A 57,671-nucleotide genomic window follows, 5' to 3' on the forward strand; every position below is an offset into this window, starting at 1 on the left:
CCGATGAGGAACATGCCCTGCTGGGAGAAGTTGCGTACCCCGAGGACCAGCCCGACGGCCCAGGCGGCCAGCCCGAGGGGACCGGCGAGGTGGGCGGCCAGGTAGGGCATGAGCATGTAGAAGGCGAGGTTGATGGCGAACTGGTTGGCCATCAGCAGCCGGGTGGGGGCGGAGAAGGTGCGGGTCTGCCGCCACAGCGCCCTCATCGGCCGGCCTCGGAGAGCACCTGCACGTCGAGCGGCTCCGTCCCGGCGGCGAGGGGGTCGGTGACGTGGGTGCATCGGGTCCAGCGGGTGACGACCCGGTCCTCGGACCGGGTGATCTCGTCGGGGTCCTCGGCGGGCGGATGGCCCAGCAGGTTGTGCTCCCGGCAGTAGGTGTCGTCGAAGACGGTGCCGACGTACCGCTGCGGCCCGTCGGGGAACACGGTCAGGATCCGGTTCTCCGGCGCCAGGGTGCGGGCCAGCCAGCGGGAGACGAGAGCGACCGCGCCGACGCTCCAGCCACCGGTGGCGTAGTGCGCACGGGCCAGCCGCCGCGCCGCCCAGACCGCTTCCGGGGCAGCCACCCAGTGGACCTCGTCGAACAGCTCGTAGGCGACGTTGCGGGGATGGATGCTGCTGCCCAGACCGCGCATCAGCCGCGTCGCGGCGGGCTGTCCGAAGATGGTGGAGCCGGTGGTGTCGACGCCCACGACACGCAGGGCGGGGAAGTAGTCACGGAGCACGGTGGCGATGCCCGCGGAGTGGCCGCCGGTGCCGACGCTCACCACCAGGGTGTCGATGCGCCCGAGCTGGGCGACGAGTTCATGGGCGAGCGGTGCGTACGCGGTCACGTTGTCCGGGTTGTGGTACTGGTCCGGGCACCACGAGTCCGGGGACGCGGCGAGGAGTTGTGCCACGCGTTCGCGCCGGGCCTCCTGCCAGCCGCCGACCGGGTGCGGGGCGTCGACGACCTGGACGTCGGCCCCGTAGGCGGTGAGCAGGCCGGTCATCAGGGGTTCCATGCCCCGGTCGCCGACGACGGTGACCGGGTGCCCGAAGGTCACCCCGGCCAGGGCGAGCCCGAGTCCGAGGGTGCCGGAGGTGGATTCCACGATACGGGCGCCGGGCAGGAGCCGGCCGCGGTGGCGTGCCGCCCGGACCATGTGCAGCGCGGTCCGGTCCTTGATGCCGCCCGGGTTGTGGCCTTCGAGCTTGGCCCAGAACCCTCCTCGGCCGTGGGTGAAGGGTTCCCCGATCCACAACAGGGGGGTGTCGCCCACGAGTCCGGCAGGGGTGTGCAGAGGGCGCTTGGTGTCGGCGAGCAACTGCGCCGGCGAGGCGGGGGCGATGCTGCGGTCCTGGATGTTCATGGCGTGCTTCTCCCAGTGCCGGTGCGACGGGGCGCGACCGGCCGGTGCGTGCGGGCGGGCGGTGAGGACGGAACCTGCCTGGGCCGGTCAGGTCCGCCACACGCTCAGCACGGACGGGGAGCGGTGGATCGGGAAGGGCACGGTATCGCCGGCGCCCGGCGGGCCGGCGCGTGTCGTCCCCGGGGTGGAGACGGCGAGGTCCGACCGGGGCGTCGTCGCGGTGGGGCCCGGCTCGGGCAGGCCGGTGCACCGGGGTCCCTGGACGGAGAGTTCGTCGTCGGCGCATTCGACGGACCGGGGGCCTCAGGTCGGGCCGCTTCGGGGGCGGTCGCGTACGGGGCTTCGGCCGCCGGGGTCTCGACGGCCGTGACCGAGGCGGGCAGCGGGGTGTCCGCACGAACGACAACGGCCCCCACCGCAGGGCCGTGTGAGCAGCCGAGCACGTGGATCAGCGCGATCAGGACGACGTACAGCGCCACCCGGGGCCGGGGCACCGGGTGGGGCCCACGGAACGCCGACCGGATCACCACGATCACGAAAGGTAATCGATCAATCACGTAAAGCGCCGATAAGTGGGGTTGCCCAGCCACCCCCGAAGGGGTGCGCGGCCGCCCGGTCGGTGCGGGTCGGGCGCCGGTCGGAGCGAGGCCCTCCATCACCTGCCCTCCGGGGCGCAGTTCACCGGATCGGGTGAGCACGGGCGGGCGCGGCGTTCGTTCGGCCCCCGACGGCACGCGTTCCCTGATCACGCTTGGATCCCAGCCACTAAGTTGATTAGTATGCGTGGCTCAGCCTCTGTACGACCGGTCATCCGCCTGGAACTCCGGTGGAGGTGTTGCCGAATCCCCCGCATCGCGGAAGAAGTTGACCGGCCCCCAGACCGCCCGACAGCGGCCGAGGAAGAAGGAGCCCGCCTCAGTGGCGTCCCACCGTCGTCCCAAGCAGCCCAGCCACGGATACACCTCCGTGCTCACCGCGACCGCGGCGGTGACGGTCGCCCTCTCGGCGCAGTCGGCCTCGGCCGATCCGCTGCCGGACCCGAACAAGAAGGGCGTGCAGGCGCAGATCGACCGGCTGTACGAGGAAGCCACCCAGGCCACGGAGAAGTACAACGGGGCGCAGGAAGCGGCCGGAACGCTGAAGAAGGAGGCCGACACCCTCCAGGAGTCGGTCGCCCGCAAGCAGGAAGCCCTCAACGAGCTGCGCCGCCAGTTCGGTTCGGTGGCCACCGCCCAGTACCGCACCGGCGGGCTGGACCCCTCCCTCCAGTTGCTGCTCTCGGCGGACCCCGACGCCTATCTGGACCGGGCCTCGGGCCTCGACCGGCTCAGCGCACGGCAGTCGGAGACCCTCCAGCGGTTCCTCTCCCAGCAGCGCGCTCTGCAGCAGCAGCGCGGGGAGGCTGCGGAGAAGCTCGGCAGCCTCCAGGACACCCGTGAGGAGCTCGGGGAGAAGAAGGCGGAGATCCAGGGCAAGCTGGCGCAGGCGCAGCGGCTCCTGAACACGCTGACGGCCGAGGAGCGGGCCGAGCGGGCCGCCGAGGAGCAGCGCGCCAACCGGAACAGCGAGCGGGTCGACCTCGGCGACGAGGCCAGTGCGTCCGGGCGCACGGCGTCGGCGTTCGACGCGGCGAAGAGCCGGGTCGGCATGCCGTACGTGTGGGGCGCCGCCGGACCGGGGTCGTTCGACTGCTCCGGTCTGACCTCCTGGGCGTTCCGGCAGGCGGGCGTGTCGCTGCCGCGCACCTCCCAGGCCCAGGCCAACTTCGGCACCCGGATCAATGCACTCAGCGCCCTCAAGCCCGGCGACCTCATCATCATGCGCACCGACCTGAGCCACGTCGGCTTCTACGCCGGGAACGGCCAGATACTCCACTCACCGAAACCGGGCGCCCAGGTGCGCTACGAGTCCATCGCCCGCAGCGGCATGCCGTTCATGTGGGGCGTACGGATCTGATTCCGGTCTGATTCATGCGGGGCGGCTACCCCAGTCCGGCATGGCAGGTCAGCAGGAGGGGCAGGACGAACGTCGCCAGGGCGCCCGTGCCGGCCGCCCAGCGCACGGCCGGGTGCGTGTCGTGCGCCGGCGCCAGGACCCGCTTGAGGCGGACCAACGCCGTCTCCCCGCCCGCTGCCAGCGCACCGCGGGGCGCTTCTCCCGACGCCAGGGTGAACATGGCGGCGGCCAGCGCGCCCCTCGAGCAGCGGCGCAGTACGCGATCGTCGGCGACCATCTCCAGGAGCAGGGGCACCTGTTCCTGGAGATGGCGGGCGAGCGGCAGGCGGGGGAAGACCCGGGCGAAGGCGGCGGCCGCCGCGAGGACGAGGTGGTGGCGGCCGTGGATATGGGCCCGCTCGTGCTCGACGACGGCACTGAGCTCCTCGGCGGACAGCAGCCCGACGGCTCCGCTGCTGACGACGATCCTCGGGTCACGGCCCGGCAGGCAGTACGCGGCGGGCTCGGCATGTTCCAGCACGGTCGCCCGCGAACAGGCCGAACGGCGGCCGACCTTGTCCAGGACGTCCCGGTGCCGGGCACGCGCGGCGTACGCGCGCCCGGCGTGCAGGGCGAACGCGGTCATATGGCCGACGACCACGACGAGGGCCACCGCGCCGCCCAGGGCGGGCAGCAGCCCGTCGGTGGACGGGGCCTCCAGGCCCACCGCCACGCGGCAGGAGTAGAGGACACCGTGCAGATGCGCCCCCGGCGTCGCGAGGTGCAGGGCCGCCAGCGCCACGCAGAGCGAGAAGGACGCCGCCAGCGCGAACCACACGGCCACCGCCAGCAGCGGTGACCGCTGCGGCCAGCTGCTGCGGAGCACCAGCCTGGGGGCCAGCCCGCCGACGGCGGCCGCGTAACCGAGGAAGAAGGGGGCGGCGTTCACAGCTCACCGTCGCGGCCGGTCGCGCGCAGCGCCTCGCGCAGGGCGGCGACCTCCTCGTCCGTCATGCGCTCGACGAAGTGCACGAGCGCGGCCGACCGGTCCCGGCTCGCCCCCAGCGCGTCCTCCATCAGCGCGGCCGAGTACGCCTCGCGGCTGCGGACCGGCGTGTAGAGCCACGCCTGGCCCTGCTTCCGCCGGGTCAGCCAGCCCTTGTCGTAGAGGATCGTGGCCACGGTCATCACCGTCGTATAGGCGGACGGCCGACGACGGTTGATGTCGTCGACGATCTCGCGGACGGTCGCCGGCCTGCCCCACGTCCACAGGCAGTCCATGATTTCGGCCTCGAGCTCTCCGAGCCGTCGCATTCCCCGTCCCACTCCCCGCTTCCCGGCACCTGCGCTCCCCCAGCCCCTCCATAGTAAGGACGCTCACCGCAGGCGGAGGACGCGGACGTGCGGGGCGCGGCGCGTGGCGGTGCCGGCCTCCTGGTCACTCGGCGAGGCGGTCGTCGATGAGCTTCTTGAACTCGTCGTACGAGGCCGGGTTCTGGATCCTGGTGCCGCCGACGACGAAGGTCGGGGTTCCCTGCACGCCGAGGCCCAGGCCGTCGCGCTGGTCGACCTTGACGCGCTCAGCGGTGGCCGGGTCGGCGAGATCCGTGTCGAACTTCTCCATGTCGAGGCCGAGCTGCTCCGCGTAGCCGCGGAAGACGCTCTCCTTGCTCTCCTGCGCCTCGCCCCATTCCTTCTGCGTGGTGAAGAGCTTGCTGTACATCTCCTCGAACTTGCCCTGCCGGGCTGCGGCTTCGGCGACGCGGGCGGCGAGCTCGCTGTTGCGGTGGCCGGGCATGGGGAAGTACCGGGCGACGAAGGTGACCCGGTCGCCGTACTCCTCGCGGAGCTTCTCGACGGCCGGGTAGTACGCGCCGCAGGCTTCGCACTCGAAGTCCAGGAACTCGACGACGGTCAGCTCGCTGCGTTCGGGCTCGCTGAGGCGGTGGCTGGTGTCCCGTACGGGCAGGGCCTGCGCGGCGGGCTGCACGTTCGTGGCGCTGTCGGACGGGGTGTCGGGACGCAGCAGGAGATAGGAGCCGAGACCTGCCGCGAAACAGGCGACCAGGACGGCGGCGATGATCAGGTTCTTGTGCAGCTTCTTCATGAGGGCCTCTGGGGGTGCGGGGACCGGCGCACGCCGGTCGTCCCCCCGCAGAGGTACGTCTGTCAGGACACGACAGGACGGCCGACCGGCACCAGCCGGGAACGGACGAGAAGACCACCCGCACGCGGGGGCGCCCGGCCGGAGCGCAGCCGCACGAGAACGGCCGGCTTCAACAGCGTCCCGGCCGTCCGGAGCCCCCGCTGCGGGCCGTTGCCGCGCACGACGAGCAGCGGCCGGACGAAGGCCAGCAGGCGCAGCACCAGGTCCAGCAGCGGCCTGCTCCGCCACAGCATCTGCTCGGTCAGCCCGAGCACCCGGGTAGCCACCACCAGGGCGATCACATGGCCGGAGAGCAGCACTCCCTCGGGCAGTTGCAGGGTCGCGCCGTGCTCCACCCACGCCGGAAGATCCGAGGCGGCGTCGGCTCCGGCCGCCGCGCGGCACATCCCGGGCAGGGCGTACGTGGCGTGGTGGGCGACCTGCGCCGCGATCAGCACCCCGAGCAGTTGCCCGTCGGTGAGCTTGCGCCGGGTCAGGAACACCGCTCCCGGCACGGCTACGAGCCCCACCATCGCCACGAGGGCCCACTGCGGCGCGTGCCCCAGGGTCAGGGCATGTCCCGCCATCGGCAGCAGGACACACAGCACAGCGAGAACCGCAGCACGCACACCGCGCAGCACGCCGGAGGCCGGCGAAGCGGTACGGGGCAACAGCAGCGGTCGCATGGGCGGGTTTCCGAACGTCGCGATGGGAGAGGCAGCTCTGGTGGGGAAAAGATTACTCATGGCAGTGCGCCTGCCTGTCTTTCGGGTGTCCGTGTGACCGAATGCCCCGTGCGCACCAGGAAGCGTCTACTGATCGGACGGGACGGGACCGGTGAAAGAGACCGGCTTACCGGCGGCGTGGGCGTACGCGATCTCCCTGCGCGTGGACTCGCCGATGTACCCGCCGGGGTTGACGACCAGAACCCGGTCAGCCAGGTCGATCTTGCGCAGGTGGAGGGCGTCCAGCGCGGCCTTCTGCTCATCGGTGATCAACTCGTCGGCTTCGCCCGGCGCGACGACGATGACGCCCGCGAAGGTCAGATCACGGTTCGCCCTACGCATCTGGTGCAGGAATCGGGTCGAGCCGCAGATGCAGACAATCTCAGGCCGGTCGGGCACGGCTCAGTCCTTCGGTCGAACGGGAAATCGTCTGTGTGCATGCTGATGCTGACATCACGGAAAGACACACGTGGCTCACCAGATGCCGTCGACAACCTCTTCGAAGACGGGATTCCACGGTGACTCTTCGTCGGCAAAGGGAAGTGGATCGAACTCTGTGATCTCACCGCGCAGAGCGTCCACACGTTCGCCGACTCCTCTTCTGTCACGCTGGAGCTCCTGGAGCAGTGCCCCGAACTTGGTCAGCGCGTACACCAGAGACTCCACGTCCCGGTGGATCGGGCTGTAGTTGATTTCCTCCTCGCCGTCGGCAAGGGCGTACACGGCCCCCTCGCGCACCGCCCGCCTCGAACTGCGCCTGGACGAAGGGCTGGAGGCGTACGCCTTCACCTTCGGATGAGCCGGCCCTCGGAGCCTCACGAGCCTCACCGGTCATGCTCAGACCAATCCGTACGCCGGAAGGCTCCGAATGGACAACATCAGCGACCGAACGTCGTTCCGGCTGCCGCCGGGACTTCCGGAAGGGGATGTGTCTTCGTGACAGCTCGCCGTACAACTCGCTTCGCCGCACTGCTCGCTCTGCCCGCCGCACTCACCCTCGGGGTGTCCGTGCCCGCCCTGGCTCACGAGGGACACCCGGCCGGCACCACGAAGGCGGCCGACGGCGACACCTACCAGATCGATCTGGAGCAGCTCAACGATTCGGGCGCCACCGGGGCCGCCCTGGTCAGCCTGGACGGCGACAAGCTGACCGTGAAGATAGACGCCCGGGGGCTCGTCCCCGGGCAGCCCCACGCGCAGCACATCCACGGCTCCACCGACGGCCACGACTTCCGCTGCCCCGACAAGAGCGCCGACAAGGACGGCGACGGCATCGTCACCACCGCCGAGGGCCTCCCCATGTACGGGGACATCAACATCTCCCTGACGACCAAGGGCGATACGTCCAAGGACAGCGGCCTCGCGGTGGACCGGATGCCCGTCGCCGACAAGGACGGCAAGCTGACGTACTCCCGTACGATCACCGTCTCCCAGGATGTGGCGGACCATCTGAAGGACCTGCACGTCGTCCAGCACGGCATCGACCGCAACGACGACGGCAAGTACGACTTCGGCGCGGGCAAGAGCGAACTCGACCCGAAGCTGCCCCAGGAGGCCACCGCCCCGGCCAGCTGCGGCATGGTCAAGGGCGCCGCCGTCGGTTCCATGCCGGTGGGCGGCGTCGAGACCGGTGGCGCGACCACGGAGGGCGTCCAGTCCCCGGGACTCCTCGCGGCGGGCGGTACGGCTCTCCTCGCGGCCGGCGGTCTCTTCGCCGTACGGCGGCGCACCCGCACGGCCGACCACGACGACAGCTGACCATCAGACCCGTTCGGCCGGCGGGCGGCCCTGACGCCCGCCGGCCGAACGACCTGTTCAAGGCTCCGCAACGGCAGCGATGAGGGAGAGGCGATCCCGATGAACGGCAGCGACCCGAACGACGAGCCTTCGGCATCACACAGGCGATGGACCTTCGTGCTCACCGCCGCCGTCACGGCCCTGCTGCTGACCGGCGGGCTGTTGCTGGGCCTGGGGATCGGCCGCCAGCAACCCGCCCCGCCCGCCGCGGAGAACAAGGCCGGCGCATCTGGCTTCCCGCCCGTGCGGACGCCCTCAGCCGGCGCGGAGACGTCCAGCCCCTCGGGAAGCGGACCGCGTACGGAGGCCCTGTCCGCCTCTCGGCCCCTGAGTATCACGATCCCCGCGATCGACGTGACCTCCCCCTTGGAGGACCTGGGCCTGGGCAGGAACAGGGCCATGGACACACCCCGCGATCCGGACAAGGCCGGCTGGTACACACCGGGCCCGACGCCCGGCTCCGTGGGCCCCTCGGTGATCGCGGGTCACGTGACCTGGGACGGCGCTCCGGCAGTCTTCTTCAAGCTGACCGAACTCGACCCCGGTGACCGCATCGACGTCCGGCGCGCCGACGGCAGCACAGCGGCCTTCACCGTCGACCGCACGGCCGTCTACCCCAAGGACGAGTTCCCCACGGTGGAGGTCTACCGCAATCTCGACCATGCCGGCCTCCGCCTCATCACCTGCGGCGGCGAGTACTCCGCGTCCGACAGCCGGTACGCCGACAATGTCGTCGTCTACGCCACTCTTACCGGCAGCCGCCCCTAGGAACCGGTCCATCTGTTGTGGGGCGCCCAGGAGAGTGGCGCCCCACAACAGCCGCCCTCCGCGGGCCTTCGACCGCGGGGAGCGAGTCCGACTGTCCGCCGGCGGTTGTGGATCAGCCCTGTTCGAGAGGCAGGGCCAGGTCGGTGACCTGCCGGCGCTGGGAGAAAGCGCCGAGGTCGCGGGCGGCCCCGGTCAGCACGTCGACCTCATACAGACGTGCGGTACCGGCGGTGTTGAGGGTGGCGAAGCCCCGGTTGGTGCCGTGCTTGGGGGAGAAGTAGATGTCGAAGCCGGCGTCCGGGCCTGCGTTCACGCCGAGGTTCCCGGTCGGGGCGAGGGTGCCGGCGTTGGCAGGCGATTGCAGGGAGACCCGGTCGGCCATGGTGTCGATGTCGAACAGGGTCGTCGCGGTGGCGGCGTTGAGGTCGTTGTTGGTGTAGGCGGCGCCGGTGACGCCTGTCGCGGTGGTGGGCGGCGTGGTCGGGTTGGTGAGCGTGCCGTCGGTCGTGGTGCCCAGAGGGGCGGCGCTGTCGTCGATGTTGTGCCGCAGGTTCTGCCCGGTGTTGCTGATGACACGCAGCCGGTTGGCCGCCGGGTTGAAGTCGACGCCGAACTGCCGGCCTGCGAGGGCGACCGTGAGCTGGGAGACCTTCGTGGCCCTGGCGTTGGCCGTGTTGAGGGTGTAGACGCCTCCCCTGTCACCGACACCGTAGAGCTTCTCGTTCTGGACGCGGAAGTCGATGCCGACGACCTTGGTGTCACCGCGCAGGCCGGACACCCTTCCGATGTCCGTGGTCCTGGCGGGCCGGTCGACGGTGAACTCGACCAGGCGCTGGTCCGGGGTCAGCCCGACGGCGGTGAGCGCCTCGTGTCCTCGGTGGTTCATGTCGTGTCCGTCGCGGCCGTCCGCGGATGCCAGGGCCGGAGCGGACAGGGCGGCGGCTGCGGCGACCGAGACGGCGGCCACGACGGTTCTACGCGTACGCATGATGCTCCAAGGAGATCGTGGTGTCCCGCGGAATGGCGAGCGGGTTCATGACGGGTTCGTGGCCCGGGCACCCGCGGATGGGAAGAAGCCCTGGAAGTCACCCCATTGGAGCCATGAGCCGGGATGAGCGGCGAGCACGTGCGGGCGGGTGCCGCCCGTACCAGGGCTGAGACCGGCGGAGCCGATGGCAGCTCCTTCCGGACTCCGCCTCCTTGCAGCGGTTTACATACTCCAAGCCATCGAAGCGGCGGACCGAATGCCCCCGACCTCCGAATATCCGATGAACGCGGTCCGCCGACCGAGTGAAGTCCCACAACTGTCCTCTTGCGAATAGCTTGCAATAAGGGGGTCGTTACCCTTTCGGCCCAGCGGCCCGGGACTGTGTCGCCCCAATATTTCGCGGGATGTCCGTCGCACCGATGTCCCGTCCCACCGGCCCTTTCTCCCTCCGTGAGCCGCTCGGCCGACCCGCGAATCGGACCCGAGTGTGCACGGGAGGTGCTTTCGACGTGCTTGTCTACGGCTGCGCGGCTCTTCGACGCGTCATTCCTCCATGCGCGGCCTCCCACGCGCAGCTCTTCGACGAGGGACCAGGTCACGGATCACTTCGTTGATCCGCCCCATTCCTGTCACCCGGTCAGGGCGAGCCTTCCCGCCACTGCTCCGAAACGCCACACCACTCATCCGCCCACCCCCCGCTTCCGCATGCCCTCACACATGCCGGGCGGGGAGCCAGCAGACAGAAGGAACAGCGTGAAGGATTCTCAGTCAAAGCCCCGCTCACGGCGCGTCCTGGACCGGTCCCTGCTCGTGCTCGGTACCACCACCCTGGCCGCGGGACTCGGAGCGATGACCCTCGCCCCGGGCCTCAGTGCGGCCTCCAGCCACCGCGAGGCACCCCTGATCGCCGGGGACCCGCGGGCGGACAACACCGACGTGTACGCGTTCACCAGCCCCGACAAGTCCGACACCGTCACGATGGTGGCGAACTGGATCCCGATGGAGGAGCCCAACGGCGGACCGAACTTCTACGCGTTCGGCGACGACCTGCGCTACAACATCAAGATCGACAACACCGGTGACGGCTTCGCTGACGTCACCTACAGCTGGCGCTTCCGCAGCAGCTACCGCGATGACGCGAACCAGTTCCTCTACAACACCGGCCAGGTCACCTCGCTGAACGACCCCGACCTCAACTTCCGCCAGGTCTACGACCTCGTCGTCACCACCGGAGGAAAGAGCCGCACCGTCCTGCGGGGCGTCCCGGCCGCGCCGTCCCGTACGGGCCAGGCGTCGATGCCCGACTACGCGGCCCTGCGGAAGCAGGCGACGTTCGGTCTGCCGGGCGGCGGCAAGACGTACGCAGGCCAGGCGGAGGACCCGTTCTTCGCCGACCTGCGTGTCTTCGACCTCCTCTACGGCGGCGACCTGAGCGAGCGGGGGCAGGACACCCTGGCCGGCTACAACGTCAACACCATCGCCATCCAGGTCCCGAAGAAGCAGCTCGCACTGAGAGGCAACTCCTCCCGCAACCCGGTCATCGGGGTGTGGTCGACCACCGAGCGCGCGGGCGTCACCGTCAACGATTCGCGTGACGCGAAGGTCAACAAGCAGTGGAGGCAGGTGTCCCGCCTGGGGAACCCGCTGGTCAACGAGGTCGTCGTCCCGCTGAAGTTCAAGGACGCGTTCAACACCCTCAACCCGAGCCAGGACCGCACCGTCCAGCCGGTCGTCGACAAGGTGTACGACCCGATCCTGCCCAAGCTCATCCAGCAGGTGTACGGCGTCCCGGCTCCCAAGACGCCCCGCAACGACCTCGCCGAGATCTACCTGACGGGCATCTGCAAGGTCTGCGGTCCGATCAAGGCCGACCTGAACGCCCACCGCCTCAACAAGGACGCGGTGCTCAGGAAGATCGTCCCGGCGGAGGAGCTGCGTCTGAACATGGCGGTGCCGCCCACGGCCAAGCCCCAGCGGCTCGGTGTCCTCGCGGGCGACCTGGCCGGCTTCCCGAACGGGCGCCGCCTCGCCGACGACGTCATCGACATCTCGCTCCAGGCCGTCGAAGGCGCCGCCCAGACCGGCGTCCTCGTCCCGGCGCTCGCGGACGGCGACAAGGTCGACACCAACGAGGTCCCCTTCGGCACCTCGTTCCCGTACGTCGCGCTCCCCCACACGAAGAACGTGAACCGCGGCCCCGGCGCGACCGGACGCAGTGCCGAGCAGACCGCTACGGAGAACACCGCGGCGGACACCGCCGTCCAGCCCACCCAAGCGGCGGCGCTCGCCGGGGCCGGCGCGCTCCTCCTCGGAGTCGGCGGCTTCCGCCTTCGCCGCCGCCGCAAGGAGAGCTGAACCGGCCCCAGCAGAACACGGACAGACGCAACGAAGGCGTCCGGGCCGGGGAGCACCGCCCCGGCCCGGGCATCGCCGAACCATGGGGAGGACCTTTCGTGCACCCGGACCACACCACACCCATGTCCACGCCGCCGTCGGCCCTGTCGCGCGGCGGCCGGCGGCTGCGCAACATCGTGGTCACGATGGCCCTGGGCGCGACGATGTTCGCCGTCGGCGCGGTCATGCTGACCCCCGGCGGGAACACCGCGCCTCGTCCGGCAGGCCACGGCCGGACGGACGAGGCGCCCCGCGGGTCGATCGAAGCGCTCCAGGCCCGGGTGGCCCGGCTGCCGAAGGATCCCGGCGGCTGGGCCGCCCTGGGGATCGCCTATGTCCAGCAGGCGCGCAGCACCGCGGACCCGGCCACCTACGACCGGGCCGAGAAGGCGCTACGGACTTCTCTCTCCGTACAGGGCGAGGGCAACACGGACGCGGAGACCGCCATGGGCGCCCTGGCAGCGGCCCGCCACGACTTCCCCTCCGCGCTGCGCTGGGCCCGCAAGGCCACCACAAGCGGGCCGTACAGCTCCTCCGCCTACGGGGTCCTAGCCGACGCCCACACCCAACTCGGTCACTACGACGAAGCCGACGATGCCGTTCAGACGATGACGGATCTACGTCCGGACGCCGCCTCCCTCGCCCGCGCCTCCTACGCCTTCGAGCTCAAGGGAAACACCGCCCGGGCCCGCGCCCTGATGCAACGGTCCCTCGCGGCGGCGGCCACCCCTGCCGACAAGGCTTTCGCCCACAGTGTTCTGGCAGGCCTCGACCTCCAGGACGCGAACCCCCGCGCGGCCCTGGCCAGGACGCAGACCGCCCTCAGGACCGCCCCGACGGATTCGGCCCTCCTGGAGAGTCGTGCCCGCGCCTACCTGGCCCTGGGCGACACCACCAAGGCCGTCGCCGACTACCGGGCGGCCATCGCGATCGCCCCGCTGCCGCACTACCTGTTGGGCCTGGGCGAACTGGAGCAGGCACTGGGCCACCATGAACGGGCGGCGGAGAACTACGACCTGCTGCGCGCGCAGGACCGTATCCGGGAAGCCGCCGGCGATCCAGCGGACACCGACGCCATCCTCTTCGAAGCCGATCACGGCAACCCGCGACGCGCTGTCACCCTGGCCGAAGAGACCCTCCGCAACCGCCCCTTCGTCGCCGTCCACGACGCGTACGCCTGGGCCCTGCACCGAGCCGGCCGGGATTCCGAGGCCCTCGTCCAGGCCGACAAGGCCCTGGCCCAAGGCACCCGCAGCGCACTCTTCCGCTACCACCGCGCCGCCATCCACCACGCCCTCGGCGACCCGGAAGCGGCTCGCCGCGATCTGACCGAGGCGCTGCGCGAGCCGGGCTTCCACCCCCTGCACGCCGACGCCGCCCGCGACCTGCTCCAGCGAATCGACACCACATCATGAACAACACCCTGCGCCGAGCCCTCACCACCCTGGCCGCGGGCGCCCTCGTCGCCGTCGCCAGTGCGGCGTCCGCCCCCGCCGCCACCGCCCACCCCTTGGGCAACTTCAGTGTCAACTACCACACCGGCCTCGTCCTTCGGACCGACCGGATCGACGCCCACGTCGTGGTCGACCATGCGGAGATCTCGGCCCTTCAGGAACGCTCCGCCATCGACACCGATCACGATGGCAAGGTCAGCGACGACGAATCGCGCGTCCACGCCGAGAAAACCTGCTCGGACCTGAGCGGGCAGCTCCACCTGAGCGTGGGCGGTACCCAGGCGGAGTGGAGGCGGTCCTCGGCCACCCTGGTGTACGAGAACGGGGAGGCGGGCCTCAGGACAAGCCGCCTCACCTGCTCACTGACCAGCCCGGCCGACCTCACCGAGCCCGCCGGCATCCGGGCCGAAACGGACTACGACACCAGGCGCGTCGGCTGGCACGAGATGACCGCTACCGGCCAGGGCGTGAGGATCACCCGGACCGATGTACCGGCGACCTCGACCACCCGCGAGCTGCGCCAGTATCCGGCGGATCCCCTCGCCTCCCCGCTCGACCAGCGCTCGGCGACCCTGCGCAGTGAGCCCGGTCAGGGCCGGGCGGCCGTCCCGGCGGTGGTGGCGGACCTCCCCGGCGCGGGTGTGATCGGCGGGGTGCTCGCGAAGGTCACCGGGGCCTTCGACTCGCTCGTCGGCGCCCGGGAGATCACCCTGCCCGTGGGGCTGCTGGCTCTGCTCCTGGCGCTCGTCCTCGGAGCATCCCACGCGGCAATGCCCGGCCACGGCAAGACCATCATGGCCGCCTACCTCGCGGGCCGTCGCGGCACCAGGCGGGACGCCCTCACCGTCGGGGCCACGGTCACCCTGACGCACACTGCCGGCGTCCTCGTCCTCGGCCTCGCCCTGCCCGTCTCCACCCACCTGGCAGGAGAAACCGTCCTGATGTGGCTCGGAGCCGCCAGCGGACTCCTCGTCACCGGCATCGGCCTCTGGCTCCTCACGGGAGCAGTCCGGGGCAGGCCGCAACACAACCACCATCACCACGGCCCGGGTCACAGCCACAGCCACAGCCACCATGACCACGGCCATGGCCACCATCATGATCACGACCACGGGGCCGACAGCCCTCACCACCACGGGCCCGTGGCCCCGGCATCCGCAGGCGACAGCGCGCCGACCGGGGAACTCCAGGCCACCGCCGCGATCGCGACACTCGCCCGGCCAGACCGCGAACACCACTCGGCGGACACGTCAACGGCTTCCCGAGACGCTCGGCGTACAAGCCGCTCCGGCCTGATCGGCATGGGAATCGCCGGCGGCCTCGTCCCCAGCCCCTCCGCCCTCGTCGTGCTCCTCGGCGCCGTCGCCCTGGGGCGTACGGCCTTCGGCGTGCTCCTCGTCATCGGCTACGGACTCGGCATGGCTGCCACCCTCACCCTCGCCGGACTCCTCCTCGTACACCTGCGCGAACGTATCGAGAGCCATGACCGGGCCCGAACCCTCCGCCACAACCTCGTGCTGAGGAAACTGGCGCGGACCGGTCCCGTCGTGACCTCAGTCCTCGTCATCGCCGTGGGCCTGGGCCTGACGCTGCGGGCAGCCGCCGGGAACGGCTGATTCCTGCGGATCATCGCACCGCGCCACACGCGGTGCCGGGAACACAGGCGGTCTGTACGAGGCGAGGGGGCACGCCACCACACCTCGGATGCCTGTCGCGGGGCGCCCAGGAGAGTGCACCCCGCGACAGCCGTCCCCCGCGGGCCTTACCACCGTGGAGGACGGGTGAGGCAACCATCCCCGATGGAAACCTCGGCGTGTGCGGTGCTTCCTCCGAACAGCCGCTCACATCGGGTATTCGCTAAGGCCAGTGCGCCGGATTGGTCGGTCCCGGCACGACACCCGGTCGGGCTAACCCCGGGCGGACGACCAGACGTCGGGCGCGACCGGATGAAGTTTCTCGTCTTCTGACCAATCCGTCTTCGCGGCGGCTCCGGATAGCAGACATGACGATCAGAGCCGCCCAACCGATCCGCCCCCCAGCGGACGTCGCGCGCGACCCGCTTGGCGGACGAGCGCTCTGACCCGAGTCGCCCCGCGCCGGGGTGACACCCGACCCGACGTCAGCACTGCGGGACACGATGCCGATTCCTACCTGTCGGCGAACACGCAGCGCTACCGAACAAACACGCTGGAGATATCTCGTGACTGCCTTCCGCTACCGCCGCGCCGCCCTCGCTCTCACCGCCGCCGCTGTCCTGCCCCTCACGCTGACCGCCTGCGGCGGGGACGACAGCTCCTCCGACGCGGCCGCCGACAAGGCCTCGTCCTCCGCCCCCGCGGAGGAGAAGTCGAGCGCACCCGCCGAGGGCACCCCCGCGGACGGCCCGTTCGGTCCGGCCTGCGCCACCGTCCCCAAGGACGGTGCGGGCTCCTTCGACGGCATGGCCCAGGACCCGGTCGCGACCGCCGCCTCCAACAACCCGGCCCTGTCCACCCTGGTCACGGCGGTGAAGAAGGCCGGCCTCGTCGACACGCTCAACAACGCCCAGAACATCACCGTGTTCGCGCCGACCAACGACGCCTTCGCCAAGATCCCCAAGGCCGACCTCGACAAGGTCCTGGCCGACAAGGAGATGCTCACCAACATCCTCACCTACCACGTCGTCGGCGAGAAGCTCTCCCCCACGCAGCTGGAGAGCGGCACCTACGACACCCTCCAGAAGTCCTCGCTCACCACCAAGGGCTCCGGCGAGAACTACACCGTCAACGACACCTCCAAGGTCGTCTGCGGCAACGTCCCCACCGCCAACGCCACCGTCTACATCGTCGACACCGTCCTCATGCCCAAGAGCTGACACACACCCCACGCACCGCGCGGGAAACCCCGAACGGGCCGGGCCCCGAGTCATCTTCACCGACTCGGGGCCCTTCTCATGCTTGCCGCCACTCAGGGGCGCACGGTGCACAAGGCGAGCAGGCAGAGGTTGAATCCCTGGGTGTTACTGGGCCCGGAGTGGCCTCCGGTTCCGGAATCGCCGACTGTGCAGCGAGCCAGCAGACAGAGGTTCCCTCCTTGTATGCCGCGATAGAAGGCAGCCGGTCCAGGAGCAGCCGCGTCGCCGGGCACCGCCTGGGCCTGACGGGGGGCGGCCTGGGGAGAGGGCGCCGCAGATGCCGCGGGAGCAGCCGCCAGCAGGGTGGCGCCGACCAGGGCTCCTACGAGCTGCCAGCGCAGAGCGGGTACGGGAAGTTTCACAGGGTTCTCCAATTCTGATGGGGAACAAAAAGATCCGGCGAGACGTCCGGACACTGCGTTCTTCGGTGCGACACCGCCCTCCGGATGGGCCGTGGGCGTAAATCCGCCAGGCGATTGGCTCATACGCGCCAGCGAACTGCAAAAGACGTCCGCTGCGACGTGTCGTGCGTCACATGGGCAATCCGAGGCTGCTGTGACTTCGAATCACTGGCGTGACAGCCCACTTGGGGCAACGTCAGCTCCGAGGAGGCGGCCTGCGTGCATCAGCCCATCAAAGCGAATGCTTCACGTTCGCGATGCGCAGGAGTTCCAGGCCTCGCAAGTAGCTCAGCCGACGTGCTGACACCCATGTAGACGCGCATCCGCCCATCCCCGCCGACGACGCCCGTCGTCTCCCCCCTCCCGCCATGTTCCGCCCTGCCGCACCCGCGCGCCCCGGCGCTGACGGCGCAGGCATCCCCCACCGAGGTGAATTCGCGTGACCGACGTATCCCACAACGGAACTCCGGCGGGCACCGTGCGCCTGACCGCCGCTCAGCGGGGAGTCTGGTTCGCGCAACGACTCGCCCCCTTGGACCCCTCGTACAACATCGCCGAGTACGCGGACATCGAAGGCCCGGTCGACACCAGCCTCCTGAGCCGGGCCGTCAACCACACCGCGGCCGAGATGGAAGCCCTGCGCAGCACTTTCGGCGAGCGGAACGGGGTTCCCTTCCAACGGGTGGAAGAACGCGCCTCGTTGGCCGTGCCGTTGGTGGATCTCTCCGGCGAGGAGGACCCGTACGGCGAGGCTCTACGGCGCATGCGGCTCTGCCTGGCGGAGCCCGCCGACCTGTCGGCGGGCCCTCTGGTCCGGGTCACCCTCTACCGGCTCTCTCCCTCGCACCACCTCTTTCACCAGCAGGTGCACCACCTGGCACTCGACGGCTACGCGGCGGTCCTGGCTCTCTCCCGGATCGCCGAGGTGTACACCGCGCTCACGCTCGCGCCGGGCACGACGCCCGACCACCGTCCCGCAGCTTCCCTCGCGAAGCTCATCGAGGAGGAGGACGTCTACCTGGCCTCCGGACAGGCCGTGGAGGACGAACGGTTCTGGACGGCGCACCTCGCCGGAGCCCACCCGCCCGAGGCCCCGGCGGGAACCGGCGACGGGAAGGCGTACGGGACGGTGTCGGTGCGGCGCACCTACAGCCGGGCGGAGGCCGACCGCCTCAAGGCCGCGGCCAAGCGGGCCGGGACCGGGTGGCCGACGTTCGTCATGGCGGCGCTGGCGCTGTGCCTGCACCGGGAGAAGGGGCTCGGCGAGGTCGTGCTCGGCCTGCCCGTCACCGGTCGCCGCACTCCGGCCGCCCGGTCGACGCCCACCATGCTCAGCTCGATCCTGCCGATGCGGCTCTCCGTCTCCCCCTCCGACCGCGTGAGCGATCTGGCCCGGCGGGCCTCCGCCGAGGCGAGGTCGGTACTCCGGCACCAGCGCAGGCCGGCGGAGGCTCTGCGCCACCAGTCGGGTCTGACCGGAACGCGGGCTCCGCTGACCGGGCCGTCCGTCAACATCCTCGCCTTCGACGACACCCTGCGCTTCGGCCCCCACCGGGCCACCCTGCACAACCTGTCGATCGGACCGGTCGAGGATCTGGCAGTGGCGGTGCACGCCTCCTTCGGCGACGGCGGCCTGGACATCGATCTGCTGGGCAACGCCCAGCGCTACGGTCAGCAGGACCTGGTGGGACCGCACGAGCGGCTCTGCCGCGTGCTCGACGCGTTCGTGGCGGACCCGGAGCGCAGCGTCGGGGCCCTGAGCCCCGTCGCCGAGGACGAACAGCGACAGGTCCTCGGCCTCGGGGCCGCCCGGCCGTCGAGCGATGACGCGGCGATACCGGCCCCTCTGCCCGAACTCTTCGACCGGCAGGCGCGGGAGACCCCGCACCGCACCGCCGTCGTCTGCGACGGCGCGACGCTCACCTTCGATGAACTCAACCGGCGGGTGAACGCCCTCGCGGCCGAGCTCAGCGCCCAGGGCGCCCGCCCGGGCACCCGCGTCGCGGTGGGCCTGCCCCGGTCGATCGACCTGGTCGTGGCGATACTCGCCGTGATGCGGACAGGGGCGGCCTACCTGCCTTTGGACCCCTCGTATCCGGCGGACCGGCTCGCCTTCATGATCGAGGACTCACAGCCGGTGGCGCTGGTGGCGACCGCGTCATCCGCGCACGCCATCGATCCCCGCGCCTGGATCCCCCGTGTCGACCCGGGCACGGTCCCGCACGGCGCGAGTGGGCCCGTCGGGGTCCCCGGGCCCGAGCTTCACGACGCCGCCTACGTCATCTACACGTCCGGTTCCACCGGCAGACCCAAGGGTGTGGTCGTCGAACACCGGTCGCTGAGCAACCTCCTGGAGCACCACCGGCGGGAGGCGCACCACCTGGCCGAGGAGGCCCTCGAGCGACGGCTGCGCGTGGCCCTGAGCGCCGCGACCTCCTTCGACGCCTCCTGGGACCCGGTTCTGTGGATGGTCGCCGGACACGAACTGCACGTGATCGCGGACGATGTGCGCCGCGATCCCCAGGCCCTGGTGCGGTACCTCGTCGACCACCACATCGACGCGATCGAGACGACCCCCACCTATCTGCGGCAGATGATGACCGCGGGCCTGCTCACCTCGGGGACCCACCGGCCTCGCGTCATCGCTCTGGGCGGCGAACCGGTCGACGAGGGGCTGTGGGAGGAGCTGGCAGCCGATCCCGACCTGCTGGTGTTCAACTTCTACGGCCCCACCGAGACCACCGTCAACGCCGTGACCGCCAGGATCACCGGCCGCTCGCCGGTGATCGGACGCCCGGTCGCCGGAGCCGGGGCCTACGTGCTGGACCCGTCACTGCACCCGTTGCCGCGCGGGTCCGTGGGCGAGCTGTATCTCGCGGGTGAGGGCCTGGCCCGCGGTTACGCGGGGCGGCCAGGGCTCACCGCGGAGCGCTTCATGCCCGATCCCTTCGGCGTTCCGGGGGCGCGGATGTATCGCACCGGTGACCTCGCGCGGTGGGACGAGGGAGGTTCCCTGGAGTTCCTCGGACGCAGTGACCGGCAGATCAAGGTGCGGGGCGTACGGGTGGAGACCGGGGAGATCGAGGCCGCGTTGCGCTCCCTTCCCGGCGTCGAGGACGCCGCTGTCGCCCTGACGACCGCGCCCGACGGACCCGAACGTCTCGCCGCCTTCCTGGTGGCGGGTCCCGATGCCCCCGCCCACGCTCAGGCACGCGACACGGTCGCCGCTCTGCTGCCCGGACCGTTGGTTCCCACCGCCTGGGCGACGGTGGAGCGGCTTCCTCTCACTCCCAACGGGAAACTCGACGTGGCGGCTCTGCCTCCCGCCGTGCCGGTCGCCTCCGGCGGCGGCGCACCGCGCTCCGCTCAGGAGGCCCGGATGTGCACGGTGTTCGCCGCGTGCCTGGGGGTGTCTCGGGTAGGCCGGGACGACGACTTCTTCACCTTGGGCGGGCATTCCTTGCTGGCGATGCGGCTGATCGGCCGGATCCGCGGTGAGTTCGGCGTGGAAATTCCGATCAGTGCCCTCTTCGCCTCGCCCACCCCGGCCGGCCTGGTGGCCGCACTGGGCGGGGCGGGGGCGGCCCGGCGTCCGGTGGCGGCGGTCGTCCCGCGCCCCGAGCAGCTCCCTCTGTCGTTCGGCCAGCAGCGTCTGTGGCTCCTGGAGAGCCTGGGCGACGCGGGCACCTCCTACCATCTGCCGGTGGCTCTGCGTCTGCGCGGTTCCCTGGACCGAGACGCCCTGGAGCTGGCGCTGCGCGACATCGTGGAGCGGCACGAGGTGCTGCGCACGGTGGTGACGGCAGCCCCGGAGGGCCCCCGCCAGCGCATTCTGCCGCCGCCGCGGATTCCGAGTCCGCTGCTGCGCGTGATGCCCGTCGGCGAGCCGGCGGCCCCGGACGGCGTTCCCTTCGATCTGGAGCGCGAGATCCCGCTGCGCGCCCGGCTGTTCTCCGCGAACGCCGAGGACCACGTCCTTGTCGTGACCTTGCACCACATCGCCGCCGACGGATGGTCCATGGGACCACTCATGCGGGACCTGTCCGCCGCCTACGGCGCACGCTGCGCCGGGCGAGCCCCCGGCTGGGAACGGCTGCCCCTGCAGTACGCCGATTTCGCGCTGTGGCAACGTGACCTGCTCGGCGATCCGGACGCTCCGGACAGCCTCGCCCGCCGCCAGCTGTCCGCCTGGGCGGACTCGCTGGCCGGACTGCCGGAGGAGTCGGTCTTCCCCTCTGACCGGCCGCGTCCGGAACGGCCCTCGGGCCGGGGCGGCACCGTGCCCGTGCAGATCACGGCGGACGACCACCGGATGCTGGTCGAGCTGGCCAGGGTGTCCGAGGCGAGTTCCTTCATGGCGCTGCACGCCGCGCTCGCCGGTCTGATGTCGCGGCTGGGCGCGGGTGAGGACATCGCCGTCGGCACCCCGGTGGCGGGACGTACGGACGAGGCGCTCGGCGAACTCGTCGGCTTCTTCGTCAACACACTGGTCCTGCGGGCGGACGTCTCCGGCGCGCCGTCGTTCCGTACGCTCGTGCGACGGGTGGCGGAGACCGACCTGGCGGCCTACGCGCACCAGGACATCCCGTTCGAAAGGGTCGTCGAGGAGCTGGCCCCACCGCGGTCGCTCGCCCGCCATCCGCTGTTCCAGGTGATGCTGAGCCTCAACAACACGCCCGCGCCCCGTCCGCACCTGGACGGTCTTTCGGTCAGCCGCGAGATGGCCGTGGGCCGGACGGGCTCGAAATTCGATCTCAGCTGGGACCTGTCCGAGCAGCATGACGGGGAAGGCCGTCCGCAGGGGATCACCGGTGAGCTGGAGTTCGACGAGGACCTCTTCGACAAGGCGACGGCGGAACGGTTCGTCGAACACTTCACCCGCCTCCTGAGCGCTCTGCTCGCCGAGCCGGACCGTCCGGTGACGGACCTCGACTTCCTCACCCCGTCACAGCGCGCCGCAGCACTGGACGAGCTTTCGCGGAGCACGACAAGGCCGCTCAGCGCGACCACGGAGGCTGTCGGCGGAGACTGGACGGTGCTGGACGTCCTCGCGACGCGCGCGGCCGTCCAGCCGGACCGGACCGCCGTCGTCGCCGACGACGGCCGCCTCACCTTCGGTGAACTGCGCCTGCGCACCGACCGGCTGGCCGCCTCCCTCGTGGACCGCGGAGTGGAACCCGGTGACCGGGTGGCGGTGGCACTGCCCCGGACCTCCCTCGCCGTCGTGGCCATGCTGGGGATCCTGCGGGCCGGCGCCGTGTACGTACCGCTGGACACGGCTCAGCCCGCGGCCCGTACCGAGCTGGTTCTCGACACGGCCGCCCCGCACCTGGTGCTCGCCACCGCCGCGACCAGGGCCGTTCTCCCGGACACGGTCGCCGTTCTGCTGCTCGACGGAGCCGGGCAGGAGGCAGCCCCTTCTGCGGCGGGTCTGCCCGCGCCGCCGCGCGGCCGGGACGCCGCGTACGTGCTGTACACCTCCGGGTCGACCGGGCTGCCCAAGGGCGTCGTGGTCGAGCACCACTCGCTGGCCGCGCTGTTGGCCCATCACCGCGACCGGCTCATGGGCCCGGCGGAGGCAGCCAACAACGGGCTGCCCCTGCGGGTGGCCCATACGGCCGCGATGACGTTCGACGCCTCCCTGGACCCTCTGCTGTGGATGATCGCGGGCCATGAGCTGCATCTCGTGGACGACACGACGCGCCGCGACCCCGAGGCGCTGACCGCTCTTCTCCATGAGCGTGCGATCGACGTCGTGGAGACCACTCCCTCCTACCTCGAACAGCTCCGCGCGTGCGGCCTGTTCGCCCCCGGGCGCCCCCGGCCACGGGTGCTCGCGCTGGGCGGGGAAGCCGTACCGGCCCCACTGTGGCGGGAGCTGGCGGGTCTGTCCGATGTCGCGGTGTGGAACCTGTACGGGCCCACGGAGACCACCGTGGACAGCGTGATGGGCCGTGTCCTGCCGGGCGTGGGACCGCACCTCGGCCATCCGGTGACCGGTGCCCGCGCCCGCGTCCTGGACCGGCGGCTGCGGCCGGTCGCCCCCGGGGTGACGGGCGAGCTGTACGTGTCGGGCCCGGGCGTCGCGCGCGGCTACGAGGGCCGTTCGGCCGCGACCGCGGAACGCTTCCTGCCCGATCCCCACGGAGCAGCGGGCTCACGGATGTACCGGACCGGCGACCTGGTGCGCCGGGTCGAAGGCCGCCTGGAGTACCTCGGCCGGGCCGACGGACAGATCAAGATCCGCGGTTTCCGGGTCGAGACCGGCGAGGTCGCCTCCGCTCTGGACTCGCACGAGGGCATCACACGGTCGGCTGTCGCGGTCCGCTCCGACCCCGGCTCGGGTGAGGCGCAGCTGGTCGGCTGGGTGGTGCCGGCCGGTCGTCGAGAGCTGTCCCTCCGGGAGTTGCGCTCCTTCGTGGCGCGTCGGCTGCCTGCCCACATGGTCCCCTCGCTGATCGTTCCCGTGGACTCCCTTCCGCTGACCGCGCACGGGAAGGTGGACTTCCCGGCACTGCCGTCGGCCTCACCGGCGGGGAGTCCGAAGGCGGCTGGGCGGGCACCGCGGTCGGCCCCGGAGGAGATCCTCTGTGCCCTGTTCGCGGAGAGTCTGGGCCACGAAGAGGTTTCGCCGGACGACGACTTCTTCGAGTTGGGGGGCCATTCCCTGCTGGCGACGCGGCTGGTCGGGCGTATCCGCTCCGCGTTCGGCGTCGAGCTCCCGGTACGGGCACTCTTCGAGTCCACGACCCCCGCCGCGCTGGCCGAACGGCTCGCGGACGCGGGCTCGGCACGGCCCGCCCTGCACCGGGCACGGCACACGGAGCAGCCGCCTCTCTCCCCGGCGCAGGAGCGCCTGTGGTTCCTGCACCAGCTGGACCCCCGGGCCGCCGCGTACCACATGGCGTTCACGGTGCGGCTCACCGGCGCCCTGGACCAAAACGCTCTGCGGAACGCTCTGGGTGATGTGCTGACCAGGCACGAGAGCTTGCGCACCGTGGTCGAACCCGGTGACGGCCGCCCCCGCCAGCGAGTCCTCACACCCGGTGACGCACGGCCGGAACTTCCGCTCGTGGCGGTCGAGGAGGCACAGCTCGGCGGGGCGCTGCGTGAGGCCGCGGCCGAGCCCTTCGACCTGGAGCGGGACGTGCCCCTGCGGCCGGTCCTGTTCCGGAACGCGGCGGACCGGCACACCCTGCTGGTGACCGTGCACCACATCGCGGCGGACGGCTGGTCCATGGGGCCGCTCGCTCAGGACCTGGCCGGCGCCTATGCGGCACGGACGGCCGGCCGCGCGCCGAGCTGGAACCCGCTGCCGGTCCAGTACGCGGACTACACCCTGTGGCAGCGCGACCTGCTCGGCGACTTCGCCGATCCCACGTCCACCGCGTCGGCCCAACTCGCCTACTGGGAGGACCGGCTGAGTGCCGCCCCGGAGGAGACGGCCCTGCCCGCCGATCGCCCCCGGCCCACCTCGCCGAGCGGTCTCGGAGGGACGGTCGCGGTCCGTGTACCGGAGGAGACCATGGCCGGTGTGGCACGGCTGGCGAAGTCGACGGCCAGCAGCACCTTCATGGTGCTGCACGCCGCCCTGGCGGCCCTGTTGCACCGGATGGGGGGCGACGACGACGTACTCGTCGGCACCCCGGTCGCCGGGCGGACGGATGAGGCACTCGACCCGCTGGTCGGCTTCTTCGTCAACACGCTCGCTCTGCGGACGGACCTCGGCGGCAACCCGGACTTCACCGAGCTGCTGTCCCGGGTACGGGAGACGGACCTCGCCGCATACGCCCACCAGGAACTGCCCTTCGAACGGCTGGTGGAGGCCGTCCGGCCGACGCGGTCGCTCTCCCGCCACCCGCTCTTCCAGGTCATGCTGACCCTCAACAACCACCGGCCGCCGCGCCTGGACCTCCCCGGTCTCCAGGCCAGGCTGGAGGCGGTCGACACCGGAGGCGCCAAGTTCGACCTCTCCTTCTCCTTCACCGAGCGGGCGTCGGCCACAGGGGACGGGAGCTGCCTCGACGGAACGCTGGAGTACAGCCGCGACCTGTTCGACGCCGATACGGCCGTACGGATCGCCGAGCGCTTCGCCCTCCTCCTCGCCCACGCCGTCGGCGATCCCGGCACGGCCGTCGGCGACCTGCCGCTGGTCGGCGCCGAGGAACAGCGACGCCTGCTGGCCATCGGCGAAAGCCATGGCTCGTCCATGGACGACGCCGCGCCTTTCACGACCGTGCTGGACCGGTTCGCGGCCACGGTGGCCTCGGCGCGCAGCGGTGACATCGCGGTGACCGCCCCGGACGGCAGTCTCTCGTTCACGGAGCTGGACACCCGCTCGGACCGTATCGCCGCACTGCTCGTGCGGGCCGGCGCGGGCTCCGGGGATCCGGTGGCCGTCCTGCTGCCGCGCTCCACCGACTCCATCGCCGCCCTGCTCGGCGTGCTCAAGGCGGGAGCCGTCTACGTACCGGTCGACGACTCCCTCCCGCAGGGCAGGATCGACGCGGTGCTGGCGGACGCCCGCCCGCACACCGTGCTCACAGCCGGCAGCACGCACGAGCGGGCCCGGGGCCATGGGCGCCGGCTGAACCTGCACTCCCCGGAGGGCTCCGGCGCGCTTTCCGACGGCTCCGCGCTCCCGCGAGAGCCGAGGCGCCCGGGACCCGGCGAGCCGGCCTACCTCCTGCACACCTCGGGGTCCACCGGCCGTCCCAAGGGGGTCCTGGTCGGCCACGGGTCCCTCGCCCGGCTGCTCGAACACCACCGCCGCCATGTCTTCGCACCCGCCGTACGGGCGGCCGGGAAGCCGCAGCTCGACGTCGCGCTGACGGCCGCCCTGTCCTTCGACGCCGCGTGGGACCCGGTGCTGTGGATGATCGACGGACACCGGTTGCATGTCCTGGACGACCTGACACGACGCGACCCCGAAGCCCTGGTCCATGCGGCGCGTGTCCACGGGTTCGACGTTCTGGAGTCCACGCCGACGCACGTCCGTCAGCTGCTGGACGCCGGGCTGTTCGCCGAGGACGGTCCCGTTCCGTCCGTGATCGCGCTGGGCGGCGAAGCCGTCCCGGCCGCGCTCTGGGACGACCTGCGGTCGCGGCCGGGCCTCACGGCCTGGAACTTCTACGGCCCCACCGAGGCGACGGTCGACACCCTCATCGCGAACCTCCGGGCGGCCGAACGGCCTGTGCTCGGCTCCCCGGTCGACGGGACCTCGGTACGGCTCCTCGACGACCGGCTGCGGCCGGTTCCGGTCGGGGTGACCGGCGAGCTCTACCTGGCCGGCGACAGCCTGGCTCTCGGCTACCAGGCGCAGCCCGCGGAGACCGCGACCCGTTTCGTGCCCGACCCCCACGGCCCGGCGGGCGCACGGATGTACCGCACCGGCGACCGGGCCGTTCGAAGGTCCGACGACGCTCTGGAGTTCGCCGGCCGCACCGACGGCCAGGTCAAGGTGCGCGGCTTCCGGGTGGAGCCGGAAGGAGTCGCCGCTGTTCTGACGGAGCATGCGGACGCCACCCAGGCGGCGGTGGTGGCCCAGGGCGAAGGCCCCGGCGGCTCGCGCCTGGTGGCCTACGTCGTACTCACCGGCCCCGCCGCGCCGTCCGGTCCGACCGGAACGGCCCGGTCCGAGGGCGAACGACTGAACGCGATACGGGAGCACGCGGCCTCCCGGCTGCCCGCGTACATGGTCCCGTCCGGCTGGGTCGCCCTGGACGCCATCCCTCTGACCCCGAACGGAAAGCTGGACCGGGCGGCCCTGCCCGCACCACGGGCCGACGCGGGAAACGGGCGCAGCCCCCGCAACCCTCGGGAAGACGTGCTGTGCACGCTGTTCGCCGAGACGCTGGAGCTCGAACGCGTCCTCATCGACGACGACTTCTTCGAACTGGGCGGGCATTCGCTGCTGGCGGCCGGGCTCATCCGTCGTATCCGTGACGCACTCGGGGTGGACGTCAGCATCCGCAGTCTGTTCGAGGCGCCCACGGTCGCCGCACTGGCGGAACGCATCGGCGCCGGTGTCCAGGACAACCCGCTGGCCACCCTGCTGCCGCTCCGCACCAAGGGCACCCTGCCCCCGCTGTTCTGCGTCCACCCGGCAGGCGGCCTGGCCTGGGCGTACGCCGGGTTGCTCCCCCACCTGGAGAACGACCGGCCGCTCTACGGACTCCAGACCCCGAACCTCGACGGCACCCGGCCCTTCCCGGACAGCATCGAAGCGATGGCCGCCGTGTACGTGGCCGAGCTGCGGGCCGTCCAGCCACACGGCCCGTACCACCTCTTCGGCTGGTCCTTCGGCGGCAACGTCGTCCAGGAGGTCGCCGTCCAGCTCCAGGAAGCGGGCGAAGAGGTGGCCCTGCTGACGATCCTGGACGCCTTCCCGCTCGCCCCGCTGGACGACCTGGACAGTGCGAGCCGGGACACCGTCTTCCGCGCCCTCCTCTCCAACATGGGCGTCGGCCAGGAGGCCCTGGACGGGGACGGGCCGGTCGAGGCAGCCGCCGTACGCGACCAGTTCCGTGCGAACGGGAGCCCTCTCGGGGCGCTGGAGCCGGCCACGATCGACGCGATGGTCGACAACTTCGCCGGTCAGGCCCGGCTGATGCGCAGGTACACCCCCCGCGTGTTCCACGGCCCGGCACTGTTCTTCACCGCCACCGAGGGCCGCCCCGCGGACACCTTCGACCTGTCCCTGTGGGACCCCTACATCACCGGTCCCGTCGAGAACCACGACGTGGCGTGCGCGCACGCCCAGATGATGCAGCCCGCCGCGCGGGAGCAGATCGGCACCACCGTCACGGCCGTGCTCACGGCCGACCACCACACCGAACGAGGAGACCTGTCATGACGAACCCCTTCGACGACCCCAACACCCAGCACCGCGTCCTGGTCAACGACGAGGGCCAGCACGCCCTGTGGCCGTCGTTCGCGCCGGTTCCCGCCGGCTGGGACGAGGTCTTCGGTCCGGCAGGGCACACGGCCTGCCTGGAGTACGTGGAGGTCCACTGGCCCGACATCACGCCCAGGAGCGCCCGCGCGCGGGTGGCATGACCCCGGGCCCGGCCCCGCACGGGCACCGGCACGCGGGGAACCCGTGCTGTGCACTCATCTACGAGAGGCGTCCATGACCTCCCCTCCGACCCGCCCGGCCATACGGGCCGAAGGCCTCACCAAGCGCTTCGGGAAGAAGCAGGCGCTGAACGGTGTGGATCTGGAAGCGGCCCCCGGCACCGTGCTGGGGGTCCTCGGCCCGAACGGCGCGGGCAAGACCACCACGGTGAGAGTCCTGTCCACGCTGCTGCGGCCGGACGGCGGCCGCGCCTGGATGGCCGGTCACGACGTCCTCTCCGCCCCCGAGGCCGTACGCCGTGACCTAGGTCTTTCGGGGCAGTACGCGGCGGTCGACGAGAAGCTCTCGGGCCGGGAGAACCTCTACCTGGTCGCGCGGCTCTACGGATTCGGGCGGCATGCCGCCCGCCGCAGGGCCGGTCAGCTGCTCAGCGACTTCGATCTGGAAGACGCGGCCGACCTGCCGAGCAAGACGTACTCCGGGGGTATGCGCAGACGTCTCGATCTGGCCGGCGCCCTGGTGGCGCGGCCCCCCGTGGTGGTGCTGGACGAGCCTACGACCGGTCTCGACCCCCGAGGCCGGGCAGACACCTGGCAGGCCGTCAGGAACCTCGTCGCCGAGGGCACCACCGTGCTGCTCACCACCCAGTACCTGGAGGAGGCGGACCAGTTGGCCGACGCCATCGTCGTCATCGAGAGCGGCACCGTGGTGGCCCGCGGTTCCGCGGCCCAGCTCAAGGCACGGGTCGGCGGCGAGCGGCTCTCCCTCACCGTCGCGGAGCCACGGCATCGCAGCACCGCCACGGAGATCCTGGCCGCGCTCGGCGACCACCTCCCCGACCTGGACCAGCGCACCGGACGGCTGACCGTCGCCACCGACCACGGCGCACAGAGCCTGGAGTACGCCCTGAGCTGCCTTCGGCTGGCCGGAATAGCCGTGCAGGACGTGGGGTTGGCACCACCGACCCTGGACGATGTGTTCCTCTCCCTCACCGGCCGTCCCATCGCGCCGGACGCGGCAGCGCCCCCTCCCGGCGTCGCGGCCGTCGGCGGAGGTGCGCGATGACAGCGGTCCAGCGGCTGGGCCGCGACTCCTCGATCATCGCCTGGCGCAATCTGCTGAACCTGCGCCGGACGCCCGGGTCGGTCATCGCGGCGCTCGTGCAGCCGGTGATGTTCGTGCTGCTGCTCGCCTATGTCTTCGGCGGCAGCCTCGGCGGGGCCGAGTACCGGACGTTCCTCATGGGCGGCATCTTCGCCCAGGCCGTCACCTTCAACTCCGCCTTCACCGCGCTCGGACTGGCCAACGACATGGACAAGGGCATCGTGGACCGCTTCCGCTCCCTCCCCATGCCCGCCATGGCGGTGCTCCTGGGGCGGACTCTGTCCGACCTGACCATGAGCGCGGTGACCCTGGTCGTCACCTCCCTGTGCGGCCTGCTGGTCGGCTGGCGCATCAGCGCCTCCCCCGCCGAGGCGCTCGCGGCCTATCTGCTGATCCTGCTCTTCGCCTTCGCCATGTCCTGGGTGGGGGCCGCGATCGGGCTGATGGCCCGCAGCGTCGAGGTCGCGCAGAGCGCGGGGCTGATCTGGCTCTTCCCCGTCACGTTCGTCTCCGCGGCGTTCGTCTCCCCGCACACCATGCCCGGCCCGCTGCGCACCGTGGCGGAGTGGAACCCGGTCTCCGCCACGGCCACCGCGGTCCGCGGACTCTTCGGCAACCCGCCGCCCACCGGCCTGCCGGCAAGCGACGCCTGGCCCGTCGTGCACGCGCTCCCGTATGCCGCGGCCTGTGCCATCGTCATCACCGGCGTGTTCATGCTCCTCGCGCTGATCCGCTTCCGGCGCATCACTCTCGGATGAGTCGAGCGGAGCTGACGGCGCACAGACCGATGTCGGCCGGTACAGGACCGGACCGACGTCGTGGTTGGTCCGCGTCCGGTGGGAGAAGCAGATGTCGAATCCGGCGTTCGGACCGGCGTTGACGGCGAGGTTCCCGGAGGGGCGAGGGTGCCGGAGTTGAACGCGCACACCCGAGCCGCCCACCGCACAGGACCATCCGGCCCGCAGCCGCACGAGAGCCCTGCCGATGTCCGGAGGCAGGCAGACCCAGCCGGTCTCCGACGCGGAAACCCGGAGCCGGAGCACCGATAGGGTACGAGACGTGAAGAATACGGAGCCCGGGATCCGGCAGGACCATCCGGATCGCGACCATGCGCAGGATGCCGCGTGCCTCGTCCCCGGAAGGGCGACAGCACGTGCTGATGACTTGCTGGTGCAGATCGCACACGGGAGCGTCAAAGCACTGGCCGAGCTGTACGACCTCGTGGCACCGCTGCTTCTCGCGCTCCTGCGCTCTCGGCGTGCGACCGCGGATCAGGCCGACGACGCTCTGGTAGGCGCCTTCGTTCAGATCTGGCGGACAGCTCCTGCCTACAGTCCGGGTACCACCGCTCTGGACTGGATCATCAATCTGGCGCAAGGCGACTGTCGTACCGGAGTTCCCGGGCCGCGTGACAGCGTGACCCGCCCGGGAGCTCCGGCAGGCCCTGTGAGGAGTCGGCCTCAACCCAGCCGCTGCCGGCTTCCTGACCTTTCCGCGTGAAAGATGTCCGGCCCGCCCGCGACACCCCACCTCCCGCAAGAGCCGCTCCGCGCTGCGTCCAGGTTGTCCGCACCACTCGGCGGCCTCGGACTCGGACGTCCACGATCACCCACCTCCACCCGGATCCAAGCCGACGGTCTCAAGCTCCGACGCTTTGAGCCCTGGACTGTGCAGACCGCCTCTGCGGTGGCATCGGGCTCGCCACGTTGGCATCATCGCGTGGGAGCACGGAGCCCTCTGCCACGAGCCCGGTGAGTGCCTTCAGCTCTCCGGTGTGGAGCGCCACATCAACGATCTCTTGGCCCGCGGTGGTGCGGTCCTCCATCGCACGCCGCTGGCAGGCCGAGCTCCGCAGGCATGTGAACCGGCTGTCTCCGGACCACGGCTCCACGCACTCACCCGCTGTATCGAGGACGCCGCGCCATCGCCGCCGAACTGGGCGCTTCCCAGATGCTCGTAACGCGCCTGATCGCCGGATCCTGTCGCCGAATCAGAGAAAACGCCCTTGCCGAAACCGACCCGAGACAGAACACGCCGCCATCCGCATGGTGACTTCCCGCGCAACGGCGCCCCCCTCGGGGCACCGCCCGGGAGGACCGCTGGGGCGCGGCCTCATACATCGCGTTGGGAGAGCGTGAACAGGCCACCGTCCGGGTCCTGCAGGGTCCGCGAGAACCCCGAAGGGGCCCAGGTGGCCGGCGAAGGCTCGGGGCTGACGCCTCCGGCGCTCATGGCGGCGGCTACAGCCCGCTCGACATCATCAACAGCGAAGTTCACCAGCCAACGCGGACGCAGATGAGCCAGCGGAGAGGTCTGCACACCGCCGCCCCGCAGAGAGAGAATGACCCGGCCCCCGAGCTGCACCAGAACATGGTCCTTCCGGTACGCGACGTCGACGTCCTCACCCTCCGCCCAGCCGAACACCTCCCCGCAGAACACCGCCGCGTCGATCACGTCACGGGTCTGCAGGTCGATCCGGGTGGGCGCCTGCCCCTCCCCCGGCGACCAAGCCAGCGTGTAGCCCTCCCAGAAACCGAACGTTGCCCCGTCCCGGTCCGCCGCCAGACCCACCCGCCCATCGCCCATCGCCATCGGCCCCACCGCGACCGTGGCACCGCGCTCACGAATCCTCGCCGCCGTCACATCGGCGTCCCGCACCGCGAAGTACGGCGTCCACACGGAAGCCGGTGCGAGGCCGGGCCTCCGGGCCCCGATCCCCGCCACCGGATGGCCGCCTGCCGTCGCAACCAGGAACTGATCGTCCAGGGAACTCGAGCGGAACTTCCAGCCGAGGACCTCGCCGTAGAACGCGCGGGCCACCGCCAGGTCAGCGACCATCAGGTTGACCCAGCAGGGAGTGCCCTGCGCCGACACGTTCCGCCGCTCATCCGACCCGGACATCCGCTCGCTCCTCCAAGACCTTCACCGTGCCCAAGACCCCACACCTACCCACGGCCGGCTGGACTCCCCTGCCAATCATTCCAGAACGAGCCTCCCGAACCGCCGGACGTAGCAGCGCAAACCGGAGCGGATGACTGCGGGGATTCTCAGAAGGGCCGGACGCAAAGGCCCCGGCGAAGCGCTCTTCCCTCACAACACCACCAAGGTCATGCTGCAGCTCGACTGCGCCCCCGAGGGCCTGGTTGAGACGGTCGGTGTCAAGCTCGGCCTCGTCAAGCGCCAGGCCACCAGCGACCTGAAGCGCTTCAAGCAGTCCATCGCGGCACGCCGCTTCACTAGGAAGCTTCCGCTCCGGCCGAGGTCTCGGCCGCGCGGCGGTCGAGGTACGCGGTCACCGAGGTCGCCGCCACCCCGTGGACTACCACGGATATCAGGACGGCGAAGACAACCACCGCCCACATCTCTCGCTCGTACCGCAGAAGGCCAACCCTGCGGACATCGTCACGCTTCGGTCGCAGCGTGCGGGGGCGGGAAGTGCTCTTCGACCGGGTCCGGGGGCGCGGTGAGCGCGTATGTTCTCGCTGTCGGGTGCAGGGAGCGGAGGAGGGCAGCCAGGCCGGCCGGGGCGCGGCCGTGCAGTCGGCCGGCGGTGTGTACCGGGTGGTCGTCGGTGCGGGCGATGCGGTGTCCGGCCTGTGCAAGGCGTGCGACGAGGTCATGGTCCTCGCTGGAGGTGAGCGGTGCGAAGCCTCCGACGTGGCGGTAGGCGGTGGCGGACACGCCCATGTTCGCGCCGTGGATATGGGGGTGTTCCCAGGCCGTGGTGTCTTCTGCGGCTGGCCGGGTGCGGTAGTAGGCGGCGTCGTGCTCGCTGCGGGCGTATGTGCACGCGCCCTGGAGGTCGGGGGCGAGCCGGATGGTGCCGAGTACGGCGTCGTGGCCGCGTCGGGCCCACGCGGTCTGCCGGGTCAGCCAGTGTGCTGGCACGGTTGAATCGGCGTCGGTCATGGCAAGCCAGATATCCGAGGTGGAGCCCAGGAGTGCCAGGGCGTGCAGGACACCGGCAGCGCGTGCCGCTCCCGCGTTGCGCCGGTTGATGCTGACGGTGTGGGCGCCTTCGCGTGCCGCGAGGTGTGCGGTGGTGTCGGTGCAGGCGTCTGCGACCACGACGGTGCGCACCGGCAACGGTGCCACCTGGTCCGCGGCCGCCCTGATGCTTCGGACGCAGGCCACGATGCGTTCGGCCTCGTTGTGTGCGGGGACCACGACGGCCACAGCGGCGATGTTCATGCCAGGCCTTCGCCGCAGGCAGGTGACAGAGCCGTGCCGGGGCCGGTGCCCCGCTCGTGGACGGTGAGGGTGAAGTCGGGATCGTCGTACCGGGCCAGTGGGCGCAGGTGCGCGAGCGCGTCGGCTTCTCCGGCGATCTGCTGGCCCGTGCATGTGTGTTCATCGACCGGGTGGTTCCAGTGGACGGTGATCAGGTGCCCGCCGTCGCTGAGGCTGTCGGCGCTCTGCCGCAGCATCCGGGTGCGTGCTGCCGGGCCGAAGTAGTACAGCAGCTCGGACAGGACGACCAGGTCGAAGGGCCCCTCTGGCCATTCCTCCGGGACCGCCATCTGCTGGACCCTGACCTGGGGCAGGCCAGAGAGCCGGCGCGTCGCCGTACCGACGGCTGAAGTGACCCGGTCGGCGCTCAGCAAGGACTCGCAACGCGGGGCGAGGAGTTCGCTGAGCACGCCGACGGAGCAGCCGGGCTCGAACGCCCTGCGGTAGCGGGCGTAGGGAAGCGCTGCGACGGTCAGCTGGTACTTGCGCCGGTCGTACCACCGCTCGGCCAGCTGCCAAGGGTCGTCGGCGCGGGCGTACTGGCCCTTGAAGTAGTCGGCAGGGGTGTTCAAAGGATCACCGTTTCGAACGCGCGGGTGTGGTGGACGAGTTCTACGGGAGGAAGAACCGGGGGTTGCTGCGGGCCCCGCGGTTGAAGCTGGCTGATGAAGTGGGCCAGCGCCGTCTTCTTGCGGTCAAGGGCCTCCCCGGTCACCGGCAGTACGCCCGCCCGGTGCCAGGGCACCCGCTGGTCGCCGGGGCGCGCCCAGTGCCACATCCAGATCGGGTACGTCCATACGGTGACCCCGCTGTCGCTGCCCGCGCGTCGTGCGGCGCGTCCGGCTGCCTCGTGGTCGCTGTGCAGGTCTCCCTCCCACGGCGCCACGCACAGCGTGGCGCCGGTGCGCGTGAGCGCCTCGGCGATCACCGTGCGGGCGGTCTCCTCGTGCCGGTCGAGACCGGTGTCGGGCAGGTGGGCGTGGATCGCGTCCGGCAGTGGGCCGAGCGCGCGCAGCGCCGAGGTGAGTTCGGCTCGTCGTCGCACTGCGAGGCGGGCCATCGCCCCGGGATCTCCGGTGCCGTGCGAGGCCTCACCGGCGGTCAGGCACACGGTGTGCACCTCCACGCCGGCCGCCAGGAGGGTGGCGATGGTGCCGCCGAAGCCGAGCACTTCGTCGTCCGGGTGCGCGGCCACGATCACGACCGGCCCGTGGGGGGCCCTCACCTGCGGCAGCGCCTCTTCCAGGTCCGCGGCGATCCAGTCGGCTTCGCCGGTTCCTGCCGCGTCGATGAGCGCCGCAGCCTCCTGCCGGGAACTTGCGCGCCTGCTCATCGCACTTCCTGTACGCCGTGGCGCGCCGCCAACCGGCCGAGCTGGGCGAGATTCGACTCCGCGTGATGCTGGCGTACGTACACGGTCAGGTCCGCGACGGCGCGCGCGTGCCGCGCGTCATGGCACAGGGGTCCTGCACCCGTGGCGCGTCCCACGTGCTCCATCACCTCGGTGCACACTTTCTCGACCAGGGCCCGCACCCGCAGCCCGCGCAGCGCAGCCTGGCCGTGCTCGTTCAGCGGATCTGCGTCGATTGCGTTGGCGGCTTCGCGCACGATTGTCTCGGCGGTGGACAGGAGCAGGTCGACCGTGCCCAGGTGTGCCGCGGCGTGATCGTCGACCCGGCCGTTCGCGGCCCTGTCGTAGAGGGTGGTGGCAACGGCCTGCGCACCGCCGAGCCAGCATGCTGCGACCCCAATCCCGCCGTGCAGGAAGCCAGGGCGCCGCAAATAGCCCTCCGGATCGCCGACGGGCCGCGCGGCCACATTGTCGAAGGCCACATCCAGGGTGTCGCTGCCCTGCATGCCGATCGCCGGCCACGTTCCGGCCACCGGTCGGACCCCCGGCTGGTCGAGCGAGACCGCGAAGAGCCGGTAGCCATCCTCGGCTTCGGCGGTCACCAACGCACGGGTACAGAAGCGGGCCCCGGAGCACCACGGCTTGATGCCGTCCAGCCGCCACCCTGCTCCCGTCAGTCGGGCCGCGAGGCCGGGGCCCGGGGGTCGTGCCGCCCACACTCCCCACCTCTCGGCCGGCGAGGGGAGTGCACGCTCCATCTCGTGCAGGATCGCCGCAGCGTCGAGATGGCCCTCTGCGAGCCGGGCCAGGGACAGGTCCCTGCGGCCCAGTTCCGACAGCGCAGCGAAGCGGGCAACGGTCGCTTCGCCGGGCAACGGGATCTGCGCGGCCTCTTCTGCCACAAAGTTCGTGAAGAGGTCACCTGCGCGAAACTCCGGGCTGAGGGGGGACAGCAGATGCTCATCCTGCGCGGGACGATCGGTCGTCACTCGTGCCTCCTGAACCTCGAAGCTGAGGTCACATAGACGGCGGATCTGGGCCCGCCGTCCCGAAGGCGGCCCCCAGCTCCGTCGCCGGATTGTCGTCGGGCCCCACCCTGGGTTCCCGCAAGCACGAGTTCGAAACTGCAGCCCAACGGCAGGTTGCTGCGGCTGGGCAAGCCAGTGATCCCCAGATCAGGATCTGGCGTGTGGTCTGGCTTCTGCCGGCTGGGCCGGGGCGCCGCACAGCCGTTGCGTGCGCGGCCCCGCGCTCTGATGAGTCTCGCGATCGGGTAGGCGGAGCTCTGCGCCTTCGGAGCCCTTTTCGCGAAGGTGATCATGGGGTCGTTCGCCACTTTCTACCGGCGCTTCGCCGTCCCCAGACGCTTCGGGCGAAGGCGGGCCAGGACCACCCGGGGGGGCGAACACGGCGTCGCCCAGCACGGCACGCACCGCCGGAGAGGCCCCTCGTGCCTGCTTGTGGCCGGGCGGTGAAAAGCCCAGCTCGTCCCGGTCCCGGTAAGCAGCAAGGGCTTCGAGAACGGGCGCCTCATGATGATCCATGAACATTCTCTGGTACGCCTTTCCGCACGACTCTCGCTGACCAGGCGTTTCCCGGTACTAAGGAAGCGGTGTACCGCCGGTGGCGTTCATGATCTCGCCGGTGATGAAGGAGGCGCTCTGGGAGGCGAGGAACACATAGGCGGGTGCCATCTCCGCGGGCTGGGCGGGCCGGCCGAGCGGGCTCTGCTTTCCGAATTCGGCGGTGTCGGGGAGGGTCGCCGGGATGAGAGGGGTCCAGACAGGGCCGGGGGCGACGGCGTTGACGCGGATGCCGTCGGAGGCCAGCATCTGGGCCAGGCCCTGGGTGAAGGTGACGATCGCTCCCTTGGTCATGGCATAGTCGAGCAGGTGCGGGCTCGGCTTGTAGGCCTGAACCGATGTGGTGTTGATGATCGAGCCGCCCGCCGGAATGTGCGGCAGCGCACTCTTGCAGAGCCAGAACATGCCATAGAGGTTGGTGCGCACCACGCGGTCGAACTGCTCGGTGGAGATCGCGGAGATGCCGTCGGGCTGCGACATCTGGTAGGCCGCGTTGTTGACCAGCACGTCGATGCGGCCGAACTCGGACACGGCGCGTTCGACGAGTGAGCGGCACTGCTTCTCGTCCCGGATATCGCAGAGCACGGGGACTGCCTCGCGTCCGGCCTGTTCGACCAGGCGGACGGTCTCATGCGCCTCCTGTTCCTCTTCGGGCAGGTGGGTCAGCAGGACGTCTGCGCCCTCACGCGCGAAGGCCAGCGCCACCGCACGGCCGATGCCGGAGTCACCCCCGGTGATCACGGTTTTCCGGCCGTCGAGCAGGCCGGAGCCGCGGTAGGAGTCCTCGCCATGATCCGGCGGGGGGTCCATGGGGCCGGTCCAGCCCGGGTGCGCCTGGTCCTGCTGAGGAAAGTCGGGGCGGGGATGGAGCGTATTGGGGTCCTGCGGCTGTTCACTGCCTGGCATGGCTTTTCCTTCTGGTCGTGGCGGAAGTCTGGTGCTCCGGACACCGTCGCGGCCTGGGCCACACCGGTGAAGCAGGTTCTCTGCGGACAGCACGACTGGCTGACTGGGGCCGCTCAGCCGAGCCTTCGGCCTTTCCAACAGTGCAGTGTTCTCGGCCCGGGCGGTGCCGACGCCGCGCAGAAGGGCGTCAGCGACATCCGCGGTAAGGGCTGCCGGCCCTGCACCTCGCGCTCCTGTCAGTCAGCAGGTCGGGCTGTCTGAGGGCGGGTCCGAGAACCGATCCGAAATGCTGGTCGGTGGCGAGCGCGCGGACCGCGGTGGTTCCCACGGTGCCGGTGGCGCCCGTGGCCGGCATCCGCTTGCCCGGATGCCGGCGGCTGTCCTCCATGCGGAGGTTGCTCCCTCTCGTCGCCGGGCCGGGACTCATGGGCTCAGGGGATGAGCAAGGTTTTGATCATGCCATCGGCCTTCTCCCTGAACGTTTCGTAGGCCTTGGGTCCCTCTTCGAGCGGCAGGTGGTGGGTGGCGAAGGAGTCCACGCCGAGCGGGTCGTCGTCGGTGAGCAGGGGCAGGATGTCGTCGACCCAGCGTTTGACGTTGGCCTGGCCCATACGGAGCTGGATCTGCTTGTCGAACAGGGTGAGCATCGGCATCGGGTCGGCGGCGCCTCCGTAAACGCCGGAGAGGGAGATCGTTCCGCCCCGGCGCACCAGGTCGATCGCCGTATGCAGTGCGGCGAGGCGGTCGATGCCCGCCGTCTCCATCAGGCGCTGGGCGAGTGCGTCGGGCAGCAGCCCGACCGCCGTGTGCGCCGCCTTGGCCACGGGCGAGCCGTGGGCCTCCATGCCCACGGCGTCGATCACCGCGTCCGTGCCGCGCCCGTCCGTGAGGTCGCGGACGGCGTCCCCGAGGTTCTTGCCGTAACGGCGCAGGTCGAGGCAGGTGGCACCGTGCCTGCTCGCCCGTTCGAGACGTTCGGGAACCAAGTCCACGCCGATGACGAGGCCGGCGCCCCGGTGGAGGGCGATCCGGGCGGCCATGGCGCCGATCGGGCCGAGGCCGAGCACGGTGACGCTGCCGCCGGGCGGGATGTCCGCGTACTCCACGGCCTGCCAGGCGGTGGGCAGGACGTCGGAGAGGAAGACGAACCGGTCGTCCGCGGGGCCGTGCGGGACCTTGATGGGCAGGTCGTTGCCGAAGGGCACCCGCAGATACTCCGCCTGTCCGCCGGGCACCTGGCCGTAGAGCTTGGTGAACCCGAACAGGGACGCTCCCATGCCGCGCTCGCGCACCTGGGTCGTCTCGCACTGGGAGTGCAGGCCCTGCCCGCACATGTGGCAGTGGCCGCAGGACACGTTGAAGGGGATCACGACCCGGTCCCCCGCGGCGAAGGCGGTCACCTCGCGGCCGACCTCCTCCACTACCCCCATCGGTTCGTGGCCCAGGACGTCGCCCGGGTCGAGGTAGGGGCCGAGCACCTCGCACAGGTGAAGATCGGAGCCGCAGATCCCCGTGGACGTGATCCTGACGATGATGTCCGTCGGATCCTGGATACGCGGATCCGGGACAGTCTCCACCCGGACGTCCCGCTTTCCCTGATAGGTCAATGCGCGCACGGCCCGCTCCCTTCCCTCGCTGGTACTCGTGGACGAGTGCGCCGGGTTCCCATGAGACACCTGATGAAACACGCAGAAAGATCGCGGCGACCCTTTGAAACGGCATCTACTCCCCCGTGGAGCTTCCGCCCTGGCGTCACCCGCTCAGCCTGCGGGAGGCCCACGCTCCTTCGCAGCTACGGGTGGGACCTCGCCCAGCCACGGGCCGACAAGCCCGCACGAGACCGCTGCCGTCCTGTGCACGAGGCTGGTCTCGCCCTGCCCGGCCTCGACCCTCAGACCGCCCGCATCCTGGCCCGCTACGGCATCACCCCTGTCGGTGAAGACAGGCATGGTCCCAGACCCCGGCACAGCTCTATGCGGGCCGCGACTGTCTGCCGTCTCGCTGCCGACCTGTCCGGCGCAATCCCTTTCCGCACAACGTTCACCGGCTGGTTCCGGTGCCTGAAGATCGCGGGAGTCTCCGTCGCCTGGGGGTGCTGTGCCGTTTTGCCGCCGCGCGGGGGTGGAGGGCGTCAAACGGTGGCTTGAGATTCGTACCGGTGCGCGGCGGCGTTCCCCGCCCTCGACCAGGCGGGTCGGGCAGAGCCCGGTCGCCCGTTCAGAAACCGCTCGCGTGCCTCGTTCACCGGAGGGCGGTCGGATCCCAGCACTCGGAATGACCGCCTGGAAACGCTCTGCACGGTGTGGATTGGGCAGAGCGTCGAATAGCCCGTGGTGCGAGGAAGGCCCTGAGCAACGATCCTGGCGGAGCCGGGCAAGCACACGGCGGCCTGGCAGCAGAAGAGAAGGCAGGCGGGTCTGCATGGCGAAAAGAAGGAAAGACCTGTCCGCTGGAGACGAAGTTTCCTGGCGGAGCCACGGGCATCGCGTCGAGGGTTCGGTGACCCGGAAAGTCGACAGGAGGACCGAGGCAGCCGGCCGGAAAGTCGACGCATCGAAGGAAGAGCCGCAGTACGAGGTACGGAGTGACAAGACGGGTAAAAAGGCCGTCCACCGTCCGGCGTCACTGAAGCGAAGAAAAAAGAACGGGGCCGGCTCATGAGCGAGGGTAGTGACCAAGAGCGGCAGAAGACCCTTGATCACTTCGGTGATGCCGTCAACATGACTGCGCGAGAGCTGGAGAAATGGCTCGCGCTTCGCACCATCAGAGGGAGGACGCAGGAACCGGCCAGCCGCCTTCTTCTATGAGTGAACATAGAAATGAAGAAATTGCGTAAGTCGGTTGTCCTGCATCCAGCCACAGAAAACTGCACGGACCACACCGGCCTGGTTCAGCCATCCGCAGATCATGACGGAAGGCCGGTACCTTGTCCCCGAGGTACCGGCCCTCCGTTGAACGCTCCGCTCAGGCCGTCTTCTCCAGTGAAGTGAGGTGGGCGAAGACCACCACGTTCGCCGAGTAGCCCGCCTTCTCGTCGAAGCGACCTCCGCAGGTCAGCAGCCGCAGTTCGGGCCGCCCGGTTTCCCCGTACACCTTGTCGTCGGGGAACTTGTCCTTGGTGTACGTCTTCACCGCATCCACCGTGAACACCGCAGTCTTACGGTCCGCGCGCACCACGTTGACCTTGTCGCCGCGGCGCAATGCGTTGAGATTGAGGAAGATGGCAGGGCCCGTCCTGGTGTCGCGGTGGCCCACCAGCAGGGCCGTTCCGTTCTCACCGGGTGAGGGCCCCTTCTCGTACCAGCCCGTCAGCTTGGGCGTGCTCAGCGGCGGGGCTCCGAGCCTGCCCTTCGCATCGAGACCGAGCCCGGTGACCGCCGCCTCGATGTAGATGGCGGGGATGGCGACCTTCAATGGCCGTGAGGGCACCAGAGGCGCGTGCGAGGCGGGCACGTGCTGATCCGGTTCGTGCGGTGCCCGACGGAACGGCTCCCGGCCCCCCCCCGCGGAGTCACCTCCGCGCGCGGCGGCCGGCACCGTGTCCTCGGACGAGTCCGAGGACACCCAGACGATGCCGGCCACCAGAGAGAACGTCACGCTCAGCGTCATCGTGAGACGGCACGCGCGCGTCGGCCCTCGTCGTCGCCCTCGGCAGCGAGAGCTACGCCTCACCACGAGCACGGCGACGTGCGGACCGGCGCATCACGATCAGACCCGCGGCGCCCACCGCCCCAGCAGCCAGCCACGCACCGGTGGTTGTGGCGTTCGAGTCGCTCTCGGAGCTGACGGGCTCCATGTCCGGGACACCGCCGCCGCCCGCAGGAACACCGCCGATGGGCTGCTGCGGCTTGTGCGGCTTGCTGCCGTGGTTACCGCGGTCGCACTCGACCTTGAAGCTCCGCTGCTTCGGGCCCGCGGGGACGACCCACACCAGCTGGTAGGTGCCCTCCGGGAGCAGGTACGCCTCGCTGCGCGCACTGCCGTTGATGAGCGGGAGTCTGTCCATCAGAGTGGTGCCGGGCGGTACGGTCGGAGGCTGCTCGGTGATCGTCCAGGGTACGGAGGGGAACGACTCGAAGTTGCTCGCCGACAGCACGAACTTGCAGACCTCGACCCCGTCACGGTTGGAGTGCCAGCTGACCGAGCGGACGTCGATGTTGCCGCTGTCGCCGGGAGCGGCGTAGGCGGCGGGCGCTGCGGCCAGGGAGGCGCCGGCGATCGCGGCGGCAACGGCGACCTTGGCCCCTGTACGGGCGCTGCGGAGGGGGACGGAACTGGAGATGCGCATGAAGGCTCCTTCAAGCCGAGACGATTGTCATACTGGTCACCTGATCGCCCAATAAGTGCCACAAAAAATATGAAAAGTCCGATACGACACGGGCATATGCCGAACGTGCCCTGATCGGCCGATAGAGGGCGGGTGGAGTCCAGACGCACGGACCAGGTGGAGAGGACGGCTCCAGCTCCGGACGAGGGCGGGCTCACCATCCGAACGCCATCAAGAAGATCCCAACTCACCGAGCGGCGCTGACTCACCCGGTTCCACTTCCGCCTGGATGAGACCCGTAGATGCGCCGTCACGCGTTGCCCACAGCTTTCCCGTGGGGACGTTACAGGCGGCGGGGTGTGGGCACTCGGGGCACATCCGCTCCTCGGCGTCGGCCCGCCACCCGCCGAGCGCACCCGCAGAAGGGCCATGAGATGACCAATCGCAGCCGCCTTCCGCATCGGACCAAGGGCCCAGGGGCTCTGGTCACCGGCGGCTCCCGGGGCCTCGGGCTGTTCATGGCCCGGCAGCTGGCGGAGCGTGGGTGCATCGTGACCATCGCCGCCCGGGATGCCGGCGAACTGGAGCGAGCGGCGACGCAGCTGAGGGAGGGCACCGGGGCGACCGTGCGTACCGCCGTGTGCGACGTACGCGACCGGGACGCCGTACGTGCCCTGGTGCGCGAGGTCCATCAGCGTGACGGCCTTGACCTCGTCATCGCCAACGCCGGGGTCATCCAGGTCGCGCCCCTCGAGGCGGTGGGGGCGGCGGAGTTCGGTGACGCCATGGACACCATGTTCTACGGCGCTCTGCACACCTCGCTGGAAGCGCTGCCGTACCTGAAGGAGACCCGGGGCCGTCTCGGCCTCATCGGGTCGGTCGGCGGTCTCCTCGGCGTGCCGCATCTGCTGCCCTACTCGTGCGCCAAGGCCGCGATCGGGGCGCTCGCCGAGGGGCTGCACGCCGAGGCGGCCGCCTCCGGCGTGAGCGTCACCGCCGTTCACCCGGGACTGATGCGGACCGGATCGCACCGGCAGGCCGAGTTCGGCGGAGACACGGCTGCCGAGTTCGGCTGGTTCAGCACTGCGGCGGGCGCCCCGCTGCTGTCGATGGACGCCGAGCGGGCCGCCCGCAGGATCGTCGACGCGGTCATCCAGCGGCGTACCCGGCTGGTACTCACCGCGCCCGCCAAGGCGGCCCAGCTCGCGCACGGCGTGGCGCCCGGCCTGACGACCCGGCTCAGCGGCGTCGCCGCCCGGCTCCTGCCGTCCGCGTCGGATCCGGGCGCCCTGCGCCAGGGCGCCGAGGCCGGGGAGCCGCGCAACCCGATCGCGAAGCTCGTCCGGGCCTGGGGCAGCGCGCGCAACGACCGGGTGGTGCGCCGGGCCAATCAGCACAAGCCTGGGCCGCGCACCAGCTCTTAGGCGGGCCTCCGTCGGCCGATGGGTAAAGCGCTGGGCCGCTCCGCGCCCGGAACGGCCCCCGCTCGTGCAGGTGAAGCAGGCAGATCGCGTCGGTCGGCGTGCCGGCCTGGCTGGTCAGGAGGCGGGCCCGGCGAGCGCGGCTGCGAAGGCCGTTCTGCCAGAGCTGGTTCACGCGGGCCCGCTCTCTGGCGTCCGGCTGCGCATTGGTGCAGGACGGGAGTAGGTGTCCGGCAGACCCAGCACGTGCCCGGTCTCGTGTGTGGTGACGCGGGTCGAATTGCACTGCTGGTTCTGCCGGTAGTCCAGAAAGATGAAGCCCTAGCCGTGTCCGTCTGATCGAGGCGTACGAACCGCGCGTCATTGCCCCCACGGTAGGTGAAGTCGGCTCTGGAGCCTTCCTGGAGCCGGACGTTGGAGACCGAGCTGTTCCAGATGCGGGTGCTGTTGGCTATCTGAGTGCGGAGGCGGCGCTGTAGGTGACGGCCTGAGCCCCCGGGTTGGCGGCCCGCTTCTCAGCGACCGACTTCATCACGGCGTCGAAGAACGCCTGGTTCGCGGCGGCGTTCTCGCCCGACCCGTTGTACGCGGCGAAGCCGACGGAGGTGGAGGGGCCGGAGCAGGAGCGGCGAAGGCCGCGGGAGCCGCGCCTAATGCGGCGACAAGGCCGAGGCCGGCCAGGGCGCGGGCGGTGGCGGTGGCGGTGGAGACGTGTTTCATGGGGGATTTCTCCTATCTTCGCGGTGGCATCGCCCACGCCACGCTGGAGCCCACGATCACCCACCTCCTCCTGGGTCCAAGCCGACTGCCTCAAGCTCCGACGCTTGCAGGCCGCCTTTGCGGTGGCATCGGCCACGCCACGTTGGCATCATCACGTTGGAGCACCCGGGAGCCTCCCCTCAAGATCAAAATGCACCCACCCGCAAGGTGACGACCGGCCAGGAAACTCAGCAAGCAGTCAGCATCAGTACCGCCACACGGCGCAGCAAGCCGCCACGGACCGCCAAGACCCACAACTGGCCACACTCTTGCCGACCTGCAAAAACGCAGGTCACGAAGCCCTCTGCCACGCACACCAGGAGACCGGCATGAAAATGCTCATCAACGTTCCCGAGACCGTGGTCGCCGATGCTCTGCGGGGTATCGCGGCCGCGCATCCCGAGCTCACCGTCGATGTGGAGAACCGGGTCGTCGCCCGGCGGGACGCGCCCGTGGCGGGGAAGGTGGGGCTCGTCTCCGGGGGCGGTTCCGGGCATGAGCCGCTGCACGCCGGGTTCGTCGGGCCCGGGATGCTGTCGGCCGCCTGTCCCGGGGAGGTGTTCACCTCCCCCGTGCCGGACCAGATGGTGCGTGCGGCCGCGGCCGTCGACAGTGGGGCCGGAGTGCTGTTCGTCGTCAAGAACTACACGGGTGACGTGCTGAACTTCGAGATGGCCGCCGAGCTCGCCGAGGACGAGGGGGTTCAGGTCGCCCAGGTGGTGGTGGACGACGACGTGGCCGTGAGCGACAGTACGTTCACCGCCGGGCGGCGCGGCACGGGAGCGACGCTGTTCGTGGAGAAGATCGCCGGGGCGCTGGCGGACGAGGGCGCTCCGCTGGACCGGGTGGCCGCGGTCGCGCGGCAGGTGAACGGGGCCTCGCGCAGCTTCGGGGTGGCGCTCGGCGCCGTCACCACACCGGCCAAGGGCAGCCCCACCTTCGACCTGCCCGCCGGCGAGCTGGAGTTGGGCATCGGCATCCACGGTGAGCCGGGGCGTGAGCGGCGCCCCATGATGACGTCCGGGGAGATCGCCGACTTCGCCGTGAACGCGATCCTGGAGGACCTGCGCCCCACCGGCCCGGTGCTGGCGCTGGTGAACGGCATGGGGGCGACACCCCTGCTGGAGCTGTACGGCTTCCATGCCGAGGTCCATCGTGTGCTGTCCCAGCGAGGGGTCCCGGTTGCTCGTACGCTCGTGGGGAACTACGTGACGTCGCTCGACATGGCAGGCTGCTCGGTGACGCTGTGCCAGGTCGACGAGGAACTGCTGCGCCTGTGGGACGCACCCGTGCGGACGGCTGCGCTCCGCTGGGGCTGCTGAACCGCCGACGGGGCCCGGGACCGGTAGAGGAACAGGAGATCATGTGCTCGACACCGACTTCTTCCGCCGCTGGATGACCGCTGCCGCGGCGTCCGTGGAGCGTGAGGCGGACGATCTGACCCAGCTGGACTCGGCGATCGGGGACGCCGATCACGGCAGCAACCTCCAGCGCGGTTTCACGGCGGTGACGGAGGTGCTGGAGAAGGACGCCCCCGCCACTCCCGGTGCGGTGCTCACCCTGGCGGGACGGCAGCTCATCTCCACCGTCGGCGGGGCTTCGGGCCCGCTGTACGGGACGCTGCTGCGCCGTACGGGCAAGGCGCTCGGCGACGACGACGAGGTGACGCAGACGCAGTTCGCCCAGGCGTTCGCGGCGGGGGTGGCCGCGGTGGGGCAACTGGGCGGGGCCCAGGCCGGGGACAAGACGATGCTCGACGCGCTGCTGCCCGCGGCGGAGGCCCTCGCCACCTCGTTCGACGGCGCCGCCGAGGCGGCCCGTGCGGGTGCCGTGGCGACGGTGCCGATGCAGGCGCGCAAGGGCCGGGCCAGCTATCTCGGCGAGCGCAGCATCGGGCATCAGGACCCGGGCGCGACTTCGGCCGCGCTGCTGGTCGAGGCGCTCGCGGCAACGGCGGCGGCGACGGGCGGAGTGGACGCGTGAGCGACGAGCAGCAGGTGGGCATCGTGCTGGTCTCCCACAGCGGTCCGGTCGCCGAGTCGGTCGCCGAGCTGGCCCGGGGGCTTGCCGCCGGAGGGGTGACCGCGCCGGTCGCCCCGGCCGGCGGGCTGCCCAACGGTGGGCTCGGGACGAGCGCGGAGCTGATCGGGCGGGCCGCCGCCTCGGTGGACCGGGGCGCCGGCGTCGCGGTCCTGGTCGACCTGGGGAGCGCGGTCCTCACGGTGAAGTCCATGCTCGCCGAGGGCGACGAGCTGCCCGAGAACACCCGGCTCGTGGACGCGCCGTTCGTCGAGGGCGCGGTGGCCGCCGTGGTGACGGCCTCGGCCGGTGGTGACCTCGCGGCCGTGGAGGCGGCTGCCTCGGAGGCGTACGGCTACCGCAAGACGTAGAGGGTCCAGCCCCCGGGCTGAACGCCCCCGCGTGGCGCCCCGCACTCCGTCGCCCCAGACTTGACGACATGTCGACAGGCAGGCGCAGTGCGGGGCTCCTTCTCTTCCGGGTCACGGAGGACGAGGACGTGGGCGAGCGGGATGTCGAGGTGCTGATCGGGCATATGGGCGGCCCGTTCTGGGCGGGGCGGGAGGCGGCCGCGTGGTCGGTGCCGAAAGGCGAGTACGGGGCGGAGGAAGGTGCGGAGGCGGCCGCCCGCCGCGAGTTCGCGGAGGAGCTGGGGGTGCCCGTCCCGCCGGGTGAGTGGATCGCGCTGGGCGAGGCGCGGCAGCGCAGCGGTAAGACGGTGACCGTGTGGGCCCTGGAGGCCGAGCTGGACCTCGCGTCCCTCGTGCCCGGGACGTTCACGATGGAGTGGCCGCGCGGGTCCGGCGTGCAGCAGGAGTTCCCGGAGATGGACCGGTTCGCCTGGTGCACGCCGGAGCAGGCCGCCGAGCGGCTGATCGCCGGTCAGCGGGTGTTCGTCGACCGGCTGCGCGCTCAGGTGCGCGGGGCGGCCACCTCCCCCGAGGCGTAGGCCGGGGCCGGTACCTTGCCCACCTGGCGGCCCGACCGCAGTTCCAGGACGTCGCCGGTGAAGCGGGCCCGGAAGCTGCGGTCGTGCGAGACGACGACGACCGCGCCCCGGTACTGGTCGAGGGCCTGCTCCAGCTCCTCGACCAGGCTCAGCGCGATGTGGTTCGTCGGCTCGTCCAGCACCAGCAGATCGGCCGGCCGGGTCACCAGACGCGCCAGGGCCAGCCTGCGTTGCTGGCCGACGGAGAGGGACGCGACGGGCACGTCGAGGTCCTCGGGGCGGAACAGGCCCAGGGCCAGGAGGTCGTCGGCGTACTCGTCGGGGAAGCCGGGCCGGCCCGCCGCGAAGGTGGCGAGCAGGGTGCGCCGGGTCGGGCGCGCGGGCAGTTCCTGCGGGAGGTAGCCGATGCGGGCGTGGCGGGTGACCGTTCCCGTGTCGGGGGTCAGGTCGCCCGCGAGGACCCGCAGCAGGGTGGTCTTCCCGGCCCCGTTCTCACCGGTCACCAGGAGCCGGGCTCCCGAGGTGACGTGCAGGGAAGGGAGGTGAAGCCGGTCCCCGACGGAGACGGAGTCCAGCTCCACGAGGGGCCTCGCCCGGCTCGCGGGGCCACCTGTCGTGCCGGTGGTCCCGGCGGTACGGCTTGCGGGTCCGCTCGCGGCTGTGGTTGCGGCGTGGCCCGCTCCGCCCGTCTCCCCGGCGACCGACGGGCGGCCCGTGAAGGCGAGCGGGCGGGGCGGGGGCGGCACGGGAGACCTGCGTAGGGCGTCCAGTCGGGTCCGGGCCGCCCTGACCCGGCCGGACAGCTTGGCCTCGCTGGAACGGCGGTGCTTGCCGAAGCCCTGCTTCGGGTCGCCCCCGGTGGCCGCGAGCCGCGCACCCGCCGCCTCGACCAGTTCCTCGGTGCGGGCCAGGTCCGCGAGGTACTCCTCGTGCTCCTGGGCCCAGCGGCGGCGGGCAGCGGCCTTGGCGGTGCGGTAGCCGTCCCAGCCGTCCCCGTACCGGGTGACCGTACGCAGGTCCCGGTCGACCTCCAGGATCACCGAGGTGACCCGCTCCAGGAACGCCCGGTCGTGGGTGATCGCCACGACGGTCCCCCGGTGGGCGCGCAGGTGGTCCTCCAGCCAGCCGACGGCACGGGCGTCGAGGTGGTTGGTCGGCTCGTCGAGCAGCAGCAGTTCGGGGGCGGCGGCCAGCACGCAGGCGAGGGCGAGCCGGGACTGCTCGCCACCGGACAGGGTGCCGAGCGGGCGGTCGCGGGTGAGATGGGCGAGGCCGAGGCCGTGCAGGGCCGCTTCGGTACGGGCGTCCGCCCGGTAGCCGTCGCGGTCCTCGTAGGCGGTGAGGAGGTCCCCGTACGCGGCGAGTTCCGCGTCGGTCGGCCCCGGGTCGCCGGGCTTCCGCTCCGAGAGGCCCGCCTCCGCCTCGCGGATCCGGTGTTCGAGGCCGCGCAGGTCGGCGAGGGCCGCGTCGACGGCGTCCTGCACGGTGTCGGCCGGGTCGAGGTCGAGCGTCTGGGCGAGGTAGCCGGTGGAGCCGGGGAACCGGACGGTGATCTCACCGGTGTCCGGGGCTTCGGCCCCGGCCAGCAGGCGGAGCAGGGTGGACTTTCCGGAGCCGTTCTCGCCGATGACGGCGGTCTTCTCACCGGGCCGGACGGTGAGGGTCACCTGGTCGAGTACGGAGCGGTCCCCGTACGCCTTGGAGACGTCCTTCATGGCCAGTTGAGCGCGGTCGCGCTGGGGGTGCATGGGTGCCTTTTCCCTGGGTGACGGCCCGCGGCGGCGCGCGCCGAAGCGCGGCGGGGGCGGGGCGTGGATGCCGGACGGCGGAGGGACGGCGGCGGGCGCGGGGTGACATCGACGTCACCATGACCGGGACATCGTCACGCGTCATGGAGACCTGGGCACCGGGGCGTCTCAGAAGGACACGCGGTGCGGCGCGCCGCGGCCGTCCGGGCCGGGAATCAGCGGAAGAAGTAGAAGCGGTACGAACCCATGTCGGCCAGTCTAGCGGCGGGCGGCCACCCCGCGACGGGATTTTCCGGCCGCCCCGCCCCGCCCCGGGGGCGGGGCGGGGACCGGCGACGGCGGGAGGTCAGCCGTTGGGCAGGATGACGGCTCTGCCGTTGACCCTGCCGTTGTGGAGGCGCTCGTACGCCAGCGGGGCCTCGTCGAGGGAGTACGTCTCCACGTGGACGTCCACCGCTCCGGCGTGGGCCAGGTCGAGGACCTCGGCCAGTTCCTTGCGCGAGCCCCAGTAGGGAGCGCAGACGTTCGTCCCGTACGGGAGCGTTCCGAAGCCGACCGGGAGCGCGCCGCCGCCGATGCCCACGATGGTGACGTCGCCGTCCACGCGGGCGACGGCCCCGGCGGTCTGCACGGTGGGCGGCGCTCCGACGAAGTCGAGGACCACGTGGGCGCCGAGGCCGCCGGTCAGTTCCCTGACGCGGGCGGCCGCCTTCTCGTCGGAGAGGACCGCTTCGTGCGCACCGACGGTCCTCGCCAGGGCGAGCTTGTCCTCGGTGACGTCGAGGGCGATCACCCGGGCGGCCGTCATGGCGCGCAGCAGCTGGATCGCGACGTGGCCGAGACCGCCGGTGCCGATGACAACAGCGGTGGAACCGGGCACGAGCTTCGCCAGGGAGCGCACGATCGCGTGGTACGGGGTGAGTCCGGCGTCGGTGAGGGGCACCGTCTTCACGGGGTCGAGGTCGCCGATCGGGACGAGGTGGCGGGGGTCGTCGACGATCATGTACTCGGCCATCGCGCCCGGGGCGCCGAGGCCGGGCGGCATGATGCCGAGCTCCTTGGCGCGCAGGCAGTAGTTCTCCTTGCCCTCGGCGCAGTTCACACAGGTGCCGCAGCCCCAGGGGCCGTACACCGCGACGGAGTCGCCGACCGCGAAGCCGTCGACGCCGTCACCGAGGGCGGCGACCGTGCCGACGCCCTCGTGGCCCAGGGTGAGCGGCAGGGGGAAAGGGATCTGGTCGGTGGGCCAGCTCATCACGGCGATGTCGGAGTGGCAGACGCCGGCGGCGGTGACCTTCAGCAGGACCTGGCCGGGGCCGGGCTCGGGATCCGGGACCGTGACCACCTCGGGGGCGGCGCCGACGGCTCGGTACTGAACGGCTTTCATGGATCTCCTCGCTTCTTCCTTGCTTCTTGTTTGTCCTCGCCGCCCCCCCTGTTCCTTTGTCGCCCTCGTGCTCCCCGCCCGCCACTCGGGGCCTCGGTCACGGGGCGGAGTAGCCGCCGTCCACCAGGTGGTAGCTGCCGTGGATGAAGGAGGCCTTGTCGGAGAGGAGGAAGGCGGCGAGTTCGGCGACCTCCTCGGCGGTCCCGAGGCGTCCGGCCGGGTGGAGGGAGATCAGGTGCTCGCGGGCCGCCGGGTCGGCGTTCCTCAGGAGCGGGGTGTCGATGAAGCCGGGGCCGACCGCGTTGATCCGGACGTTCCTCGCGGCGTATTCGAGCGCCGCGGTCTTGGTGAGGCCGACGACGCCGTGCTTGGCCGCGACGTAGGCGGGCGAGCCCGCGAAGCCGTTGGTGCCGAGGATGGAGGACATGTTGACGATCGCGCCGCCGCCCGCCGCGACGATGGCGGGCAGTTCGTAGCGCATCGAGTGGAAGACGCCGCTGAGGTTGGTGGCGACGACGCGGTTCCAGTCCTCGACCGGATACTCACCGGTGGGGCTGCTGGGGCCCGCGATACCGGCGTTGTTCACGGCCAGGTGGAGGGCGCCGAAGGTGTCCACCGCGAACCGCACTGCCGCCTCCACGGAGGCCGGGTCGGTGACGTCCATCGCGACGGCGGCGGCCCTGGCTCCGGTGCTCTCCAGCTCGGCGGCGGCCTTGCGCGCGTTCTCCTCGTCGTAGTCGGCGACGACGACCGCCGCGCCGCCGGCGGCAAGCCGCCGGGCCAGGGCGAGGCCGATGCCCGAGGCGCCGCCGGTGACGAGGGCCGTGCGGCCCGCGAACTCGGCCGCGGACGCGGCCGCGTTCGTGTGCGTGCCCGTGTTCGCGGTCGCGTTCGCGGGGATGGAGCTGTGTTCGGTGCTCATGAGGATGCCTCTGTTTCCGATGCTGCTTCTGTTGCTTCTGTTGCTTCTGCTGCTTCTCCGGCTGTCTCCGCCAGTGCGTCGAAGGCCTCGGCGACCCGTTCGGGCAGGGCGTCCGGACGGCCCCCTCGCACCCAGGCGGCCTGGGCCGCGAGCAGCGCGCCCGCTCCGGCGGCGACGGTCACGGCGGGCCGGATGTCCTGCCGGGGATCGACGCCGATCCGGTCCGCGACGATGGCGATCGAGTCCTGTTGGGCGTCCACCCGGATGTGGTGGAAGACGGCGTAGAGCGTCGGCTCCTCCTCGGCGACCACCAGCAGCTCGAAGATCCGGGGACGGCGGTGCCAGGCCTCCGCCTCCGGGTCGGCGAGCCAGTCGAGGACGGCCCGCCGGTAGGCGAGGAGCGGGGGTTCCGGGGCCGGGCGGGCGCGCAGGGCCTCGTTGATGCGGTCGCCGTCGCCCCGCAGGGAGTCGAGGGCGGCGGCCTCCTTGCTCGGGAAGTACCGGCTGAACGTACGGCGGTCGACGTCCGCGGCTTCCGCGATCTCCTCGACCGTCACGTTCCGCAGCCCCCGGTCGAGCACGAGCTCGAATGCGGCCTGCGCCAGGGTGTCGCGGGTGCGGCGCGCCTTACGGCTGCGCCGCTCCGGGATCTTCCGTTCCGGATTCATACATGTACCGTACACCTGAAAATGTCCCCACGCGACATTCGTCTCGTGGGGACATCAGAGGGACGTGTCAGGGGACGTGTCAGTGGGCGGCTGCGGGGGCGCGGTGCAGCGCCAGCGCGGCGACGTCGTCGCGCCGGATGCCGCCCGAGAACTCCTCCAGGTCGCCGTGGAGCGCGTCGAGCAGCTCGCGCGGATCGTGCCCGGCCCAGGCCACGACCCGCTCGTCCAGCGGGTAGAAGGCGCCGGTGGCGTCACGGGCCTCGGTCACCCCGTCGGTGACGACGAGCAGCGTCGCGCCCTGCGGGAAGTCGAAGGACTCGGCCGTACGGGCCTCCCGGCTGAGTGCGGCGAGGCCGAGGGGGACGGAGGTCCGGTGGAGCGTGACGGCCGAGGTCCGGCCGTCGTGCAGCAGGCGCGGCGCCAGATGGCCGCAGTTCACGGCCTCCACCCGGCCGCCCTCGTCGAACCCGAGCAGGAGCGCGGTCACGAAGCGTTCGGCCTCGCCGGTCTGGGCGGAGAACTCGTTGTGCCGGACGACCGCGTCCTCCAGCGCCTGGACCACTCCGGTCAGCGTGGGTTCACGGATGGCCGCCTCACGGAACGCGGCGATGGCCGCGAATCCGGCGCCGATGGCCGCGAGCCCCTTGCCCTGGACGTCCCCGATGATCACCCGGGTCCCGTACGGCGACTCGACGACCTCGTAGATGTCTCCGCCGACGAAGCGGTCCTCCTCGATCGGCTCGTAGAGCCCGTACGCGAAGACGTGGTCGGTCACGACGGGCAGCGGCCGCAGGATCTGGCGCTGCAGGGTGACGGCTGCGGACCGCAGCCGCGCCATCTCGGTGGCATGCCGGATACGCGCCGCGCAGGCGGCGACCCCGAGGGCGCAGGCCAGTACGGCGAAGCCGATGCCGAAGACGAAGTCCCAGAAGGTGCCGTCCGCGCCGGCCCGGAAGCCGACGACGATCGTGGTGATCCACACCGCGACCCAGATGGTCTGGCGGAGGCTGCAGTAGACGGAGGCCAGGGCCGGGACGACCACGAGCAGGGGCACGACCCGCAGGTCGTTGCCCGTGCTGGCGTCGAGGAAGACGACCAGCAGGGTCAGCAGCGTCAGCCCGCCGAGCAGCGCCCAGTTGCCGATGCGGCCCTGGGACACCGCCGTGATGCTCGCGTCCGGGCTCTGTACGGCACCGTCCCGGTGCCGTACGTCGCTCCGCCTCTTCGGCTTCTGTGGCTTCTGTGCCATGTCCAGCAACCTCATGGGCACGGCCTGTCCTCCCGGTGGTGCCTCGGCGCCGCCCGCAGTTTCGGCCGGTCCCTTCCAGTTGAGCGGGAGGCGGGCCCGCGCACAGGAGGCCATAGGACCCCGAGGGGGTGCCGAAGGTCCCGTTCGGGACTTCCGGCCCGGGACCTCGGTCCCGGGCCGGGGTGCCTCAGGTCCCGTGGGCCGAGGGGAACGTGGCGGGGACGAGGGCGGAAAGGAATTCCGTACGCCGGCGGAGCCGGAAGCCGAGGGACTCGTAGAGCCGGATGGCGCCGGTGTTGGAGGCGGACGCATGCAGGAACGGCGTCTCGCCGCGCTCCCGGATCCCGTGTGCGACCGCCAGGACCAGCCGGCTCGCCAGCCCCTGCCCCCGTACGGACTCGTCCGTGCAGACGCCGCTGATCTCGGTCCAGCCGGGCGGGTGCAGCCGCTCCCCCGCCATCGCCACCAGGGCGCCGCCCCGCCGGATGCCGAGATACGTGCCCAGCTCGACCGTGCGCGGCAGGAACGGGCCGGGGCGGGTGCGCGCCACCAGGTCCAGCATCTCCGGCACGTCCTGCGGGCCGAGCGGAACCGCCTCCGGGTCGGGTGCGGCGTCCACCGCCGCGTCGACCAGCTGGACGCCGGCGCCCCGGAAGACGATCTCCCAGTCCCGCGGTGGCGGCGCCTGGAGCGCGGCCAGGGCGACGGAGCCGCCCGGCCCGGCGAGCGCCGCGAGATCGGCCCAGTCCTGGGCGTCCGGGGCGTCGGGGAGCGCGATCCAGGGGGAGACGTCGACGGGATAGCGCAGGACCCGCCCACGGCTCTCGGCGACGTGGGCGTGCGGACCGGTGAGGGAGGACCGGGCGGGGTTGTCCAGCGGGTGGAGCCGGGCAGGGGCATCGGTCCGGGGCCGGGTGTCGTTCTGGGTCATGGTCTCCTCGGTCTCGTTCCGTGCAACGTGCGCTTTCCTCGGCGGCGGGCCTCCGGCGTGCGGAGCAGCGCGCCCCGCCGGAGGAAAGGCCAGCGGATACGGCGGGTATTCCGCGAAGCACATCTGTTCATGGCGCCGCAATCATCGGGAGGCGTGCGGGGGCGTCGCGGGGCGTGCCCGCACGCGGACGAGCGGCGAAATCAACCCATCCCTAGGCCAATACGTGCCGGTGCGGTCCCAACGGCCCTCCGCCTGTGGCACTCTGGTGGCGACCGCCCCACCGGGCTCCCCCGTACCGGTGGGGCGGTTCTTCGTACCTCCACGCTCACGCCCCTCAGATGCGGTCCGCCACGCGCACCCGTCACTCGCGCCCCTCGGGCAGCAGGGCGTGACGGTTCCTCAGGACCGAACCGGGCCTGTTTCCGGCCAACTCGATCCGTGTGGCCAGATCAACTCCATCCGCGACGCATGAGAGCCGCACCGCCGGGAAGGCGAACAGACCTCAGGGCTGACGAACCAGGAACCAGGGAGCGTGAAGCGACATGACCGTGCACACCGCACAGACCGCGCAGACCGCCGGCGCGGAGCGGACGGGCACCACCGAGGAGCTTCCGTGGATCGAGGATGCCGGGAAGATCGCCCCGCTGGACGCGCGTCGGCTCTCGCGTCTCTTCTTCGACCGCCTCCAGGTCCTGGAGGAGGGCACGCACGAGTACCAGTACGCGCGCAACACCCTCATCGAGATGAACCTGTCCCTCGTCCGCTTCGCCGCCAACCGCTTCCGCAACCGGGGCAGCGGCGACATGGAGGACATCATCCAGGTCGGCACCATCGGGCTGATCAAGGCGATCGACCGCTTCGACCTCTCCCGGGAGGTCGAGTTCACATCGTTCGCGGTGCCGTACATCGTCGGGGAGATCAAGCGGTTCTTCCGTGACACGAGCTGGGCCGTGCACGTGCCGCGACGCCTCCAGGAGCTGCGGGTCGATCTCGCCAAGGCGAAGGAGTCCCTGGCCGGCGTCCTCGACCGGGACCCCACGGCGAAGGAGCTGGCGGAGTACCTGGGGATCGAGGAGTCCGAGGTCACGGAGGGGATCGTCGCCTCCAACGGCTATACGGCGGGCTCCCTGGACATGCCGACCGACACTTCGGAGGCCGGACCCGGCCAGACCGCCGGGCGGACCTTCGCCGACGTGCTGGGAGATCCGGACCCCGCCATGGAGGCCGTGGAGAATCTCCACGCCCTCGCGCCCCTGCTGGACGAACTGGACGAGCGGGAGCGCCGGATCATCGACATGCGCTTCGGCCAGGAGATGACCCAGGCGCAGATCGGCGCGGAGCTCGGGATATCGCAGATGCACGTGTCCCGGCTGCTGAGCCGGATGCTGGGCAAGCTGCGGAGCGGGATGCTCGTCCAGGAGTGACCGCCGCCGGGGCGAACAGCGGGCAGGAGGGGTGTTGCGGTTCTGACTGATGCATCAGTCAGAACCGCAACACCCCTCCTCTTTCATGGTTCGCACCCCGCTCATGTTGAGGTTTTCTCAACACGTCGTTACGGTGGCTGACCATGCAGCAGCAGGACGAGGTGGCCGCACGGGTCCGGCAGGTGATCGACGCGGCGGGTGTGAGCGCGCGCGAGTTCGCGCGGCGGATCGTCATCGATCCGTCGAAGCTGTCCCGGTCCCTGAACGGCACCCGCCGTTTCACCGCCGCCGAACTGGCCCGGATCGCGGACATCGGCGCCGTCGACGTCGGCTGGCTGCTCGGCTCGACGGCCGGTGCGGCAGCCGGCGCGGACACGGACGCGGCGGGCCGTACGGCGGCCGGTGCGGCCCGGACGGCGTCGCCCGTACGTTCTCCGTCGGCCCCTCGCCCGCCGGTGCCCTCGCCGGAGGGCGGCAGACCCCTGCAGATCGTGCGCGAAACCGTCCGGCTCATCGCCGAGCGCGGCTTCCATGCCGTCCGGGTCGCGGACATCGCCGCGGCCTGCCACACCAGCACGGCGGCCATCCACTACCACTTTCCCGGCCGTGACGAACTGCTCGAAGCCGCGGTCCGCTGGTGCATGGACGAGGACACCCGTCGCCGCGCCGACGCCACGGCCGGTACGCGGCACGCCGGGGACGAACTGCGCCTGCTGATCGAACTCCAGACGCCTCGCACCGAGCGGCAACGGCGGCAATGGTGCGTCTGGCTCGACCTGTGGGCCGAGGCCGCCCGGTCCACCACTATCGGGAGGCTCCACGTGGAGTACTACCGCCAGTGGCGGGGAACGGTCGCCGGCGTGATCCGGCGCGGCGTCGAGCAGGGCGTGTTCCGCCCGGTCGACGCGGACGGCGCAGCCCTCGCCCTCACCGCTCTGATCGACGGACTGGCCTCCCAGGTCCTGGCAACCGAAACGGACGGCCAGGACGACGGAGTCCCGGGCACCGGTGCGCAGGCCATGCACGACACGCTGATCGCCCATGTGGACGCCTGCCTGACAGCCCCCACGGCCGACTGACCCCCGTACGACGACAAGCAGACCCCCACAACCCTCAGCTCCCCAGCCCTGCCAGCTCCCCCGGAGGAGATGTTTCCGCATGCCCGTGAACCAAGACGTCATCATCACCTGCGCCCTCACCGGAGCCGGCGACACCGTCGGCCGCAGCCCCCATGTCCCGGTGACGCCCGAGCAGATCGCCGCCTCCGCCGTCGAGGCCGCCGGGGCCGGCGCGGCCGTGGTCCACATCCACGTCCGCGAGCCGGAGACCGGCGCCCCCTCCCGCGATCCCCGGCTCTACCGGGAGGTCGTCGAGCGGATCCGGGAGACCGGCACCGACGTCGTCATCAACCTGACCGCCGGAATGGGCGGGGACCTGGTCATCGACCCGGAGGCACCGCTCCGTCAGCTCCCGGGCACCGACCTGGTCAGCGGGCTCGACCGGCTGCCGCACGTGGAGGATCTGCTGCCGGACATCTGCACCCTCGACTGCGGTTCGCTCAACTTCGGCGACGGCAGCAACCTCTACGTCTCCACCCCCGACATGCTGCGCACCGGTGCGAAGCGCATCCAGGAACTCGGCGTCAGGCCCGAACTGGAGATCTTCGACACCGGGCAGCTGTGGTTCGCCAAGCAACTCCTCGCCGAAGGACTGCTCGACGATCCCACGGTCTTCCAGCTCTGCATGGGCATCCCGTGGGGCGCGCCCGCCGATCCGGGCGTCCTCCAGTCGATGGTCAACATGCTTCCCCGGGGCGCCCAGTGGGCGAGCTTCGCGCTCGGCCGCATGCAGATGCCCTGGGTCGCCCAGTCCATCCTGCTCGGCGGACACGTCCGGGTCGGTCTGGAGGACAACCTCTATCTGGGCAAGGGCGTCAAGGCCACCAACGGGCAGCTGGTCGAGCGCGCCGTGCGGATCACCGAGTCCCTGGGCTCCCGGGTCGCCACGCCCGACGAGGCCCGCGAGACGCTCGGCCTGCGCCCGCGCGCCTGATTCCCCCGTTCTACCGACTCCCCTCCCCCCTCACCGTCTTTCCGGAGTGTCGCCCGTGACCGTCATCCCCTCCCCCACCCCGCCCCCCGGTCCCCCCGCCCCCTGCGCCCCGGAGGACGTACGCCGTGTGGCGTGCGTCGGGGCCGGGGTGATCGGCGGCGGCTGGGCCGCCCACTTCCTCGCCCGCGGTTACGACGTCATCGCCTGGGACCCGGCCCCCGACGCGGCCGTCCGGCTGCGCCGGCTCATCGCCGCGGCCTGGCCGGCGCTGGAACAGCTCGGCCTGGCCGACGGGGCGTCGCAGGACCGGCTGACCGTCACCGGGACGCTCGAAGAGGCCCTGGCCGGCGCCCAGTTCGTCCAGGAGAGCGCCCCCGAGAAGCTGGACCTCAAGCGCGATCTGCTGGCCCGGCTGGAGGCCGCCGCACCGGCGGGTACGGTGATCGCCTCGTCGACCTCCGGCTACCCGATGACGGACATGCAGACCGAGGCCGCCGACCCCGGGCGGCTCGTCGTCGGACACCCCTTCAACCCGCCCTACCTCATCCCCCTGGTCGAGGTCGTCGGCGGTGAACGGACCGATCCCGCAGCGGTGGAGTGGGCCTCGCGCTTCTACGAGGTCGCGGGCAAGTCCGTGATCACCATGGACCGCGAGGTGCCCGGCTTCATAGCCAACCGGCTCCAGGAGGCCCTGTGGCGCGAGGCGCTGCACATGGTCGCCAACGGTGAGGCGACGGTGGCGGAGATCGACGCGTCGATCACCGAGGGA

General features: G+C 71.2%; 46 protein-coding genes and 3 pseudogenes (2 of these 49 running past the window's edge). 22 read left to right on the forward strand and 27 right to left on the reverse strand.

The annotated features are described in order from the left end of the window. Nucleotides 1-206, reverse strand: the start of a protein-coding gene (locus WQO_RS01635) for an MFS transporter (protein ID WP_010064450.1). The gene continues 1,057 nt to the left of window position 1, outside the view; the window shows 206 of its 1,263 coding nt (coding positions 1-206); it begins with the start codon at nucleotides 204-206; the stop codon falls past the left edge of the window. Further along, nucleotides 203-1,354: a PLP-dependent cysteine synthase family protein gene (locus tag WQO_RS01640; protein ID WP_010064451.1), complete on the reverse strand. Its 1,152-nt coding sequence runs from the start codon at nucleotides 1,352-1,354 to the stop codon at nucleotides 203-205. Before WQO_RS01640 ends, WQO_RS01635 begins: the two co-directional genes overlap by 4 nt. A 918-nt stretch (nucleotides 1,355-2,272) precedes the next feature. Between WQO_RS01640 and WQO_RS01645 the strand changes: the two genes are divergently transcribed. Beyond that, entirely contained in the window at nucleotides 2,273-3,310 is a 1,038-nt protein-coding gene (locus WQO_RS01645) for a C40 family peptidase (protein WP_010064452.1), read from the forward strand. A gap of 25 nt (nucleotides 3,311-3,335) precedes the next feature. On the opposite strand, the gene WQO_RS01650 is transcribed toward WQO_RS01645, so the two are convergent. The 6 genes from WQO_RS01650 to WQO_RS01675 all read right to left on the reverse strand — a co-directional run bounded on the left by WQO_RS01650 (nucleotide 3,336) and on the right by WQO_RS01675 (nucleotide 6,898). Continuing rightward, complete coding sequence (locus WQO_RS01650; protein ID WP_010064453.1) at nucleotides 3,336-4,238, reverse strand: M56 family metallopeptidase; 903 nt, start codon at nucleotides 4,236-4,238, stop codon at nucleotides 3,336-3,338. Beyond that, nucleotides 4,235-4,603: a BlaI/MecI/CopY family transcriptional regulator gene (locus WQO_RS01655; RefSeq protein WP_010064455.1), complete on the reverse strand. Its 369-nt coding sequence runs from the start codon at nucleotides 4,601-4,603 to the stop codon at nucleotides 4,235-4,237. Before WQO_RS01655 ends, WQO_RS01650 begins: the two co-directional genes overlap by 4 nt. A 124-nt stretch (nucleotides 4,604-4,727) precedes the next feature. Beyond that, entirely contained in the window at nucleotides 4,728-5,396 is a 669-nt protein-coding gene (locus WQO_RS01660; protein WP_010064457.1) for a DsbA family protein, read from the reverse strand. A gap of 62 nt (nucleotides 5,397-5,458) precedes the next feature. Beyond that, a complete protein-coding gene (locus WQO_RS01665; protein ID WP_237274086.1) occupies nucleotides 5,459-6,022 on the reverse strand; it encodes a hypothetical protein in 564 nt (187 codons plus the stop codon). 225 nt (nucleotides 6,023-6,247) lie between these two features. Beyond that, nucleotides 6,248-6,559, reverse strand: a complete 312-nt coding sequence (locus tag WQO_RS01670; RefSeq protein ID WP_010064459.1) for a hypothetical protein — start codon at nucleotides 6,557-6,559, stop codon at nucleotides 6,248-6,250. Nucleotides 6,560-6,634: 75 nt separating this feature from the next. Further along, complete coding sequence (locus tag WQO_RS01675) at nucleotides 6,635-6,898, reverse strand: SUKH-4 family immunity protein (RefSeq protein WP_010064460.1); 264 nt, start codon at nucleotides 6,896-6,898, stop codon at nucleotides 6,635-6,637. A 198-nt stretch (nucleotides 6,899-7,096) separates the two neighbouring features. Here WQO_RS01675 and WQO_RS01680 point away from each other — a divergent pair, with 198 nt between their 5' ends. Next, a complete protein-coding gene (locus WQO_RS01680) occupies nucleotides 7,097-7,918 on the forward strand; it encodes a hypothetical protein (RefSeq protein WP_029182735.1) in 822 nt (273 codons plus the stop codon). A gap of 99 nt (nucleotides 7,919-8,017) precedes the next feature. Continuing rightward, entirely contained in the window at nucleotides 8,018-8,725 is a 708-nt protein-coding gene (locus WQO_RS01685) for a class F sortase (protein WP_010064462.1), read from the forward strand. A gap of 112 nt (nucleotides 8,726-8,837) precedes the next feature. Here the strand turns inward: WQO_RS01685 and WQO_RS01690 are convergent, their stop codons facing one another. Further along, on the reverse strand, nucleotides 8,838-9,713 hold the full coding sequence (locus tag WQO_RS01690; RefSeq protein ID WP_029182736.1) for a DUF4394 domain-containing protein: 876 nt from the start codon (nucleotides 9,711-9,713) through the stop codon (nucleotides 8,838-8,840). 753 nt (nucleotides 9,714-10,466) lie between these two features. Between WQO_RS01690 and WQO_RS01695 the strand changes: the two genes are divergently transcribed. From WQO_RS01695 to WQO_RS01730, 8 genes are all read left to right on the forward strand, one after another. After that, a complete protein-coding gene (locus tag WQO_RS01695; protein WP_010064465.1) occupies nucleotides 10,467-12,068 on the forward strand; it encodes a DUF4331 domain-containing protein in 1,602 nt (533 codons plus the stop codon). Nucleotides 12,069-12,166: 98 nt separating this feature from the next. Next, nucleotides 12,167-13,522: a tetratricopeptide repeat protein gene (locus tag WQO_RS01700; RefSeq protein ID WP_010064467.1), complete on the forward strand. Its 1,356-nt coding sequence runs from the start codon at nucleotides 12,167-12,169 to the stop codon at nucleotides 13,520-13,522. Further along, nucleotides 13,519-15,177: a nickel/cobalt transporter gene (locus tag WQO_RS01705; RefSeq protein ID WP_010064468.1), complete on the forward strand. Its 1,659-nt coding sequence runs from the start codon at nucleotides 13,519-13,521 to the stop codon at nucleotides 15,175-15,177. Before WQO_RS01700 ends, WQO_RS01705 begins: the two co-directional genes overlap by 4 nt. Nucleotides 15,178-15,761: 584 nt before the next feature. Then, entirely contained in the window at nucleotides 15,762-16,415 is a 654-nt protein-coding gene (locus WQO_RS01710; RefSeq protein WP_058953836.1) for a fasciclin domain-containing protein, read from the forward strand. An 879-nt stretch (nucleotides 16,416-17,294) separates the two neighbouring features. Then, nucleotides 17,295-27,710, forward strand: a complete 10,416-nt coding sequence (locus WQO_RS01715; RefSeq protein ID WP_058953837.1) for a non-ribosomal peptide synthetase — start codon at nucleotides 17,295-17,297, stop codon at nucleotides 27,708-27,710. After that, the gene (locus WQO_RS01720) at nucleotides 27,707-27,913 is read left to right on the forward strand and encodes an MbtH family protein (RefSeq protein ID WP_010061656.1); all 207 of its coding nucleotides are present in this window, start codon (nucleotides 27,707-27,709) and stop codon (nucleotides 27,911-27,913) included. Before WQO_RS01715 ends, WQO_RS01720 begins: the two co-directional genes overlap by 4 nt. 73 nt (nucleotides 27,914-27,986) lie before the next feature. Continuing rightward, nucleotides 27,987-28,997 (forward strand): daunorubicin resistance protein DrrA family ABC transporter ATP-binding protein, encoded by a 1,011-nt coding sequence (locus WQO_RS01725; protein WP_010061657.1) that lies wholly within the window; start codon nucleotides 27,987-27,989, stop codon nucleotides 28,995-28,997. Beyond that, nucleotides 28,994-29,794, forward strand: a complete 801-nt coding sequence (locus WQO_RS01730; RefSeq protein ID WP_010061658.1) for an ABC transporter permease — start codon at nucleotides 28,994-28,996, stop codon at nucleotides 29,792-29,794. The genes WQO_RS01725 and WQO_RS01730 overlap by 4 nt, the downstream gene beginning before the upstream one ends. A gap of 1,354 nt (nucleotides 29,795-31,148) precedes the next feature. Here WQO_RS01730 and WQO_RS01735 read toward each other — a convergent pair. Further along, a complete protein-coding gene (locus WQO_RS01735) occupies nucleotides 31,149-31,874 on the reverse strand; it encodes a VOC family protein (protein ID WP_237274088.1) in 726 nt (241 codons plus the stop codon). Nucleotides 31,875-32,133: 259 nt separating this feature from the next. On the opposite strand from WQO_RS01735, the pseudogene WQO_RS36635 reads away from it, so the two are divergent. Then, a pseudogene (locus tag WQO_RS36635) lies at nucleotides 32,134-32,265 on the forward strand (SRPBCC family protein); the annotation flags it as partial. Nucleotides 32,266-32,272: 7 nt separating this feature from the next. Here the strand turns inward: WQO_RS36635 and WQO_RS37105 are convergent. The 8 genes and pseudogenes from WQO_RS37105 to WQO_RS01765 form a co-directional block, all read right to left on the reverse strand. After that, nucleotides 32,273-32,398, reverse strand: coding sequence for a hypothetical protein (locus WQO_RS37105; RefSeq protein ID WP_257721839.1), 126 nt, complete (start codon nucleotides 32,396-32,398; stop codon nucleotides 32,273-32,275). Between the two features lie 40 nt (nucleotides 32,399-32,438). Then, complete coding sequence (locus WQO_RS01740) at nucleotides 32,439-33,227, reverse strand: glycosyltransferase family 2 protein (protein ID WP_010061660.1); 789 nt, start codon at nucleotides 33,225-33,227, stop codon at nucleotides 32,439-32,441. Then, nucleotides 33,224-33,838 (reverse strand): SAM-dependent methyltransferase, encoded by a 615-nt coding sequence (locus tag WQO_RS01745; protein WP_010061661.1) that lies wholly within the window; start codon nucleotides 33,836-33,838, stop codon nucleotides 33,224-33,226. The genes WQO_RS01740 and WQO_RS01745 overlap by 4 nt, the downstream gene beginning before the upstream one ends. After that, the gene (locus tag WQO_RS01750) at nucleotides 33,835-34,599 is read right to left on the reverse strand and encodes a PIG-L deacetylase family protein (RefSeq protein WP_010061662.1); all 765 of its coding nucleotides are present in this window, start codon (nucleotides 34,597-34,599) and stop codon (nucleotides 33,835-33,837) included. Before WQO_RS01750 ends, WQO_RS01745 begins: the two co-directional genes overlap by 4 nt. Beyond that, nucleotides 34,596-35,606 (reverse strand): acyl-CoA dehydrogenase family protein, encoded by a 1,011-nt coding sequence (locus WQO_RS01755; RefSeq protein WP_010061664.1) that lies wholly within the window; start codon nucleotides 35,604-35,606, stop codon nucleotides 34,596-34,598. The genes WQO_RS01750 and WQO_RS01755 overlap by 4 nt, the downstream gene beginning before the upstream one ends. Nucleotides 35,607-36,020: 414 nt before the next feature. Then, nucleotides 36,021-36,167, reverse strand: a pseudogene (locus tag WQO_RS36640) (ornithine decarboxylase); the annotation flags it as partial. A gap of 51 nt (nucleotides 36,168-36,218) precedes the next feature. Then, nucleotides 36,219-37,106: an SDR family oxidoreductase gene (locus tag WQO_RS01760; protein WP_029182386.1), complete on the reverse strand. Its 888-nt coding sequence runs from the start codon at nucleotides 37,104-37,106 to the stop codon at nucleotides 36,219-36,221. 431 nt (nucleotides 37,107-37,537) lie between these two features. Beyond that, entirely contained in the window at nucleotides 37,538-38,722 is a 1,185-nt protein-coding gene (locus WQO_RS01765; protein WP_010061666.1) for a zinc-dependent alcohol dehydrogenase, read from the reverse strand. 805 nt (nucleotides 38,723-39,527) lie between these two features. Between WQO_RS01765 and WQO_RS34630 the strand changes: the two genes are divergently transcribed. Then, a complete protein-coding gene (locus WQO_RS34630) occupies nucleotides 39,528-39,767 on the forward strand; it encodes a hypervirulence associated TUDOR domain-containing protein (RefSeq protein WP_079055507.1) in 240 nt (79 codons plus the stop codon). Nucleotides 39,768-40,070: 303 nt separating this feature from the next. Here WQO_RS34630 and WQO_RS01770 read toward each other — a convergent pair whose 3' ends face one another. Together WQO_RS01770 and WQO_RS01775 are read right to left on the reverse strand one after the other, a co-directional pair. Next, nucleotides 40,071-40,715, reverse strand: a complete 645-nt coding sequence (locus WQO_RS01770; RefSeq protein ID WP_029182387.1) for a class F sortase — start codon at nucleotides 40,713-40,715, stop codon at nucleotides 40,071-40,073. A gap of 52 nt (nucleotides 40,716-40,767) precedes the next feature. Next, nucleotides 40,768-41,394 carry a hypothetical protein gene (locus WQO_RS01775; protein WP_058953838.1) on the reverse strand — a complete coding sequence of 209 codons (627 nt, stop codon included), beginning with the start codon at nucleotides 41,392-41,394 and terminating at the stop codon, nucleotides 40,768-40,770. 413 nt (nucleotides 41,395-41,807) lie between these two features. Here WQO_RS01775 and WQO_RS01780 point away from each other — a divergent pair, with 413 nt between their 5' ends. Beyond that, nucleotides 41,808-42,797, forward strand: coding sequence for an SDR family NAD(P)-dependent oxidoreductase (locus WQO_RS01780; protein WP_010061671.1), 990 nt, complete (start codon nucleotides 41,808-41,810; stop codon nucleotides 42,795-42,797). A 121-nt stretch (nucleotides 42,798-42,918) separates the two neighbouring features. Here WQO_RS01780 and WQO_RS34635 read toward each other — a convergent pair. Next, nucleotides 42,919-43,514, reverse strand: a pseudogene (locus WQO_RS34635) (snapalysin family zinc-dependent metalloprotease); the annotation flags it as partial. Nucleotides 43,515-43,882: 368 nt separating this feature from the next. On the opposite strand from WQO_RS34635, the gene dhaK reads away from it, so the two are divergent. The 4 genes from dhaK to WQO_RS01800 all read left to right on the forward strand — a co-directional run bounded on the left by dhaK (nucleotide 43,883) and on the right by WQO_RS01800 (nucleotide 46,521). Next, nucleotides 43,883-44,875: a dihydroxyacetone kinase subunit DhaK gene (dhaK, locus tag WQO_RS01785; RefSeq protein ID WP_010061672.1), complete on the forward strand. Its 993-nt coding sequence runs from the start codon at nucleotides 43,883-43,885 to the stop codon at nucleotides 44,873-44,875. Between the two features lie 43 nt (nucleotides 44,876-44,918). Then, on the forward strand, nucleotides 44,919-45,536 hold the full coding sequence (gene dhaL, locus WQO_RS01790) for a dihydroxyacetone kinase subunit DhaL (protein ID WP_010061673.1): 618 nt from the start codon (nucleotides 44,919-44,921) through the stop codon (nucleotides 45,534-45,536). Next, entirely contained in the window at nucleotides 45,533-45,943 is a 411-nt protein-coding gene (locus WQO_RS01795) for a PTS-dependent dihydroxyacetone kinase phosphotransferase subunit DhaM (protein WP_010061674.1), read from the forward strand. The genes dhaL and WQO_RS01795 overlap by 4 nt, the downstream gene beginning before the upstream one ends. A 68-nt stretch (nucleotides 45,944-46,011) precedes the next feature. Continuing rightward, nucleotides 46,012-46,521: an NUDIX domain-containing protein gene (locus WQO_RS01800; protein WP_010061675.1), complete on the forward strand. Its 510-nt coding sequence runs from the start codon at nucleotides 46,012-46,014 to the stop codon at nucleotides 46,519-46,521. Here the strand turns inward: WQO_RS01800 and WQO_RS01805 are convergent. The 6 genes from WQO_RS01805 to WQO_RS01830 all read right to left on the reverse strand — a co-directional run bounded on the left by WQO_RS01805 (nucleotide 46,485) and on the right by WQO_RS01830 (nucleotide 53,426). Then, nucleotides 46,485-48,269: an ABC-F family ATP-binding cassette domain-containing protein gene (locus tag WQO_RS01805; RefSeq protein WP_010061676.1), complete on the reverse strand. Its 1,785-nt coding sequence runs from the start codon at nucleotides 48,267-48,269 to the stop codon at nucleotides 46,485-46,487. The genes WQO_RS01800 and WQO_RS01805 overlap by 37 nt on opposite strands. Before the next feature lie 346 nt (nucleotides 48,270-48,615). Further along, nucleotides 48,616-49,656, reverse strand: coding sequence for an NAD(P)-dependent alcohol dehydrogenase (locus WQO_RS01810; protein WP_010061677.1), 1,041 nt, complete (start codon nucleotides 49,654-49,656; stop codon nucleotides 48,616-48,618). A 97-nt stretch (nucleotides 49,657-49,753) separates the two neighbouring features. Continuing rightward, complete coding sequence (locus tag WQO_RS01815) at nucleotides 49,754-50,578, reverse strand: SDR family NAD(P)-dependent oxidoreductase (protein WP_010061678.1); 825 nt, start codon at nucleotides 50,576-50,578, stop codon at nucleotides 49,754-49,756. Next, nucleotides 50,575-51,246: a TetR family transcriptional regulator gene (locus WQO_RS01820; RefSeq protein WP_010061680.1), complete on the reverse strand. Its 672-nt coding sequence runs from the start codon at nucleotides 51,244-51,246 to the stop codon at nucleotides 50,575-50,577. The genes WQO_RS01815 and WQO_RS01820 overlap by 4 nt, the downstream gene beginning before the upstream one ends. Before the next feature lie 79 nt (nucleotides 51,247-51,325). Beyond that, on the reverse strand, nucleotides 51,326-52,495 hold the full coding sequence (locus tag WQO_RS01825; protein WP_010061681.1) for a PP2C family protein-serine/threonine phosphatase: 1,170 nt from the start codon (nucleotides 52,493-52,495) through the stop codon (nucleotides 51,326-51,328). A 187-nt stretch (nucleotides 52,496-52,682) separates the two neighbouring features. Further along, a complete protein-coding gene (locus WQO_RS01830; RefSeq protein WP_010061682.1) occupies nucleotides 52,683-53,426 on the reverse strand; it encodes a GNAT family N-acetyltransferase in 744 nt (247 codons plus the stop codon). Between the two features lie 542 nt (nucleotides 53,427-53,968). Here WQO_RS01830 and WQO_RS01835 point away from each other — a divergent pair. The 4 genes from WQO_RS01835 to WQO_RS01850 all read left to right on the forward strand — a co-directional run. Further along, the gene (locus tag WQO_RS01835) at nucleotides 53,969-54,850 is read left to right on the forward strand and encodes an RNA polymerase sigma factor SigF (RefSeq protein ID WP_010061683.1); all 882 of its coding nucleotides are present in this window, start codon (nucleotides 53,969-53,971) and stop codon (nucleotides 54,848-54,850) included. Nucleotides 54,851-54,993: 143 nt separating this feature from the next. Then, entirely contained in the window at nucleotides 54,994-55,929 is a 936-nt protein-coding gene (locus WQO_RS01840; RefSeq protein WP_058953839.1) for a TetR/AcrR family transcriptional regulator, read from the forward strand. A gap of 79 nt (nucleotides 55,930-56,008) precedes the next feature. Continuing rightward, nucleotides 56,009-56,902: a beta-keto acid cleavage family enzyme gene (locus tag WQO_RS01845; protein WP_029182388.1), complete on the forward strand. Its 894-nt coding sequence runs from the start codon at nucleotides 56,009-56,011 to the stop codon at nucleotides 56,900-56,902. 55 nt (nucleotides 56,903-56,957) lie between these two features. Next, nucleotides 56,958-57,671, forward strand: the 5' portion of a protein-coding gene (locus WQO_RS01850; protein WP_058953840.1) for a 3-hydroxyacyl-CoA dehydrogenase NAD-binding domain-containing protein. The gene runs 294 nt beyond the window's last position; 714 of the gene's 1,008 nt are visible here — the first part of the coding sequence; the start codon lies at nucleotides 56,958-56,960; its stop codon lies off the right edge, out of view.

This window comes from Streptomyces globisporus C-1027 (assembly GCF_000261345.2).
Taxonomy (GTDB): domain Bacteria; phylum Actinomycetota; class Actinomycetes; order Streptomycetales; family Streptomycetaceae; genus Streptomyces; species Streptomyces pakalii.

Coding starts and splice junctions, on each gene's coding strand:
- WQO_RS01705 (WP_010064468.1), top strand. CDS start 13,519: ATGAACAACACCCTGCGCCGAGCCCTCACCACCCTGGCCGCGGGCGCC.
- WQO_RS01800 (WP_010061675.1), top strand. CDS start 46,012: ATGTCGACAGGCAGGCGCAGTGCGGGGCTCCTTCTCTTCCGGGTCACG.
- WQO_RS01780 (WP_010061671.1), top strand. CDS start 41,808: ATGACCAATCGCAGCCGCCTTCCGCATCGGACCAAGGGCCCAGGGGCT.
- WQO_RS01750 (WP_010061662.1), bottom strand. CDS start 34,599: ATGAGCAGGCGCGCAAGTTCCCGGCAGGAGGCTGCGGCGCTCATCGAC.
- WQO_RS01730 (WP_010061658.1), top strand. CDS start 28,994: ATGACAGCGGTCCAGCGGCTGGGCCGCGACTCCTCGATCATCGCCTGG.
- WQO_RS34630 (WP_079055507.1), top strand. CDS start 39,528: ATGGCGAAAAGAAGGAAAGACCTGTCCGCTGGAGACGAAGTTTCCTGG.
- WQO_RS01725 (WP_010061657.1), top strand. CDS start 27,987: ATGACCTCCCCTCCGACCCGCCCGGCCATACGGGCCGAAGGCCTCACC.
- WQO_RS01825 (WP_010061681.1), bottom strand. CDS start 52,495: ATGGCACAGAAGCCACAGAAGCCGAAGAGGCGGAGCGACGTACGGCAC.
- WQO_RS01835 (WP_010061683.1), top strand. CDS start 53,969: ATGACCGTGCACACCGCACAGACCGCGCAGACCGCCGGCGCGGAGCGG.
- WQO_RS01775 (WP_058953838.1), bottom strand. CDS start 41,394: ATGCGCATCTCCAGTTCCGTCCCCCTCCGCAGCGCCCGTACAGGGGCC.
- WQO_RS01840 (WP_058953839.1), top strand. CDS start 54,994: ATGCAGCAGCAGGACGAGGTGGCCGCACGGGTCCGGCAGGTGATCGAC.
- WQO_RS01665 (WP_237274086.1), bottom strand. CDS start 6,022: ATGGCGGGACATGCCCTGACCCTGGGGCACGCGCCGCAGTGGGCCCTC.
- WQO_RS01690 (WP_029182736.1), bottom strand. CDS start 9,713: ATGCGTACGCGTAGAACCGTCGTGGCCGCCGTCTCGGTCGCCGCAGCC.
- WQO_RS01815 (WP_010061678.1), bottom strand. CDS start 50,578: ATGAGCACCGAACACAGCTCCATCCCCGCGAACGCGACCGCGAACACG.
- WQO_RS01640 (WP_010064451.1), bottom strand. CDS start 1,354: ATGAACATCCAGGACCGCAGCATCGCCCCCGCCTCGCCGGCGCAGTTG.
- WQO_RS01810 (WP_010061677.1), bottom strand. CDS start 49,656: ATGAAAGCCGTTCAGTACCGAGCCGTCGGCGCCGCCCCCGAGGTGGTC.
- WQO_RS01805 (WP_010061676.1), bottom strand. CDS start 48,269: ATGCACCCCCAGCGCGACCGCGCTCAACTGGCCATGAAGGACGTCTCC.
- WQO_RS01820 (WP_010061680.1), bottom strand. CDS start 51,246: ATGAATCCGGAACGGAAGATCCCGGAGCGGCGCAGCCGTAAGGCGCGC.
- WQO_RS01845 (WP_029182388.1), top strand. CDS start 56,009: ATGCCCGTGAACCAAGACGTCATCATCACCTGCGCCCTCACCGGAGCC.
- WQO_RS01770 (WP_029182387.1), bottom strand. CDS start 40,715: ATGACGCTGAGCGTGACGTTCTCTCTGGTGGCCGGCATCGTCTGGGTG.
- WQO_RS01740 (WP_010061660.1), bottom strand. CDS start 33,227: ATGAACATCGCCGCTGTGGCCGTCGTGGTCCCCGCACACAACGAGGCC.
- WQO_RS01655 (WP_010064455.1), bottom strand. CDS start 4,603: ATGCGACGGCTCGGAGAGCTCGAGGCCGAAATCATGGACTGCCTGTGG.
- WQO_RS01760 (WP_029182386.1), bottom strand. CDS start 37,106: ATGCCAGGCAGTGAACAGCCGCAGGACCCCAATACGCTCCATCCCCGC.
- WQO_RS37105 (WP_257721839.1), bottom strand. CDS start 32,398: ATGTGGGCGGTGGTTGTCTTCGCCGTCCTGATATCCGTGGTAGTCCAC.
- WQO_RS01735 (WP_237274088.1), bottom strand. CDS start 31,874: ATGGTCGCTGACCTGGCGGTGGCCCGCGCGTTCTACGGCGAGGTCCTC.
- dhaK (WP_010061672.1), top strand. CDS start 43,883: ATGAAAATGCTCATCAACGTTCCCGAGACCGTGGTCGCCGATGCTCTG.
- WQO_RS01830 (WP_010061682.1), bottom strand. CDS start 53,426: ATGACCCAGAACGACACCCGGCCCCGGACCGATGCCCCTGCCCGGCTC.
- WQO_RS01685 (WP_010064462.1), top strand. CDS start 8,018: ATGAACGGCAGCGACCCGAACGACGAGCCTTCGGCATCACACAGGCGA.
- WQO_RS01720 (WP_010061656.1), top strand. CDS start 27,707: ATGACGAACCCCTTCGACGACCCCAACACCCAGCACCGCGTCCTGGTC.
- WQO_RS01660 (WP_010064457.1), bottom strand. CDS start 5,396: ATGAAGAAGCTGCACAAGAACCTGATCATCGCCGCCGTCCTGGTCGCC.